Origin of the sequence: Kitasatospora sp. NBC_00240 (assembly GCF_026342405.1) — a bacterium.
GTDB lineage: Bacteria > Actinomycetota > Actinomycetes > Streptomycetales > Streptomycetaceae > Kitasatospora.
This window is the reverse complement of record NZ_JAPEMU010000001.1, coordinates 7,167,802-7,224,283: the sequence shown is the minus strand read 5'-3', so window position 1 is coordinate 7,224,283 and position 56,482 is coordinate 7,167,802. Positions and strand designations below refer to the sequence as shown.

48 protein-coding genes, 1 tRNA gene and 1 pseudogene (2 of these 50 running past the window's edge) are annotated in these 56,482 nt (G+C 73.7%); 28 read left to right on the top strand and 22 right to left on the bottom strand.

What is annotated here, in order from left to right; translation table 11 throughout:
• Together OG689_RS30915 and OG689_RS30910 are read left to right on the top strand one after the other, a co-directional pair.
• On the top strand, positions 1-443 hold the 3' portion of the coding sequence (locus OG689_RS30915; RefSeq protein ID WP_266324139.1) for a carbohydrate ABC transporter permease. It extends 433 nt beyond the left edge of the window; only the last 443 of its 876 coding nucleotides appear in the window; its start codon lies off the left edge, out of view; its stop codon occupies positions 441-443.
• Positions 444-620: 177 nt separating this feature from the next.
• A complete protein-coding gene (locus tag OG689_RS30910; protein WP_266324138.1) occupies positions 621-2,084 on the top strand; it encodes a GH1 family beta-glucosidase in 1,464 nt (487 codons plus the stop codon).
• A gap of 112 nt (positions 2,085-2,196) precedes the next feature.
• Here the strand turns inward: OG689_RS30910 and rsgA are convergent, their stop codons facing one another.
• Both rsgA and OG689_RS30900 read right to left on the bottom strand, forming a co-directional pair.
• Positions 2,197-3,339, bottom strand: a complete 1,143-nt coding sequence (gene rsgA, locus OG689_RS30905; RefSeq protein WP_266324137.1) for a ribosome small subunit-dependent GTPase A — start codon at positions 3,337-3,339, stop codon at positions 2,197-2,199.
• Between the two features lie 422 nt (positions 3,340-3,761).
• Positions 3,762-5,198, bottom strand: a complete 1,437-nt coding sequence (locus OG689_RS30900; protein ID WP_266324136.1) for an MFS transporter — start codon at positions 5,196-5,198, stop codon at positions 3,762-3,764.
• 103 nt (positions 5,199-5,301) lie between these two features.
• Between OG689_RS30900 and OG689_RS30895 the strand changes: the two genes are divergently transcribed.
• On the top strand, positions 5,302-5,898 hold the full coding sequence (locus OG689_RS30895; protein ID WP_266324135.1) for a TetR/AcrR family transcriptional regulator: 597 nt from the start codon (positions 5,302-5,304) through the stop codon (positions 5,896-5,898).
• Positions 5,899-6,053: 155 nt separating this feature from the next.
• Positions 6,054-6,920 (top strand): AraC family transcriptional regulator, encoded by an 867-nt coding sequence (locus OG689_RS30890; protein ID WP_266324134.1) that lies wholly within the window; start codon positions 6,054-6,056, stop codon positions 6,918-6,920.
• Positions 6,921-6,948: 28 nt separating this feature from the next.
• On the opposite strand, the gene OG689_RS30885 is transcribed toward OG689_RS30890, so the two are convergent.
• On the bottom strand, positions 6,949-8,289 hold the full coding sequence (locus OG689_RS30885) for a YihY/virulence factor BrkB family protein (RefSeq protein ID WP_266324133.1): 1,341 nt from the start codon (positions 8,287-8,289) through the stop codon (positions 6,949-6,951).
• Between the two features lie 308 nt (positions 8,290-8,597).
• Here OG689_RS30885 and OG689_RS44890 point away from each other — a divergent pair, with 308 nt between their 5' ends.
• The 11 genes from OG689_RS44890 (at position 8,598) to OG689_RS30835 (ending at position 18,495) form a co-directional block, all read left to right on the top strand.
• Positions 8,598-8,681, top strand: a complete 84-nt coding sequence (locus OG689_RS44890; protein WP_310593185.1) for a putative leader peptide — start codon at positions 8,598-8,600, stop codon at positions 8,679-8,681.
• Positions 8,682-8,887: 206 nt separating this feature from the next.
• Positions 8,888-10,612: a nitrite/sulfite reductase gene (locus tag OG689_RS30880; RefSeq protein ID WP_266324132.1), complete on the top strand. Its 1,725-nt coding sequence runs from the start codon at positions 8,888-8,890 to the stop codon at positions 10,610-10,612.
• Positions 10,609-10,791, top strand: coding sequence for a hypothetical protein (locus OG689_RS30875; RefSeq protein ID WP_266324131.1), 183 nt, complete (start codon positions 10,609-10,611; stop codon positions 10,789-10,791). The genes OG689_RS30880 and OG689_RS30875 overlap by 4 nt, the downstream gene beginning before the upstream one ends.
• Positions 10,772-11,473 carry a phosphoadenylyl-sulfate reductase gene (locus tag OG689_RS30870; RefSeq protein ID WP_266324130.1) on the top strand — a complete coding sequence of 234 codons (702 nt, stop codon included), beginning with the start codon at positions 10,772-10,774 and terminating at the stop codon, positions 11,471-11,473. Before OG689_RS30875 ends, OG689_RS30870 begins: the two co-directional genes overlap by 20 nt.
• A gap of 38 nt (positions 11,474-11,511) precedes the next feature.
• A complete protein-coding gene (gene cysC, locus OG689_RS30865) occupies positions 11,512-12,108 on the top strand; it encodes an adenylyl-sulfate kinase (RefSeq protein WP_073922046.1) in 597 nt (198 codons plus the stop codon).
• Positions 12,105-13,043, top strand: a complete 939-nt coding sequence (gene cysD / locus OG689_RS30860; protein WP_266324129.1) for a sulfate adenylyltransferase subunit CysD — start codon at positions 12,105-12,107, stop codon at positions 13,041-13,043. The genes cysC and cysD overlap by 4 nt, the downstream gene beginning before the upstream one ends.
• Before the next feature lie 2 nt (positions 13,044-13,045).
• Positions 13,046-14,401, top strand: a complete 1,356-nt coding sequence (locus OG689_RS30855; RefSeq protein ID WP_266324128.1) for a GTP-binding protein — start codon at positions 13,046-13,048, stop codon at positions 14,399-14,401.
• A gap of 268 nt (positions 14,402-14,669) precedes the next feature.
• The gene (locus OG689_RS30850; protein WP_266324127.1) at positions 14,670-15,824 is read left to right on the top strand and encodes an aliphatic sulfonate ABC transporter substrate-binding protein; all 1,155 of its coding nucleotides are present in this window, start codon (positions 14,670-14,672) and stop codon (positions 15,822-15,824) included.
• A 175-nt stretch (positions 15,825-15,999) separates the two neighbouring features.
• The gene (locus OG689_RS30845) at positions 16,000-16,803 is read left to right on the top strand and encodes an ABC transporter ATP-binding protein (RefSeq protein ID WP_266324126.1); all 804 of its coding nucleotides are present in this window, start codon (positions 16,000-16,002) and stop codon (positions 16,801-16,803) included.
• Positions 16,790-17,692 carry an ABC transporter permease gene (locus tag OG689_RS30840; RefSeq protein WP_266324125.1) on the top strand — a complete coding sequence of 301 codons (903 nt, stop codon included), beginning with the start codon at positions 16,790-16,792 and terminating at the stop codon, positions 17,690-17,692. The genes OG689_RS30845 and OG689_RS30840 overlap by 14 nt, the downstream gene beginning before the upstream one ends.
• Positions 17,693-17,703: 11 nt before the next feature.
• Positions 17,704-18,495: a sirohydrochlorin chelatase gene (locus OG689_RS30835; RefSeq protein WP_266324124.1), complete on the top strand. Its 792-nt coding sequence runs from the start codon at positions 17,704-17,706 to the stop codon at positions 18,493-18,495.
• A 67-nt stretch (positions 18,496-18,562) separates the two neighbouring features.
• On the opposite strand, the gene OG689_RS30830 is transcribed toward OG689_RS30835, so the two are convergent.
• Positions 18,563-19,429: a DMT family transporter gene (locus OG689_RS30830; RefSeq protein ID WP_266324123.1), complete on the bottom strand. Its 867-nt coding sequence runs from the start codon at positions 19,427-19,429 to the stop codon at positions 18,563-18,565.
• Positions 19,430-19,582: 153 nt separating this feature from the next.
• Positions 19,583-20,620, bottom strand: coding sequence for a hypothetical protein (locus OG689_RS30825; protein ID WP_266324122.1), 1,038 nt, complete (start codon positions 20,618-20,620; stop codon positions 19,583-19,585).
• A 127-nt stretch (positions 20,621-20,747) separates the two neighbouring features.
• Here OG689_RS30825 and OG689_RS30820 point away from each other — a divergent pair, with 127 nt between their 5' ends.
• The gene (locus OG689_RS30820; protein ID WP_266324121.1) at positions 20,748-21,677 is read left to right on the top strand and encodes a helix-turn-helix transcriptional regulator; all 930 of its coding nucleotides are present in this window, start codon (positions 20,748-20,750) and stop codon (positions 21,675-21,677) included.
• A gap of 103 nt (positions 21,678-21,780) precedes the next feature.
• Here OG689_RS30820 and OG689_RS30815 read toward each other — a convergent pair whose 3' ends face one another.
• The 3 genes from OG689_RS30815 to OG689_RS30805 form a co-directional block, all read right to left on the bottom strand.
• Positions 21,781-23,511 (bottom strand): DEAD/DEAH box helicase, encoded by a 1,731-nt coding sequence (locus tag OG689_RS30815; RefSeq protein WP_266324120.1) that lies wholly within the window; start codon positions 23,509-23,511, stop codon positions 21,781-21,783.
• A 235-nt stretch (positions 23,512-23,746) separates the two neighbouring features.
• On the bottom strand, positions 23,747-23,950 hold the full coding sequence (locus OG689_RS30810) for a cold-shock protein (protein ID WP_073922031.1): 204 nt from the start codon (positions 23,948-23,950) through the stop codon (positions 23,747-23,749).
• Between the two features lie 318 nt (positions 23,951-24,268).
• Entirely contained in the window at positions 24,269-26,443 is a 2,175-nt protein-coding gene (locus OG689_RS30805; RefSeq protein ID WP_266324119.1) for an MMPL family transporter, read from the bottom strand.
• Positions 26,444-27,015: 572 nt separating this feature from the next.
• On the opposite strand from OG689_RS30805, the gene OG689_RS30800 reads away from it, so the two are divergent.
• Complete coding sequence (locus OG689_RS30800) at positions 27,016-29,253, top strand: MMPL family transporter (RefSeq protein ID WP_266324118.1); 2,238 nt, start codon at positions 27,016-27,018, stop codon at positions 29,251-29,253.
• Between the two features lie 74 nt (positions 29,254-29,327).
• Here the strand turns inward: OG689_RS30800 and OG689_RS30795 are convergent, their stop codons facing one another.
• The 6 genes from OG689_RS30795 to OG689_RS30770 form a co-directional block, all read right to left on the bottom strand.
• Complete coding sequence (locus OG689_RS30795) at positions 29,328-30,206, bottom strand: MBL fold metallo-hydrolase (RefSeq protein ID WP_266324117.1); 879 nt, start codon at positions 30,204-30,206, stop codon at positions 29,328-29,330.
• An 84-nt stretch (positions 30,207-30,290) separates the two neighbouring features.
• Positions 30,291-30,767 carry a hypothetical protein gene (locus tag OG689_RS30790; protein WP_266324116.1) on the bottom strand — a complete coding sequence of 159 codons (477 nt, stop codon included), beginning with the start codon at positions 30,765-30,767 and terminating at the stop codon, positions 30,291-30,293.
• A 266-nt stretch (positions 30,768-31,033) separates the two neighbouring features.
• The gene (locus tag OG689_RS30785) at positions 31,034-31,549 is read right to left on the bottom strand and encodes a hypothetical protein (RefSeq protein ID WP_266324115.1); all 516 of its coding nucleotides are present in this window, start codon (positions 31,547-31,549) and stop codon (positions 31,034-31,036) included.
• Positions 31,546-33,144, bottom strand: a complete 1,599-nt coding sequence (locus OG689_RS30780) for an alpha/beta hydrolase (protein ID WP_266324114.1) — start codon at positions 33,142-33,144, stop codon at positions 31,546-31,548. Before OG689_RS30780 ends, OG689_RS30785 begins: the two co-directional genes overlap by 4 nt.
• 2 nt (positions 33,145-33,146) lie before the next feature.
• Complete coding sequence (locus OG689_RS30775; protein ID WP_266324113.1) at positions 33,147-33,590, bottom strand: WXG100 family type VII secretion target; 444 nt, start codon at positions 33,588-33,590, stop codon at positions 33,147-33,149.
• 174 nt (positions 33,591-33,764) lie between these two features.
• Positions 33,765-34,439: a hypothetical protein gene (locus OG689_RS30770; RefSeq protein WP_266324112.1), complete on the bottom strand. Its 675-nt coding sequence runs from the start codon at positions 34,437-34,439 to the stop codon at positions 33,765-33,767.
• 107 nt (positions 34,440-34,546) lie between these two features.
• Here OG689_RS30770 and OG689_RS30765 point away from each other — a divergent pair, with 107 nt between their 5' ends.
• From OG689_RS30765 to OG689_RS30750, 4 genes are all read left to right on the top strand, one after another.
• Positions 34,547-35,440: an aminoglycoside phosphotransferase family protein gene (locus OG689_RS30765; protein ID WP_266324111.1), complete on the top strand. Its 894-nt coding sequence runs from the start codon at positions 34,547-34,549 to the stop codon at positions 35,438-35,440.
• A 119-nt stretch (positions 35,441-35,559) separates the two neighbouring features.
• The gene (locus tag OG689_RS30760) at positions 35,560-36,654 is read left to right on the top strand and encodes a polysaccharide deacetylase family protein (protein WP_266324110.1); all 1,095 of its coding nucleotides are present in this window, start codon (positions 35,560-35,562) and stop codon (positions 36,652-36,654) included.
• 99 nt (positions 36,655-36,753) lie between these two features.
• A tRNA-OTHER gene (locus tag OG689_RS30755) sits at positions 36,754-36,827 on the top strand.
• The gene (locus OG689_RS30750; RefSeq protein WP_266324109.1) at positions 36,827-39,163 is read left to right on the top strand and encodes a hypothetical protein; all 2,337 of its coding nucleotides are present in this window, start codon (positions 36,827-36,829) and stop codon (positions 39,161-39,163) included. Before OG689_RS30755 ends, OG689_RS30750 begins: the two co-directional genes overlap by 1 nt.
• 115 nt (positions 39,164-39,278) lie before the next feature.
• Here OG689_RS30750 and OG689_RS30745 read toward each other — a convergent pair whose 3' ends face one another.
• The 3 genes from OG689_RS30745 to OG689_RS30735 all read right to left on the bottom strand — a co-directional run bounded on the left by OG689_RS30745 (position 39,279) and on the right by OG689_RS30735 (position 43,179).
• Positions 39,279-39,980 (bottom strand): exonuclease domain-containing protein, encoded by a 702-nt coding sequence (locus OG689_RS30745; RefSeq protein ID WP_266324108.1) that lies wholly within the window; start codon positions 39,978-39,980, stop codon positions 39,279-39,281.
• A gap of 192 nt (positions 39,981-40,172) precedes the next feature.
• Complete coding sequence (efeB, locus tag OG689_RS30740; RefSeq protein ID WP_266324107.1) at positions 40,173-41,471, bottom strand: iron uptake transporter deferrochelatase/peroxidase subunit; 1,299 nt, start codon at positions 41,469-41,471, stop codon at positions 40,173-40,175.
• A gap of 529 nt (positions 41,472-42,000) precedes the next feature.
• Complete coding sequence (locus OG689_RS30735; protein ID WP_266327546.1) at positions 42,001-43,179, bottom strand: SAV2148 family HEPN domain-containing protein; 1,179 nt, start codon at positions 43,177-43,179, stop codon at positions 42,001-42,003.
• Positions 43,180-43,742: 563 nt separating this feature from the next.
• Between OG689_RS30735 and glgX the strand changes: the two genes are divergently transcribed.
• The 3 genes from glgX (at position 43,743) to treZ (ending at position 50,321) form a co-directional block, all read left to right on the top strand.
• Complete coding sequence (glgX, locus tag OG689_RS30730; protein ID WP_266324106.1) at positions 43,743-45,929, top strand: glycogen debranching protein GlgX; 2,187 nt, start codon at positions 43,743-43,745, stop codon at positions 45,927-45,929.
• A gap of 136 nt (positions 45,930-46,065) precedes the next feature.
• Positions 46,066-48,591, top strand: a complete 2,526-nt coding sequence (gene treY, locus OG689_RS30725; protein ID WP_266324105.1) for a malto-oligosyltrehalose synthase — start codon at positions 46,066-46,068, stop codon at positions 48,589-48,591.
• Positions 48,588-50,321, top strand: coding sequence for a malto-oligosyltrehalose trehalohydrolase (gene treZ, locus OG689_RS30720; protein ID WP_266324104.1), 1,734 nt, complete (start codon positions 48,588-48,590; stop codon positions 50,319-50,321). Before treY ends, treZ begins: the two co-directional genes overlap by 4 nt.
• Before the next feature lie 52 nt (positions 50,322-50,373).
• Here treZ and OG689_RS30715 read toward each other — a convergent pair whose 3' ends face one another.
• Positions 50,374-51,285, bottom strand: coding sequence for a transketolase C-terminal domain-containing protein (locus OG689_RS30715; protein ID WP_266324103.1), 912 nt, complete (start codon positions 51,283-51,285; stop codon positions 50,374-50,376).
• 60 nt (positions 51,286-51,345) lie between these two features.
• Positions 51,346-51,996, bottom strand: a complete 651-nt coding sequence (locus tag OG689_RS30710; RefSeq protein ID WP_266327544.1) for a transketolase — start codon at positions 51,994-51,996, stop codon at positions 51,346-51,348.
• A 138-nt stretch (positions 51,997-52,134) separates the two neighbouring features.
• On the opposite strand from OG689_RS30710, the gene soxR reads away from it, so the two are divergent.
• From soxR to OG689_RS30695, 3 genes are all read left to right on the top strand, one after another.
• Complete coding sequence (soxR, locus tag OG689_RS30705; RefSeq protein WP_266324102.1) at positions 52,135-52,623, top strand: redox-sensitive transcriptional activator SoxR; 489 nt, start codon at positions 52,135-52,137, stop codon at positions 52,621-52,623.
• A gap of 158 nt (positions 52,624-52,781) precedes the next feature.
• The gene (locus tag OG689_RS30700; protein WP_266324101.1) at positions 52,782-53,633 is read left to right on the top strand and encodes an SAM-dependent methyltransferase; all 852 of its coding nucleotides are present in this window, start codon (positions 52,782-52,784) and stop codon (positions 53,631-53,633) included.
• Between the two features lie 96 nt (positions 53,634-53,729).
• Positions 53,730-54,116: a VOC family protein gene (locus tag OG689_RS30695; RefSeq protein WP_266324100.1), complete on the top strand. Its 387-nt coding sequence runs from the start codon at positions 53,730-53,732 to the stop codon at positions 54,114-54,116.
• Positions 54,117-54,172: 56 nt separating this feature from the next.
• Here OG689_RS30695 and OG689_RS30690 read toward each other — a convergent pair whose 3' ends face one another.
• The gene (locus OG689_RS30690) at positions 54,173-55,063 is read right to left on the bottom strand and encodes a LysR family transcriptional regulator (protein ID WP_266324099.1); all 891 of its coding nucleotides are present in this window, start codon (positions 55,061-55,063) and stop codon (positions 54,173-54,175) included.
• A 154-nt stretch (positions 55,064-55,217) separates the two neighbouring features.
• Here OG689_RS30690 and OG689_RS30685 point away from each other — a divergent pair, with 154 nt between their 5' ends.
• Positions 55,218-55,964 carry a hypothetical protein gene (locus tag OG689_RS30685; protein WP_266327542.1) on the top strand — a complete coding sequence of 249 codons (747 nt, stop codon included), beginning with the start codon at positions 55,218-55,220 and terminating at the stop codon, positions 55,962-55,964.
• Positions 55,965-56,119: 155 nt separating this feature from the next.
• On the opposite strand, the gene OG689_RS30680 is transcribed toward OG689_RS30685, so the two are convergent.
• The gene (locus tag OG689_RS30680; RefSeq protein WP_266324098.1) at positions 56,120-56,362 is read right to left on the bottom strand and encodes a hypothetical protein; all 243 of its coding nucleotides are present in this window, start codon (positions 56,360-56,362) and stop codon (positions 56,120-56,122) included.
• A gap of 100 nt (positions 56,363-56,462) precedes the next feature.
• Positions 56,463-56,482: pseudogene (locus tag OG689_RS30675) on the bottom strand (4-hydroxybenzoate 3-monooxygenase) (its annotated part continues 346 nt past the right edge of the window); the annotation flags it as partial.

Below are 56,482 nucleotides of genomic sequence, written 5' to 3'. Positions count from 1 at the left end.
TGATCGTGAAGATGGACCTGCAGAACAAGCTCCCGTCGGTGATCCTGCCCTCGCTGGTGTCCGCGTTCGGGGTGTTCTTCATGCGGCAGTTCCTGATCCAGGCGCTGCCGGACGAGCTCATCGAGGCCGCCCGGGTGGACGGCGCCTCGTCCCTGCGGATCTTCTGGTCGATCGTGCTGCCGGTGGCCCGTCCGGGTATGGCGGTGCTCGGGATGCTGACCTTCATGGCCACCTGGAACGACTTCTTCTGGCCGATCGTGGCGCTGAGTTCGCAGAACCCGACGGTGCAGGTCGCGCTGCGGTCGCTGGGCCAGGGCTACGTCCAGGACCAGTCGATCGTGATGGCCGGCACCCTGATCGGCACTCTCCCGGTGCTGGTGGTCTTCGCACTGCTCGGCCGCCAGATCGTCGGCGGCATCATGCAGGGCGCCGTCAAGGGCTGAGCGGTCCGGCCGGGTGCCCCGGCTCCGGCCTTCGCGGCCGGGCCGCCCGGCCCCGGTGCCGGGTGTCCACCACCCCGGCAGCCGGCGCCCCCGCAGGCCACGGCCCGGCGGCCGCCGCCCCGAGGCCGAGCGTCCCTGCGCCGACCCCCGTCCCAACTCTCATCTCTGGAAGGCGACATGTCCGTCGAAGCCCTGCCCACACCCGCCCTGGCCCGGCCCGCGACCGGCGCAGCGCAGCCGGCCGGCCCGGCCTTCCCGCCCGGCTTCCTCTGGGGCGCGGCCACCGCCGCCTACCAGATCGAGGGTGCCGCGAGCGAGGGCGGCCGCAGCCCGTCGATCTGGGACACCTTCAGCCGCACACCCGGCAAGGTCCGCAACGGGGACACCGGGGACATCGCGGCGGACCACTACCACCGCTTCCGCGAGGACGTCGCGCTGATGTCCGAACTCGGCCTGGGCGCCTACCGGTTCTCGCTCGCCTGGCCGCGGATCCAGCCGGCCGGCGAAGGCCCGGCGAACGAGGAGGGCCTGGACTTCTACGACCGGCTGGTGGACGAACTGCTCGCCCGCGGCATCACGCCGGTCGCCACGCTCTACCACTGGGACCTCCCGCAGACCCTGGAGGACCGGGGCGGCTGGACCGAGCGCGACACCGCGTACCGCTTCGCCGAGTACGCCGCCCTGGCCGCCCGCCGGCTCGGCGACCGGATCCCCGCCTGGACCACCCTCAACGAGCCCTGGTGCAGCGCCTTCCTCGGCTACGGCGCGGGCATCCACGCCCCCGGCCGGACCGACCCGGCGGCCGCCCTCACGGCCCACCACCACCTGCTGCTGGCCCACGGTCTGGGCACGGCGGCGCTGCGCGCCGAACTGCCCGCCACCGCGCAGGTCTCGCTGACCCTCAACCTGGCGGCCGTGCGCCCGCTCTCGGACGCGCCCGGCGACCTGGACGCGGCCCGCCGGATCGACGGCCTGGCCAACCGGATCTTCCTCGACCCGGTGTTCCACGGCAGTTACCCGGCCGACGTGCTCGCCGACACCGCGGAGGTCACCGACTGGTCCTTCGTCCGGGAGGGCGACCTGGCCGAGATCTCCCGCCCGATCGACTCGCTGGGCATCAACTACTACACGCCGACGGTGGTCGCCGCCGACGACCCGGACGCGCCCGCCCCGCGCCTGGACGGGCACGCCAGCTCGCTCTCGCCGTGGCCCGCCGACCGGGGCGTGCGCTTCCTGCCCGCCGAGGGCAGCCGCACCGCGATGGACTGGCCGGTGGACGCCGACGGCCTGTACGAGCTGCTGACCCGGTTGCGCGACGACCTGCCGGGGGTGCCGCTGCTGGTCACCGAGAACGGCGCGGCGTACGAGGACTACAGCGATCCGTCCGGCGCGGTCCACGACCCCGAGCGGGTCGCCTACCTGCACGGCCACCTGGACGCGGTGCGGCGCGCGGTGGCCGACGGCGCCGAGGTGCGCGGCTACTTCCTCTGGTCGCTGCTGGACAACTTCGAGTGGGCCTACGGCTACAGCAAGCGGTTCGGCATCGTGCACGTGGACTTCGCCAGCCAGCGCCGGACCCCGAAGGACAGCGCCCGCTGGTACGCCGAGGTGATCCGCACCGGGCAGTTGCCCGCCCGCTGAGCGGCCACCACCGGCACCGCCCGCAGCGGCGCGCCGAAGACCTGCGGCCGCCCCGGGGAGCTGACACCCCGGGGCGGCCGTACGGTTCACCGGCTCGGCGGCCGGACGCGGGTCAGCGCTTCATCGGCAGGCCCGAGTTCCGGTACGACAAGGTGATCGACTTCCACTTCTTCAGGCGCTCGGCGGCGAGCCGGGCGTCCGTCCGGGAGGCGATCCACGCGTTCTCGCGCTGCAGCTTGAGATAGCTCTCCCAGCGGCGCTGCGAGAGGGTGCCGTCCGCCAGTGCCGCCTGGACGGCGCAGCCGGGCTCGGTGTGGTGGCCGCAGTCCTGGAACCGGCACTCCTCGGCGAGCTCCCCGACCTCGGAGAAGGCCTGGGCGAGGCCCTCGCCGCCGAAGAGGCCGACCTCGCGCAGGCCGGGCGTGTCGATCAGGACGCCGCCGTGCGCCATCGGCACCAGCTCGCGCGCGGTGGTGGTGTGCCGGCCCTTCTCGTCGACCGAGCGGGTCTGCTGGACCGTCATCACCTCCGCCTCCGCCAGCATGTTGGTGAGGGTGGACTTGCCGGCGCCGGACTGCCCGATCAGCGCGGTGCTGCCGGGGGTGCAGGCGCGCAGCACGTCCATCCCCTCGCCGGTCTCGGCGCTGACCACCAGCACCGTGACGCCGGGGGCGATCCCCTCGACGTCGGCGCGGATGTGCTCGGCGTCGGAGACCAGGTCGGCCTTGGTGAGGACGACCAGCGGCTCGGCGGCGGCCCCGGGGGCGCCGCCCAGCAGGGCCTCCCCCGCCCCGCTGGAGGCGGCCAGGGCGAGGAAGCGCTCGATCCGGCCGAGGTCGACCTCGGAGGCGAGCGAGACGCAGATCGCGATCTGGTCGACGTTGGTCGCCAGGACCTGCGCCTCGGAGCGCTTGGAGTTGGTGGAGCGGACCAGAGCGGTGCGGCGGGGCATCAGGGCCCGCACCGCCGGGCGTCCGCCGGGGATCTCGTCGACGGCGACCCAGTCGCCCGTGCAGACGTAGCGCATCGGGTCCGGGGTGGAGACGTCGGCCATCTCGGCCCGCAGGACCCGCACCGCGTCACCGTCGGCGACGACGACGCTGCACAGACCCCGGTCGACCCGCACGACCCGGCCCGCGAGCAGGCCGACGCCGGTGTACAGGGAGAAGGCCTCGGCCCATGCGTCGTCCCAGCCGTAGCCGGACAGCGGGTGGGCGGCGGAGGTGGAGAAGGTGGGAAAGGTGGAGAAGGACAAGACGGGGTGACCCTTCAAGGGGTGGCCCCGGCTGCGCGCGATCGGCGCGACAGGAAGGTACGGACGTCCCGCAGGGGTGACGTCGGGTCAGCCGGAGACCAGGGGGGTGTGAGTGATGACCTTCTGGACGCGGACGGCGCCCACAGCGGCGACAGTCGTCACGATCCTCACCTCCCGGTAAAAAACACGGCTTCCACGGCTACGACCCACGACGGGCCGTTCCGGACGAGTCCCACGGTAGCCAAGGGCGTCAGGCGGTGCCAGTCATTTTTCGCTGGCCGTCCGGACCACCCGGCCCCGCCGGCCGCAGCCCTCCGGGCCGACCGCGGCGGGTACCGGGCGGGGGTGCCGGGCGGAGGGTGCCCGCCCGGCCCCTCCCGGCCCCTCCCGGCCCGGGCGGGCCACCCCGCCCGGGCCGGCGGTCAGACCTGCGCCGCCTGCTCCGGCAGGGCGGGCTTCCCGGAGCCGGGCCCGTACCAGAACAGCACGGCCGCCAGGATCGCCAGGACGGTGGCTCCGGCGGCCCAGACGAACACCGTCGAGATGGTGTCGGCGATCTCGCCGTTCCCGCCGGTGAACGGGATCAGCAGGACGGCCAGGCCGAGCGAGCCGCCGACGGTCAGCGCGGTCTGCAGCACCCCGGCGGTCACACCGGCGTACTCGGGCGGGGCCGTGCTGAGGATGATCATGTTGAACGGGATGATCGCCACCCCGACGCCGAGGCCGATGAGCACGATCTGCGGGAGCACCCCGGTGGCGTACGAGCTGTGCGCGTCGAGCAGGGTCAGCCAGGCCACCCCGATCAGGACCACACCCAGGCCGAGGAGGGCGCGGGTCTTCAGGCCGATGCCGGAGACGTACTTGGTGAGCACCTGGGTGGAGACCAGCAGGGCCAGGCCGAACGGCAGGACGGCCAGACCGCTCTGCAGGGCGTTGAAGTGCAGGACGCCCTGCAGGTACTGGACCAGGTAGATCAGGAAGCTGGTGAGCACGGCGGCCAGCAGGAGCAGGTTCACGAAGGCGCCGGCACGCTCGCGGCTGGCGAAGATGGCGGCCGGCAGCAGGGGCTCCGAGGTGCGCGGGTCGACGACCGCGAGCAGCACCCATAGCACCACCGAGGCGGCCAGCGGGACCAGCGTGCCGGCGTCCCCCCAGCCCTTCTCGGCGGCGTGCACGAGCCCGTAGACGGCGGTGGTGACGGCCGCGGTGACCAGGGCCGCGCTGGGCAGGCCGAGCGCGCGCGAGCGGGCGCCGGTGCCGGCGAGGCCGAGCGTCTTCAGGGACACGACGATGATCAGCAGGCCCACCGGGACGTTCACCAGCAGGCTCCAGCGCCAGTCCCCGGCCCAGGTGAGCACGCCGCCCAGCACCATGCCGGCCGAGGCGCCGAGGCCGGTCACCGTCGAGTAGAGGCCGAAGGCGCGCTGCCGGCGCTCACCCTCGAAGACCACCGCGAGCAGGGCCAGGCCGTTGGGTCCGGCGAGGGCGGCGCCGGCGCCCTGGAGCAGCCGGCCGACCAGCAGCACCTCGATGTTCGGGGCCAGGCCCGCCACCAGGGAGGCCAGCACGACCAGGCCGAGGCCGCCGACGAAGACCCGGCGGTGACCGAGGACGTCGCCGAGCCGGCCGGCGAGCAGGAGCAGTCCGCCGAAGGCAAGCAGGAAGGCGTTCGGGACCCACGACCCGGAGGCCACCGAGAGGCCCAGGTCCGACTGCAGGGTGGGCAGGGCGACGTTCACGACGGTGCCGTCCAGCTGGAGCATGAACTCCGCGCCGACGATCGCCACGAGCAACAGGCCCCAGGCTTGTGACCGGGTGTCCCGGGTCGGGACTTCGCCGGCAACAGCGTCAACGCTCATGAATCCTCCACGACAGCAGCCCGAGTATTATGGTGAGACAGCCTCAGGTTAGGTACGGGAGAGTTAACCTGAGGGCGCCTCAGGTAGTCAAGCAGGAGGATCAGTGTCGGAGACCAGGCCCTACATCGCGCAGCGCCCCAAGCGGGCCGACGGGCAGCGCAACTACGACGCGATACTGGCCGCCGCCCGCCGGGCCTTCGAGGCCGACGGCTCCGACGCCTCCCTGGAGGACATCGCCGGCCAGGCCGGCGTCGCCATCGGGACCCTCTACCGCCACTTCCCCACCCGGGCCGCCCTCGTCGAGGCCGCCACCAGGGACGGGCTGGCCGAACTGGTCGCCCGGGCGGAGCGGCCGGCCGCCGCCGAGGACGCCCTGGAGACACTCACCGACTGGATGGGGCAGGCCGTCCGGCACTTCAGCACCTTCCGCGGCCTGGTCGGCATCCTGACCAGGAGCATGTACGACGAGGGGACGCCCTCGCACGCCATGTGCACCGCCATGCACCGCAGCGGCGCAGCCCTGCTCGACGCGGCCCAGCGCGCCGGACGGGTCCGCGCCGACCTCACCCCGGACGAGTTGTTCGACCTGCTCAGCGGCGCCGCCTGGGTGCGCGAGAACGCCGTGCCCGGCCACGACGGGAGCCCGCGGTTCCTCGCGCTGGTGCTGGAGGGCCTGCTGCTGCCCGACGGGGCGCGCTGACCGGCGCGCGCGTCACCGGTGCTCCCCGGCGGCCGGGCCCGGGCCGGACGGCCGCACGGCACCGCCCCCGGCACCCGACCGGAACGGGCACAGGATGTCGGGTGCGGCAGAGTGACCCTTTCCTACGGTGAAGGCAAGGAAAGGAAGGACACCGGGTGCTGGAGCGACTGAATCAGGCCATGGAGCACATCGAGTCCCGGCTGGACGGGCAGATCGACGCGGCCGAGCTGGCCCGGATCGCGATGACCTCGGAGTACCACCTCCGGCGGATGTTCTCGGCACTGGCGGGGATGCCGCTCTCGGAGTACGTCCGGCGCCGGCGGCTGACCGTCGCGGGCGCCGAGGTGCTCGCCGGGTCGGACACGCTGCTGGAGATCGCGGTGCGCTACGGCTACGCCTCGGGCGAGGCGTTCGCCCGGGCCTTCCGCGCGATGCACCGCGTCGGGCCCGGCGAGGCCAGGCGGACCGGCGCGGCGCTGCAGTCCCAGCCCCGGATGTCCTTCCGGCTCGTCGTCGAAGGGAGCAGCAGTATGAGGTACCGGATCGTGGAGCGGGAGGAGTTCCGGGTGGTGGGGCGCAGGGCCCGGGTCCCGCTCGTCCATGAAGGGGCCAATCCGGCCATCGCGGAGTTCATCAGGTCCGTCGGGCCGGAGACGTCCCGGCGGATCGCGCAGCTGTCCGACCAGGAGCCGGCCGGCATCGTCTCGGTGACCGACAACCTCGACGAGAGCCGGGCGGAAGGGACCGAGCTCGACTACTACCACGCGGCGCTGACCCGGGCGGAGCCGCCGGAGGACCTGGACACCCTGCTCGTCCCGGCCGGGACGTGGGCGGTCTTCGAGAACACCGGCCCGTTCCCGCAGGCCCTGCAGTACCTGTGGCGGGACGTCTACACCCAGTGGTTCCCGTCCAACCCGTACCGCAGCCGGCCGGGGCCGGAGATCCTCGGCGTCCGGCCGTCGCCGGACGGTGCGCAGGCCGACGCGCAGCTCTGGATCCCGGTGGAGCGCGGCGCGGCCTGACCCGGGCGGGCGCCCGGGGCCCGTCCGGTCAGCCCTGCTCCCAGGGCGGGCGGGGCGGGCGCCCGGGCAGCTGCGCCCCGGGGAAGCGGTGGTCGCCGAAGTCCGGCCCGAAGTCGGGGCCGCCCTCCTGGCCCGGCTCGGAGCCGGGCGGCGGGTCGGCGGGCCGGTCGCTGTCCGGCGGGGGCGGGACGGGCCGGTGGTGGGGGCCGCGGGCGGCCAGCCGGCCCTTGACGTTCTCCGGGGGCAGGAAGTCGGCCCAGCGCTCGGGGTACTCGGACGGGACGTCCCCGTCGTCGCCCTCCTCGCCCTCGTACTCCTCCTCGACGCCACCTTCGGCCAGGCCCAGCTCGCGGGCCCGCCGGGCGCGCTCGACGGCCCGCCGGGCGGCGACCTCGCGGACGACGGCGGCGGCCGCCTCCTCACTGGCGCGCTCGTTCTCGGCGCGGGCGTCCGCCGTCTCCAGGGTCGGCCAGCGCCGGTCTATGGCGGCGTTCATCGCGGCGCCGATCAGCACCGCGAGCGCCACCACGCCGATCCAGAGCAGGACGGCCACCGGCGCCGCCAGCGACCCGTACACCGAGGGGCCCTCGACGGAGCTGACCAGGTAGACCCGGAGCAGCACGCTGCAGACCACCAGGACGACCAGCGCGACCAGCGCGCCGGGGATGTCCTCACGCCAGGGTGTGGAGACGGGCACGGCCAGGTGGTAGAGGGTGGTGAGGAAGACCACCAGCAGCAGGATCGCCACCGGCCAGTAGAGCGCGCTGACCAGCCCGGCGGCGTTCGGCAGCGCGGCCACCACCAGCCCGGGGCCGGCCACCAGCAGCGGCAGCACCAGGGAGCCGATCACCAGGGCGCCGAGATAGAGGCCGAGCGACATCAGGCGGGTCTTGACGATGCCGCGCTTGCCGTCGAGGCCGTACATCACGGTGATGGTGTCGATGAAGATGTAGAGCGCCCGGGAGCCGGACCACAGGGACAGCAGGAAGCCGATCGAGATCAGGTCGGGGCGTTTGTCGTCGAAGACGCCGTGCAGCAGGGGTTCGACGATCTGGTGGACGGACGACTGCGAGAGCACCGTCCCAGCGGCTGAGACGATGTCCTGCTTCAGCTTGTCGATGGTGCCGGCGCCGAGGAACTCGTCGAGGTAGCCGAGCGTGCCGGCCAGGCAGAGCAGCAGCGGCGGGATCGAGAGCAGGGTGAAGAAGGCCGCCTCGGCGGCTAGGCCGGTGACCCGGTACTCGACGCAGGTGTTGGTGGTGTCCTTGATCAGCGCCCAGGCCGTACTGCGCCAGGTGGCCCGCTTGACCGCGCGTCGGGAGCCCTTGCCCCGCCGCCGCGAGGGGCGCTCGGGGTTCGGTCTCGTCATCTCGCCTGCTGGTTGCACAGCTCTACGGTATCGGGCCGGACGCCCGGGGTGGATCTACGGGCCCCCGGCCGTCGGCGGCGGCCGGGGCGCGGGCCGTCCGGGAGCGGCGCGGGTGTCCGCGCGGGGCCGTCCGGGTGGGCTCCGGGAGGCGCTCCGGCAGTGCGCAGTGCGGGTCCGGTCGCGGCGGTGCGCACGGCGGTAACCTTCCGAGCGTGGGAAAGTCGCCAGCGTCTCACATCGCGAAACCATTACGTCCATTATTCGGACGTTAGTGGACCGAGAACCGCCGGGCGTGCGAATCTCTTGCCATGCCTAGCGCCGGAACCACCCTGGTTGGTCGACTCCACGTCGATCTCCTTCGCGTGTCCAGCGCCATCTGTCCGGTGACCTGAGCCCACCCCGCCGCCACCACCGCACCCGGCGCCAATCCTCGTCATCCTCGCTGAAGCGGATGCGCGGGCGCCCACCCGGCCTCGGTCACTGTTCCTGATCCGGCACGTCACCACGTGCCGGACCGCAGGTCACAGCAGCGCCGCACCGGAGCAACGCCCAGCGCCTCCCCCCAGCGTCAGAGCCACCTGCCCGTAAGGACTTCACCATGGCCACCACTCCCGACCCGGTCGAGCCCCAGGAAGCGAGCGCCCCCGCGCGCCGTCCCGCCGCCGCCCGCAAGGTGACCCGCCACCGCGGTGAGGGTCAGTGGGCCATGGGGCACTTCACCCCGCTGAACGCCAACGAGCAGTTCAAGAAGGACGACGACGGTCTCAACGTGCGGACACGCATTGAGACGATCTACGCCAAGCGGGGCTTCGACTCGATCGACCCGGCCGACCTGCGGGGCCGGATGCGCTGGTGGGGTCTGTACACCCAGCGCAAGGAGGGCATCGACGGCGGCAAGACCGCGATCCTCGACCCGAACGAGCTGGACGCCGAGTACTTCATGCTCCGGGTCCGCATCGACGGCGGCCGCCTCACGGTGGCCCAGCTGAAGGCGATCGCCGAGGTCTCCGAGCTGTACGGCCGTAACACCGCCGACCTGACCGACCGGCAGAACGTCCAGTACCACTGGATCCGGATCGAGGACATGCCGGCGATCTGGCAGAAGCTGGAGGCCGTCGGCCTCTCCACCACCGAGGCCTGCGGCGACACCCCGCGTGTCATCCTCGGCTCCCCGGTGGCCGGCATCGCCGAGGACGAGATCATCGACGGCACCTCCGCCATCGACGAGATCCAGCGCCGCTTCATCGGCAACCCGGAGTTCTCCAACCTGCCGCGCAAGTTCAAGTCGGCGATCTCCGGCTCGCCGCTGCTCGACGTGGCGCACGAGATCAACGACATCGCCTTCGTCGGCGTCGTCCACCCCGAGCACGGCCCCGGCTTCGACCTCTGGGTCGGCGGCGGCCTCTCCACCAACCCCAAGCTCGGCGTGCGCCTCGGCGCCTGGGTCCCGCTGGAGGAGGTCGCGGACGTCTACGGCGGCGTCATCAGCATCTTCCGCGACTACGGCTACCGGCGCCTGCGCAACCGCGCCCGGTTGAAGTTCCTGGTCGCCGACTGGGGCAAGGACAAGTTCCGCCAGGTGCTGGAGGACGAGTACCTCAAGTACAAGCTGGTCGACGGCCCCGCGCCGAAGGAGCCCAGCGGCACCTGGCGCGACCACGTCGGCGTGCACCGCCAGCAGGACGGCCGCTTCTACGTCGGCTTCGCGCCGCGGGTCGGCCGCGTCGACGGCAAGCTGCTCGGGCAGATCGCCGACCTGGCCGCCGCCCACGGCTCGGACCGCCTGCGGACCACCGCCGAGCAGAAGATGATCGTCCTCGACATCGCCGAGGACCAGGTCGAGTCGCTGGTCGCCGGTCTGGAGGCGCTGGACCTGCGGGTCACCCCCTCGCCGTTCCGTCGCGGCACGATGGCCTGCACCGGCATCGAGTACTGCAAGCTCGCCATCGTCGAGACCAAGGAGCGCGGCCGCACGCTCATCGACGAGCTGGAGAAGCGCCTGCCGGAGTTCGCCGAGCCGCTGACCATCAACATCAACGGCTGCCCGAACGCCTGCGCCCGCATCCAGGTCGCCGACATCGGCCTCAAGGGCCAGCTCGTCACCGACGAGAACGGCGAGCAGGTCGAGGGCTACCAGGTGCACCTGGGCGGCGCACTGGGCCTGGAGGCCGGCTTCGGCCGTAAGGTCCGCGGCCTGAAGGTCACCAAGGACGGCCTGCCGGACTACGTGGAGCGGGTCCTGACGCGCTTCCAGACCGAGCGCGCCGAGGGCGAGCGGTTCGCCCAGTGGACCGCCCGGGCCGACGAGGAGGCCCTGTCGTGAGCGAGCGCGCGGCGCCCTTCCACTGCCCGTACTGCGGCGACGAGGACCTGCGGCCCTCCGCCGAGGCCGGCCACGGCGCCTGGGAGTGCCACAGCTGCCGCCGGGCCTTCCAGCTGAAGTTCCTCGGCCTGTTGTCACCCGCGAACGGAGGTGGACGAGATGACCAGCAGCACCACTGACTACGAGGCGATAGCCACCGCCGCGGGGCGCGACCTGGAGGAGGCCTCCGCGCAGGAGGTCCTGCGCTGGGCCGCCGACACCTTCGGCAGCCGGTTCTGCGTCACCTCCTCGATGGAGGACGCGGTCGTCGCCCACCTCGCCTCCTCGGTCTTCCCCGGCGTGGACGTGGTCTTCCTCGACACCGGCTACCACTTCGCCGAGACCATCGGCACCCGGGACGCGGTGGCGGCGGTGATGCCGGTCAACGTCATCACCCTCAAGCCGCTGCAGACCGTGGCCGAGCAGGACGCCCGGTACGGGCCGAACCTGCACGACCGCGACCCGGACCTCTGCTGCTCGCTGCGCAAGGTCGAACCGCTGAACCGCGGCCTCGGCGGGTACGACGCCTGGGCCACCGGACTGCGCCGCGACGAGTCGCCGACCCGTGCCGACACCCCGGTGGTGGCCTGGGACCCCAAGCGCCGCAAGGTCAAGATCGCCCCGATCGCGCGCTGGACGCAGGAGGACGTGGACGCCTACGTCGCCGCCAACGGCGTCCTGCTCAACCCGCTGCTGTGGGAGGGCTACACCTCGGTCGGCTGCTCGCCGCTGTCGTGCACCCGCAAGCCCGTCGAGGGCGAGGAGGCCCGCGCCGGCCGCTGGGCCGGCTCGGGCAAGACCGAGTGCGGCATCCACCTCTGACCCTGCCCCACCAACCCGTACCACCAGGAGACTTCACCGTGACCACAGACACACCGGCAGTCGACGGAGCCGCAGAGGCGGCCCGAACGGCCGCCCCCTGCGAGCGCGGCGCCACGGTGTGGCTGACCGGGCTGCCCAGCGCGGGCAAGACCACCCTCGCCTTCGCCCTCGCCGAGCGCCTGCGCGCCGAGGGCCACAAGGTGGAGGTCCTGGACGGTGACGAGATCCGCGAATTCCTCTCCAAGGGCCTGGGGTTCAGCCAGGAGGACCGGCACACCAACGTGACCCGGATCGGCTTCGTCGCCGAGAAGCTCGCCGCGAACGGCGTCAAGGTGCTGGCCCCGGTCATCGCCCCGTACGCCGCCTCGCGCGCCGCCGTCCGCGAGCGGCACGGCGAGCACGGCACCGAGTTCCTGGAGATCCACGTCGCCACCCCGGTCGAGGTCTGCTCGGAGCGCGACGTCAAGGGCCTGTACGCCAAGCAGGCGGCCGGCGAGATCTCCGGCCTGACCGGCGTGGACGACCCGTACGAGGCCCCGGAGAGCCCGGAGCTGCGACTGCAGACGCACGGCCGCGCCGTCGCCGAGTCCGCGGCCGAACTGCACACCTTCCTGACCACGAGGGGACTGGCATGACGACCGCGACCCACACCTTGCTGGATACCGCCGAGAACCCCTACGCGCTGTCGCACCTGGACGCGCTGGAGGCGGAGTCGGTGCACATCTTCCGCGAGGTGGCCGGCGAGTTCGAGCGCCCGGTGATCCTCTTCTCCGGCGGCAAGGACTCCATCGTCATGCTGCACCTGGCGCTGAAGGCCTTCTGGCCCGCGCCGGTGCCCTTCGCCCTGCTGCACGTCGACACGGGCCACAACTTCCCCGAGGTGCTGGACTACCGCGACCGCGCGGTGGCCCGGCACAACCTGCGGCTGCACGTCGCGCACGTGCAGGACTTCATCGACGACGGCCGGCTGCGCGAGCGCCCGGACGGCCTGCGCAACCCGCTGCAGACCGTCCCGCTGCTGGACGGCATCGAGCAGGGCAAGTTCGACGCCGTCTTCGGCGGCGGCCGCCGCGACGAGGAGAAGGCCCGCGCCAAGGAGCGCGTCTTCTCCCTGCGCGACGAGTTCGGCGCCTGGGACCCGCGCCGCCAGCGCCCCGAGCTGTGGAGCCTCTACAACGGCAAGCACGCGGTCGGCGAGCACGTGCGCGTCTTCCCGCTCTCCAACTGGACCGAGCTGGACGTCTGGCAGTACATCGAGCGGGAGAGGATCGAACTCCCCGAGATCTACTACGCCCACGAGCGCGAGGTCTTCGCTCGCAACGGCATGTGGCTCACCGCCGGCGAGTGGGGCGGCCCCAAGGAGACCGAGACCGTGGAGCGGCGCCTGGTGCGCTACCGCACCGTCGGTGACATGTCCTGCACCGGCGCGGTCGACTCGGACGCGGCCACCATCGGCGACGTGATCGCCGAGATCGCGGCCAGCCGGCTGACCGAGCGAGGAGCGACCCGGGCGGACGACAAGGTGTCCGAGGCCGCCATGGAAGACCGTAAGCGCGAGGGGTACTTCTAACCATGCCGACCGATCTGCACAACAACCAGGCCCCCTCCGAGAACCCGTTCGGCGAGGAGGCCACGGCCACCGCGCTGCTGCGCTTCGCCACCGCGGGCTCCGTCGACGACGGCAAGTCCACCCTGGTGGGCCGGCTGCTGCACGACTCCAAGTCCGTGCTGGCCGACCAGCTGGAGGCCGTCGAGCGGGTCTCGCTCAGCCGCGGCCAGGAGGCTCCGGACCTGGCGCTGCTCACCGACGGCCTGCGCGCCGAGCGCGAGCAGGGCATCACCATCGACGTCGCGTACCGCTACTTCGCCACCCCGCGCCGGCGGTTCATCCTCGCCGACACCCCGGGCCACGTGCAGTACACCCGCAACATGGTGACCGGCGCCTCCACCGCGGAGCTCGCCGTCGTGCTGGTCGACGCCCGCAACGGCGTGGTCGAGCAGACCCGCCGGCACGCCGCCGTGGCCGCGCTGCTGCGGGTGCCGCACGTGGTGCTGGCCGTCAACAAGATGGACCTGGTCGAGTACGCGGAGCCGGTGTTCGCGGCCATCGCGAAGGAGTTCACCGCGTACGCCGCCTCGCTGGGCGTCGAGGACGTGGTGGCGGTGCCGATCTCGGCCCTGGCCGGCGACAACGTGGTCGAGCCGTCCGCGCACATGGACTGGTACGGCGGCCCGACGCTGCTGGAGCACCTGGAGACCGTGCCGGTCGGCAGCGACCCGAGCGAGGAGCCGGCCCGGTTCCCCGTCCAGTACGTGATCCGCCCGCAGAGCGCCGACTTCCCCGACTACCGCGGCTACGCCGGCCAGCTCGCCTCCGGCGTGCTGCGCACCGGCGACACCGTCACCGTCCTGCCGTCGGGCCACGTCACCACGGTGGCCGGCATCGACGCGCTGGGCAAGGAGACGGACATCGCCTGGGCCCCCCAGTCGGTCACCGTCCGCCTCGCCGAGGACATCGACGTCTCACGCGGCGACCTGATCGCGGCCGGCAGCGTCCCGACGCCCACCAAGGACGTCGCGGCGACCGTCTGCCACCTGCACGAGCGCCCGCTGCGGGCCGGGGACAAGGTGCTGCTCAAGCACACCACCCGGACGGTGCGCGCGCTGGTCAAGGAGATCAGCTACCGGATCGACATCGACAGCCTCGAACAGCGCTCCGGCGCCGAGGGCCTGTCGGTCAACGACATCGGCCACGTGGTGCTGCGCACCGCCGAGCCGCTGTCGCTCGACGACTACACCGACAACCGCCGGACCGGGTCCTTCCTGCTGATCGACCCGGCCGACGGCACCACCCTCACCGCCGGCATGGCGGGCGAGGCCTTCGACACGGTCGCACTGGAAGCGGCGGACGAGGAGGACTGGGTCTGATGCCCCACGAGGCGTTCTCGGGCATGGACAAGGAAGGCGGCCGCATCGGCAGCGGCGTCCTCGGCAGCGGCCAGGGCGGACTGACGCGATGTGTGGGCGGACAGGGGCTCTGATCCCCTGTCACCGGGCCGCTGCCCCTGTGCCGTCCCACAGTTGGCACAGCAGGCGCCGCCCGGCTTGCCCGGCATCACGATGCCGCGAGCGACACCCCAGCTTCCGTACCAGGGACGTCAGTTGACGGCCCGTCCATGAACAGGACCGACTTCGCATGGCTTCGAACCAGTTCCCCCATAATGCTGCCCGCACCCCCGCCGGCCGGATCAGACGGTCCGCCGTGGCGGTCGTCGCCGGCCTCACCGCCGTCACCCTGCTGACCGCTTGCGGCTACGGCTCGAAGAGCACCGACAACAAGGCGGCCGGCTCGCCGGCGGCGGCCTCCCCCTCGGGTGACGTCAAGCTGTCCGCCGACACGGTCAAGATCGGCTACTTCGCGAACCTGACCCACGGCACCCCGCTGGTCGGCCTGAAGGAAGGCATCTTCCAGAAGGAGCTGGGCAGCACCCAGGTCAAGCCGCAGATCTTCAACGCCGGCCCGGCGGAGATCGAGGCGCTGAACGCCGGCTCGATCGACATCGGCTGGATCGGCCCCTCCCCCGCGATCAACGGCTTCACCAAGTCGGACGGCAAGTCGCTGAAGATCATCAGCGGTTCGGCCTCCGGCGGCGTCAAGCTGGTCGTCAACCCGGACAAGGTCACCTCGCTGGACGACCTCAAGGGCAAGAAGATCGCCACCCCGCAGCTGGGCAACACCCAGGACGTGGCGCTCCTCAACTACCTGTCCACCAAGGGCTTCAAGGTCGACGCCAACACCGGCGCCGGCGACGTGTCGGTCGTCCGCACCGACAACAAGGTCACCCCGGACGCCTACAAGTCCGGTGCGATCGACGGTGCCTGGGTGCCCGAGCCGACCGCCTCCAAGCTGGTCACCCTCGGCGCGAAGGTCCTGCTGAACGAGAAGTCGATCTGGCCGGACAACAAGTTCGTGATCACCAACATCATCGTGTCCCAGAAGTTCCTCAAGGAGCACCCGGACGTGGTGGAGGCCGTACTGCGCGGCTCGGTGAACACCAACGCCTTCATCAAGGCCAACCCGGAGAAGGCCAAGGCCTCCGCCAACGCGGCCATCAAGGAGGCCGCGGGCAACGCGCTGGAGCCCGCCGTCCTCGACCCGGCCTGGCAGGACATCGACTTCCTGGACGACCCGCTGGCCGGCACCCTGCAGTCGGAGGCCGACCACGCGGTGACCGCGGGCCTGCTCAAGAAGCCCGACCTGAACGGGATCTACGACCTGACCCTGCTCAACAAGGTGCTCAAGGCCGCCGGTCAGAGCGCCGTGGCGGACGCCGGGCTCGGCACCAAGTAGCCGGTACGCCGCGGCCGGCCCACCGCCGGCCGCGGCACCCCGCAGCGCTACCCGCACAAGCTCCGCGGTCCGGAACCCCGCCCACCCGGTCGATGCCCAGTCACAGGGCCGGGCGGGGCCGGACCCCGGCTCCCACTTCGCCAGTCAGCCAGTCACTCATGCAGGAGGTGCCCGGATGAGCCCGGCACTGACCACCTCGCAAGACGCCCACGGCGCCGCGGTCCTGGACGGCTCCCCCGCCGTCCGGATCTCGCACGTCCACAAGTCCTTCGGCCGCCCCGGCGCCGCGACCCACGTGCTGGACGACATCACCCTCGACGTCGCCCCCGGCGAGTTCGTCACGCTGCTCGGTGCCTCGGGCTGCGGCAAGTCGACCCTGCTCAACCTGGTCGCCGGCCTCGACAAGCCCTCCTCGGGCACCATCGAGGTCCCCGGCGGGCGCCCCTCGCTGATGTTCCAGGAGCATGCGCTCTTCCCGTGGCTCACGGCCGGCAAGAACATCGAACTCGCGCTGCGGCTCAACGGCGTGGCCCGCCCCGAGCGCCGCCCCGAGGCCGAGCGGCTGCTGGAGCTGGTCCGGCTCAAGGGCTCGTACGGCAAGCGCGTGCACGAGCTCTCGGGCGGCATGCGCCAGCGTGTCGCGATGGCCCGCGCGCTCGCCCAGGGCAGCTCGGTGCTGCTGATGGATGAGCCGTTCGCGGCCCTGGACGCGATCACCCGCGACGTCCTGCACGACGAGATCACCCGGATCTGGGCCGAGCAGAAGCTCACCGTCCTGTTCGTCACCCACAACGTGCGCGAGGCCGTCCGGCTGGCCCAGCGCGTGGTGCTGCTCTCCTCCCGCCCCGGCCGGGTCGCCCGTGAGTGGCGGATCGACCTGCCGCAGCCGCGCCGCATCGAGTCCGCGGGCGTCGCGGACCTGTCCATCGAGATCACCGAAGAACTGCGTGGGGAGATCCGCCGCCATGGCCAGCACTGACACCGCCCCCGCCGTCGTCAAGGACCAGGTGCCGGACTCCGCCAGCGTCGAGGCCGGCCTGGACGCCCTGGAGACGGTCGCCGCCCCCGGCCAGTCCCTCGCCCAGACCCTGCGGCAGAAGGCCCTCCCGCCGCTGCTCGGCGTGCTCCTGGTGCTCGCCCTCTGGCAGGGCGCGTACAGCCTGGAGCTGACCAGCTCCTACAAGCTGCCCAGCCCGCTGGACGTCTGGCACGCCGCCGAGGACCTCTGGACCGCCGGCACCCTGTTCGACATCATCTGGACCAGCGTCTGGCGCGGCCTGTCCGGCTTCGTGATCGCCGTCGTCATCGGCACCCCGATCGGCCTGCTGGTCGCCCAGGTCAAGCCGGTCCGGGCGGCCGTCGGCCCGATCCTCTCCGGCCTGCAGTCGCTGCCGTCCGTCGCCTGGGTGCCCGCCGCGGTCATCTGGCTCGGCATCAACAACCAGATGATGTACGCCGTCATCCTGCTCGGCGCCGTCCCGTCCATCGCCAACGGCCTGGTGGCCGGCATCGACCAGGTGCCGCCGCTGTTCCTGCGCGCCGGCCGCACCCTCGGCGCCAGCGGCCTCAGCAACGCCCGGCACGTGCTGCTCCCCGGCGCGCTCCCCGGCTACCTGGCCGGCCTCAAGCAGGGCTGGGCCTTCTCCTGGCGCTCGCTGATGGCCGCCGAGCTGGTCGCCAGCTCGCCCGACCTCGGCCAGGGCCTCGGCCGCTACCTGGAGAACCAGCGCGAGTTCTCCGAGATGGCCGGCGTGCTGCTCGGCATCATCCTCATCCTGTTCGTCGGCATCGCGATCGAGCTGCTCGTGTTCGCCCCGATCGAGCGCCGGGTGCTGCGCAACCGCGGCCTGCTCGCCGCCGCCCGGTAAGGTCGGATCCCATGTTCTCCGGCCGGCTGCCCGCTGCTCCGCCAGCGGGCAGCCCTGCCCTCCTGCTGATCGCCCACGGCAGCCGGGACCCCCGGCACGCCGCCGCCGTGGAGGCCCTGGTCCGGCGGATCCGCGCGCTGCGCCCCGCCCTGGACGTGGCCACCGCGTACCTGGAGTTCTGCGCGCCGCGCATCCCGCAGGTCACCGGCCGGCTGGCCGGGGCGCCCGCGGTGGCCGTGCCGCTACTGCTCAACCGGGCCTTCCACGCCAAGAGCGACATCCCCGCCGCGCTGCGCGAGGCCGGTTCGGACCTGCCGCTGGCCGACGTCCTCGGCCCGTCCCCGCTGCTGCTCGCCGCCCTGGAGCGCCGGCTGGCCGAGGCCGGGCTCGACGTGGACTGCGACACCGTCCGGGCCCGCACCGGCATCGTGCTGGCCGCGGCCGGCTCCTCCGACCCGGCCGCCGGCCGGGTCACCCGGGCCCTGGCCGCCGAATGGCGGCGCACCCGCGGCTGGGCCGGTGTCGAGGTCGCGTACGCGGCCACGGCCGCCACCGGCCACCGGGTGCCCGAGGCCGTCACCGCGCTGCGCGGGGCCGGCGCCGACCGGGTCGCGGTCGCCCCGTACCTGCTCGCTCCCGGACTGCTTCCCGACCGCATCACGGCTGCCGCCGGCGACGCGGATCTGGTCGCCGGGGTGCTCGGCGACGCGCCGGAGGTCGCCCGGCTGCTGCTGCACCGGTACGACGAGGCGCGGCTCGGCGCCTCGGGAGCCGTCGGGCAGGACCTCCGCCGGGGAGCCTGAGCGCCGACCCCGGACAGGCCCGGGCCGGCCCGCCACCAGGTCACGGTGACCGAGCGGACCGGCCCCGTCACCCCTCGGCCAGCAGTCGGGCCAGCGGCGTCCGCGCCAGCACCACGGCGCCCGCCAGGATCGCCAGCACACCCGCGATCTCCGGCAGCAGCCACCACCCGGTCCGCAGCGTCTCCTCGAACACGGTGACCCCGAGCGCCAGGCTCACCAGCGCGTCCGTGAGCGTCAGCGCCGGCTGCGAGGCCACCAGCGGGCCGGACTGCATGGCGTTCTCCAGCAGGAACACCGCCCCGACGCCCGCCAGCGCGAAACCGTAGGTCTGCCAGGCCTCGAAGAACCCGACGATCCCCCCGCGCTGCCAGGCGTACGTGGCGGCCTTCAGCAGCGCCGCCGTCAGCGCGTACCCGATCGCCGCGCCCGCCGCCAGCGAGGCCGCCCGCAGCCGGCCCGGCGGGTGCCGCCGCGCGACGACCACCAGCAAGGCCACCGCCCCGACGCAGCAGCCGGTGGCGACCGCCCAGCGACCACCCGGCGGATCGGTGATGCCGCCCTGCGGGTCGGCGGCGGCCAGCGCCACCCCGAGGCCGCCCACCACGGACAGCACCGCCAGCCAGCTGCCGCGGGTCAGCCGCCGCCCGAGCACGAAGCCGGCGATCAGCATCGCCATCGGCAGCTCCAGCACGAACAGCGGCTGCACCAGAGCCAGCGCGCCCTCGGACAGCGCCAGCGCCTGGAAGACCGCAGCCAGCACGATCGCCCCGAACCCGGCCAGCCACACCGGCCGGTGCAGCAGCTCGACGATCAGCCGCAGCCGGAACCCGGCGGAGATCGGTACCGTGCCGGCCGCCTTGCGCTGCAGCACGGTGGCCGTCGCGTTGGCGGCCGCCGCGAGCAGGGCGAACACCACGGCCCACACGCTCTGCACAGCCCGCTCCGCTCCGCCGACCTCCCGGGTACCCCGTCAGCCTGCCATCCGGGCCGGCCGGCGGGCCGCCGTACGGGCCGGTGCCCCCGCCGGTCACCCGGGCGGGGGTACCGGGCGCGGTACGGGGCGGCCGGCCGGGCCCGGGCGGCGGGCTCAGATCCGCCGCAGCACGAAGCTGTCGCTCAGGGTGCCCGCGAAGAGCAGGTCCATCCGGCCGGAGAGCTGGTAGAAGCCGCCGCCCGGGCCCGCCGTGACGGCGGTCGGCGCCGGGTCCGCGGAGGCGTGGACGGCGACCGTCCGGGCGGTGCGCCAGCCGTCCGCCGACCGCAGCTCCACCTGGGCGTCCCGGCCCGGCGCGCCCAGGCCGTTGGTGACGCCCAGCACGGCGCCGTCCCGGCCGGCCAGCAGGCCGTCGAGCCCGGCCAGCGCCCCGGGCACCCCGGCCGACCCGGTCAGCCGGACCTGCCGGAGCTCCGCCGGACGGCGCACCGGGACCCGCCACAGGGTGCCGTCGTCGTACTTGCCCAGCAGCAGCGCGCCGTCCTGGTAGACGATGCCGTTCAGCCCGTACCCGTCGGGCGCCGCCTTGAGCCGGTCGTCCCGCAGCAGGACCGAGGCCCGGCCGTCCACGCCGACCCGGTACACGATCGGCGCGCGGGAGTCGGTGACGTAAGCGGTGCCGTCCGGACCGAAGGCGATGTCGTTGGCGAAGTGCGGACCGCCGTCGCCGGCCACCGCGGCGAGGTCGACGTAGAAGATCCGGCGGCCGGTCTCCAGGTCGTACGCGCCGATCCCGGACAGCCGGCCGGTGGTCGCGGCTGAGCTGCGCAGGCCCACCCCGTTGTCACCGTTGGCCAGCAGGACCCGGCCCCGGGCGGCGTCCGCGTGCAGGCCGATCACCGAGACGATCGTGCCCGGATCGTCGACCAGCGTCCGGACGCTGCCGTCCGGCCGGACGGCGGAGACAGTACCGTGGCGCAGGGAGCCGACCAGGAACCGGCGGTGCGCCGGGTCCCAGGTCGCGCCCTCGGGGTGCAGGGACGGCGCGTGGCCGTCGACGACGGCCGGGTAGCGGCTCGCGCCGTGCTGGACGCCGGCCGCCTGCGCGGCGGTCGCGGCCGGTGTCGCGGCGGTGGTGAGCAGGGCGGTGGTCGCGGCGGCCACCAGGACGCGGCGGAACTGACGCCTCATCGGGAACTCCCTCTGGTACGGGTCATCAACGTGCTGACGTGGCAAGCCTCGCGGCAGCCGCGGCGGCCCGGCAGTGCGTGGCGATACTGGTAGTACGGCTACCAGGGACGGGAAGACGGGGCGGACCATGAAGACGGCCGGAACAGCTCGGCGGACGGCACTGTCGAACTTCCTGCGCAGCCGGCGGGCCCGGCTGACCCCCGAGGACGTGGGGATGGCGCCGGGTCTGCGCCGCCGCACCCCCGGCCTGCGGCGGGAGGAGCTGGCGGTGCTCGCCGGCGTCGGGGTGACCTGGTACACCTGGCTGGAGCAGGGGCGCGCGATCAACCCCTCCCCCGAGGTGCTGGCGAGCCTGGCCCGCACCCTGCGCCTGGACCAGGCCGAGACCGAGTACCTGTTCCGGCTGGCGGGCAGCCATGCGCTGCCGGCCGAGGGCCCGGTGCCCGAGCGGGTGCCCGGCGCCCTGCTGCGCCTGCTGCAGGCGCAGTCGCCGTCGCCCGCCTTCCTGGTCGACTCCGACTGGGACGTCCGGGCCTGGAACCCGCAGGCGGACGCGCTGTTCGAGTTCTCCGGCCGGCCCGCCGGGGAGTGCAACCTCGGCTGGGTGGTGTTCGCCAACCACGCGCACCGGGCGCGGACGGTCGACTGGGAGCGCCATGCCCGGCGGACCCTGGCGCAGCTGCGGGCCGCCTACGGCGAGCGGGGCGGTGACGGCTCGCCGGGGGCGCGGCGGCTGGCGGCCCTGATCGCGCGGCTGCGGGCCGGGTTCCCGGAGGCGGACCGCTGGCTGGACGAGCACCAGGTGCAGGAGCGCTCGGGCACCGAGAAGGACCTGGTGCACGAGGTGCTGGGCCCGCTGCGGATCGATCAGCTGGTGCTGCGGGCGCAGGGGGAGCCGCAGTTGGAGCTGGTGGTGTTCGCGCCGCGGGACGAGGAGACGGCCGAGCGGCTGCGGCGGCTGGTGCCGGACGGGGAGCCGGCGTCGGACGGGGAGCAGGTGGCCGACCGGAAGTCGGGGGCGGTCCGGGAGCCGGTGTACGGGCCCGCCGAGGGCTGACCGTCCCCGCGTCCACCGCCGGAAGGGGGGAACGACGAAGCGGGCACCGCCCGGAGGCGATGCCCGCTTCGAGTGCCCGCCGGCCAGGCCGGCGGACAGCGCGTCAGTTGGCCTGGCGGCGCTGGCGGCCGGTGCCGTAGTTGCCGCCGCTCTTGGAGCCGGAGCCGGGCTTGGAGCCGCTGCTCGCCTTGCCGGAGAAGCCCGCCGCGGTGTGGGTCGCGCCACCGGTGGTGCCCATCCGCTGCTTGGGACGGCGGCGGCGGGCGTTGCCGTTGATGTCCACGTCGGTGGGCAGCGCGGAGCGCGGGCCGGAGGTGCGGCGGCGCGGGGCGCTGGTGGTGCTCGCCGCCGGGGCCTGGCTGATCGGCACGGCCAGGCTGACCGCGACGCCGGAGGGCGTCCGGGCGCCGGTGATCCGGGCCAGCTCGGCGTCGCCGGGGCGGACCTTGGTGGTGGTCGGGCGGATGCCGGCGGTGGTCATCAGCCGGCTGACCTCGCGGCGCTGCTCGGGCAGCACCAGGGTGACGACCGTGCCGGACTCGCCGGCCCGGGCGGTCCGGCCGCCGCGGTGCAGGTAGTCCTTGTGGTCGATCGGCGGGTCCACGTTGACGACCAGGTCGAGGCCGTCGATGTGGATGCCGCGGGCGGCGACGTTGGTGGCGATCAGCGCGGACACGTGGCCCTCGCGGAACTGGTCCAGCGTGCGGTTGCGCTGCGGCTGGGACTTGCCGCCGTGCAGGGCGGCGGCCTTCACGCCGGTGGCCAGCAGCTGCTTGGCGAGGCGGTCGGCGCCGTGCTTGGTGTGCACGAACATGATCACCCGGCCCTCGCGGGAGGCGATGTGCGCGGTGGCCGAGGCCTTGTCCGCGGTGTCGATCTGCAGGACGTGGTGGTCCATGGTGGTCACCGCGCCGGCCGACGGGTCGACGGAGTGCGTCACCGGGTCGGTCAGGAAGCGGCGGACCAGGCGGTCCACGTTGCGGTCGAGGGTGGCGGAGAACAGCATCCGCTGCCCACCCTCGGCGACCTGCTCCAGCAGCTTGGTGACCTGCGGCAGGAAGCCCATGTCGGCCATCTGGTCGGCCTCGTCCAGGACGGTGATGGCGACCTCGTCCAGCCGGACGTCCTGCCGGTTGATCAGGTCGTCGAGCCGGCCGGGGGTGGCGACCAGGACCTCGGCGCCGCGGCGCAGCGCGTTGGCCTGCCGGGTGATCGACATGCCGCCGACCACGGTGGCGATCCGCAGGTTGACCGCGGTCGCGTACGGGGTGAGGGCGTCGGTGACCTGCTGCGCGAGCTCGCGGGTCGGCACCAGCACCAGGGCCAGCGGGCGGCGCGCGTCGGCGCGCTTGCCGGCGGTGCGGGCGAGGATCGAGAGGCCGAAGGCGAGGGTCTTGCCGGAGCCGGTGCGGCCGCGGCCGAGCACGTCGCGGCCGGCGATCGCGTCGGGCAGGGTGGCGGACTGGATCGGGAAGGGCTCGGTGACGCCTTCGCGGGTCAGTGCCGAGAGCAGGCCCTTGGGCATCTCCAGCTCGGCGAAGGTCGCGGCCGGCGGGCGGGCCGGGGTGCCCTCGACGACGGCGAAGTCGGCGGGTGCCTCGACGGCGCGCTCACGGGGGGCGGCGCCTCGGCCGCGGCCCCGGCCGCCGGTGGCACCGGCGCTGCGCAGGCCGCCGCCGCTGGTGCCGCTGCGGCGCTGGGCGTCGCTGAAGCCGCCGCTGCTGCTGGCGTTGCCGCCGGTGCGGGGCCGGCCGCGGCCGGCCTGGCCCGCTGCGGCGCCCTGGGTGCGGCCGCCGGTGCTGCGGTTGCGCTGCGGGCGTGACTGATCGGTCATGTGGTGATTTTCCGTCCTGATACGGCCGACGGCCACGGCTGTGCCGTGGTGGCGGACCTTGGGGGTACCCCCGGCGGTGGCTGGGGGTAGGGCCCCCAGCGGGAAGCTGGGGAAGGTCGGCCGTCAGGAGAGGAATGAACCACTGCCGCCCCGGCCGTTCGGCGGCATGCACGAGGGCCCGCACCGTGCGGTACGGGCCCTCGCTTCGCGTCGTGAGTCAGCTGTGAAGCTGGACTCAGATGACGCGGATGTTCTCGGCCTGCGGGCCCTTCTGGCCCTGGGTGACGTCGAACTCGACCTTCTGGCCCTCGACCAGCTCACGGAAACCGTTCGCCTGGATGTTCGAGTAGTGGGCGAACACGTCAGCGCCGCCACCGTCCTGCTCGATGAAGCCGAAGCCCTTTTCGCTGTTGAACCACTTCACGGTGCCGGTAGCCATAACCGTCTCCTCATACTGGGGCATCAGGACCCACACCTCGTGGGCCCCAAAGTAGCCGCGATCCCCATCCGGAGACTGAAACACCGGACAAAACAAATGCGCCTGTTGGTTGGTACCAGCAGGCGCACACATACGTTCATGGGAACCAAAACTGCAACTGCGTCGACTGTAGCACGGCGAACACCGGAATGATCGAGTGATTTTTTGCCGGACACGTCACGTTTGCGGGCCCCGACAGCAGGGCACGCGACGCCCGCCGAAGCGGTCGCCGCGTGCCCTGTGACCTGGGACGCACCAGGCCGGGAAGATCCTCCCGGCTCAGTGCCGGCCGGCCGGCTCCGGGGAGCCGGCGACCCGGTCGAGCGCGACCGGGGCGTCGTGGCCCGCCACGTCGCCGTGGCCGGGCCACCAGGCCGCCTTACCGAGCAGAGCGGTCAGCGCCGGGGTGAAGAAGAGCGACATCACGAACGCCGCCAGCACGATGCCGAACGCGATCGAGAAGCCCATCTCACTGAAGAGGGTGTTGCCCGCCAGCATCATGGTGGCGAAGGTCGCCGCCAGGATGAAGCCGGCCGCCGCGACGGTCGGACCGCCGTGCCGGATCGCCTCACCGGCCGCCTCGCGCGGGCTGCGGCCCTCGCGGGCCTCCTCCCGCAGGCGGGCGATCATCAGGATGTTGTAGTCGGTGCCGATCGCGACCACGAACAGATAGATGAAGATCGGCAGCATGAACATCAGACCGGGCTCGCCGGCGAAGTTCTGGAACACCAGCTTGGTCGCGCCGAGCGTGGCGCCGAAGCCGAGGCCCACCGAGGCCATCAGGTACCAGGGAGCCACCACACTGCGCAGCAGCAGGCCGAGGATCACCATGATCAGCAGTGCGGCGACCGGGAACACCAGCGAGTAGTCGTGCGCCATCGCGGTGTTGATGTCCTTGTAGACGGACGTGATGCCGCCGACGTACGCCTTGGTGCCGGCCGGCGCCTGCGAGTGCGCGGTGTCCCGCAGGCCCGCGATGGTGCTGATGGCCTTGTTGCTGGCCGGGCTGTCCTTGAGCAGCACGGTGAAGTTGGCCGTGCCGCCGTCCTTGCTGAGACCGTCCTTGGGCAGCGAGGCGGACGCGACGCCGTCCACGCCGCCGAGCTTGGCCGCGTACGCGTCCAGGCCGGCGGGGTCGAGCTTGGCACCGTCCTGGGTGACGGTCAGGTAGACGTGGCTCGGGTCCGCGGCACCGGCCGAGAACGCGTTCATCATCTTGTCCTGGACGACCATCGACTCCTTGCTCTTCGGCATGGAGCTGCCGGCCAGGTCGAAGGTGCCCTTGTAGCCGACCACCGCGAGGGCCAGCGCCAGCATGACCACGCCGGAGCCCAGGGCGGCGAGGCCCGGACGGCGGCTGACGGCCTTGCCGATGGCGGCGAAGCGGGCGCCCTTGGGCTCGCGCTGCCAGGCCTTGGACGGCCAGAACAGCACCTTCTCCGGGATGAGGGAGAGGATCGCGGGCACCAGGGTGACCGAGGCCAGGGCGGTGACGGCGACCGCGATGGCCAGCGAGGGGCCGAGCGCCTTGAACAGGCCGAGGCTGGAGAGCACCAGGACGGCGAAGGCCACCACGACCGCGCCGGCGGCGGAGGCGATCGCCTCGCCGACCCGGCCGACCGCGTTGACCACGGCGGTCTTGCGGTCCTCGCCCGCCCGCAGCCGTTCGCGGTAGCGGAACATCAGGAAGAGGAAGTAGTCGGTGCCGACGCCGAACAGCACCACGATCAGGATCGCGGACATGGAGGCGTCGGACTTGAGTCCGAAGAGCTTGCTCGCGTCCGCGATCAGGCCGTTGGCGACCATCGAGTAGACGAAGATCGACAGGATCGGCAGCAGCGCGATGATCGGGCTGCGGAAGATGATCCCGAGCGTGATCAGGATGATCACCACGGTGCCGCCGCCGATCAGGGCGTTGGCGAGCGCGGAGGAGTCCTTCTGGTCCAGGTTCATCGCGGACTGGCCGCCGACCTGGAACTTCAGCGTGGTGCCGGCGGTCAGTTCGGCGCCGTCGTCACGGAGCGCCTTGGCGGCGTCGCCGTACTCCTCGGTCTGGATCTTCGTCTTGTCGATGGCGACCATCGACAGCGCGTACTTGCCGTCCTTGGACGTCGACTGCTCGCTCACCGGGATGATCTGCTCGACCAGCGCGATGTGCTTGTCGCTCAGCCCCTGGACCACCTTGTTCATGGTGGCCTGGTCGGCCGCGTCCAGCTTGCCGCCGTCGGTGCGCTCGAAGAGCAGCAGCGCACCCGGGGTGAAGCTGGTGGGGAAGGCCCGCTCCTGGAGCGCCGAGGCCTGGATGGACTCGTAGTGCTTCGGCAGGAACGCGGCCTCGTCGGTCTGCGCGGTCAACTTCGGCGCGGTGCCGATGATGGCGATGGCCGCGACCACCCAAGCCGCGATCACCCACCACGCTCGGGTGACCACGAATTGTCCGATTCGGTGGAACATGCTCGTTGTGCCTCCTGGGCATGGTCACCGCAGCCCTGGAGAACGGGACGCCGGGCGACGGCTGAGGACCGGCCGAGGAGCAGGTGTCTGATCCTTAGCCGGTCGGCAGGTAAGTGACGTGAGGCATCATCCTACGAGCACTTGCTTGCCGCCCGGCAAGCAACCCCCCGTCGGTCCGCCCCCTCAGGGACGCCGACTCCGCCGCCCCGGACCATCCTCCCCCGACCCGACCCCCGCTGACCTCGTGCTCCGGATGGAGAGGCCTCCCCCTCAGGGTGGAGTTCGGTGCTGTCCCCAAGGAGGAGATCAGGGACACGGGTAGGGAAAACCCCACCCCACCCCCGAGGCAGACCCCCGGGACGACTCCCCCGTCAGCCGGATACCGGCCGGCCCCCCGGGTTCCTAGATTCGGTGGTGACGCCGGACCGCACCCGGCAACCAGACACCGGCGGCCCGCACCGCCGCAATCCCCGGGGGGATGTACCACCGTGACACCCAGATCAGGACCCGACCGCTCAAGCCCCTCTCGTCCCGCCCGCCCCCGGCCGCCGCGCCAAGGGCTCGCCGCCGCCATGGGCGCCTGGAGCGCCCGGCACCGCAAGAGTGCCGTCTTCGGCTGGCTGCTCTTCGTCGTCCTCGCCGCCTACCTCGGCGGGGTGCACGGCAGCACCCAGGTCACCGAGTCCGAGTCGATGCCCGGCCAGGTCGCCCGCGCCGCGAAGATCCTCGACGAGGCCGGCATCAAGGCGCCGGCCTCCGAGAGTGTGCTCGTCCAGAGCGCGACCCTGACCGCCGACGACGCGGCCTTCCGCACCGTCGTCGACCAGGTCCGGTCCGCCGTCACCGGCACCGGGAAGACCGCCGACCTGCGCTCCCCGTACGACACCCAGGCCTTCTCCGCCGACCGGCACTCCGCGCTGGTCCAGTTCACCGTGACCGGCGACCGCGAGAAGGCCGCCGAGAACATCCCCGCCGTCCTGGACGCCGTCGCGAAGGTGCAGGCGCAGCACCGCGACCTCACCGTCGAGGAGCTCGGCGAGGCCAGCTCCGGCAAGTGGTTCGAGGACCAGTTCGAGGACGACTTCCAGCGCGCCGAATGGACGGCCGTCCCGCTCGCCCTCGGCATCCTGCTGATCGCCTTCGGCGCCCTGGTCGCCGCCGTCCTGCCGGTGGTCCTCGCCCTCACCGCCTTCATCGCGGCCGGCGGCCTGGTCGCCCTGAGCAGCGGCCTCCTGCACACCAGCAACGACGCCAGCTCGGTGATGCTGCTGGTCGGCCTCGCCGTCGGCGTCGACTACTGCCTCTTCTACCTGCGCCGCGAACGCGAGGAGCGGGCCGCCGGGCACGACGCCGAGACCGCCCTGCGGATCGCCGCCGCCACCAGCGGCCGGGCCGTCCTGGTCTCCGGCGTCACCGTGGTCGTCGCGATGGCCGGCATGTTCCTCACCGGCATCGCCGACTTCCAGGCCATGTCGTACGCCACCATCGTCGTGGTGATAACCGCCGTGCTCGGCTCGCTCACCGTCCTGCCCGCCCTGCTCTCCATGCTCGGCGACCGGGTCGACAAGGGCAAGGTCCCGCTGCTGCACCGGCTGCGCCGGCCGGAGACCGCCGCGACCGGCGGCCGGATCTGGAACGCCGTCCTCACCCCGGTGCTGCGCCGCCCGCTGGCCGCCACCGTCCTGGCCGGCGGCCTGCTGCTCGGCATCGCCGCCCCGCTGCTCACCATGCACACCGCCAACCTCACCTTCCAGCAGCAGCTGCCCAAGGGCAACGCCCTGGTCGCCACCTCCGAGCGGATCCAGGCCGCCTTCCCCGGCAGCCCCTCCCCCGCCACCGTGGTGGTCAAGGCCACCGACATCGACTCCGCGGCGATCAGCGCCGCGATCGAGGACCTCAAGTCCAGGGCCCTGGCGAGCAACCGGATGCACGGCCCGGTCGACGTGACCCTGCACGCCGAGCAGAACATCGCCACCATCGACATCCCGCTGATGGGGTCCGGCAACGACAGCGCCAGCACCGAGGCCCTGCGCACCCTGCGCGAGGACATCATCCCGGCCACCCTGCTGAAGGTCCCCGGCACCGAGGCGCCGGTCACCGGCTCCACCGCCGGCTCGCACGACTTCAACGAGCAGATGACCGGCAGCATGGTGCCGGTGTTCGGCTTCGTGGTGGCCTTCGCCTTCCTGCTGATGCTCACCTCGTTCCGCTCGCTGGCCGTCGCCGTCACCGCCGTGGCGCTCAACCTGCTCTCGGTCGGCGCGGCGTACGGGGTGCTGACGCTGGTCTTCCAGCACGGCGTCGGCGCCTCGCTGCTCGGCACGGCCGGGGTCGGCGCGATCGACAGCTGGGTGCCGCTCTTCCTCTTCGTGATCCTCTTCGGACTCTCGATGGACTACCACGTCTTCGTGGTCTCCCGGATCAAGGAGGGCCACGACCGGGGCCTGTCCACCCAGGCCGCCATCGCCCACGGCATCCGCTCCACCGCCGGGGTCGTCACCAGCGCGGCGGTCATCATGGTCGCGGTGTTCGGGGTCTTCGGGACGCTCTCCATGCAGTCCATGAAGCAGATGGGCGTCGGCCTCGCGGTCGCCGTGCTGATCGACGCGACGATCATCCGCGGGGTGCTGCTGCCCGCCGTGATGAGCCTGCTCGGCGAGCGCAACTGGTACCTGCCGCGCTGGCTCGGCTGGCTCCCCGACTTCTCGCACACCGAGCACGCCCCGTCCGCCGCCCCGGCAGCACCCGCGGCCGGCGCCGGGCCGGAGATCGAGAGCGACGGCGCACGCCACCGCCGGGTCGGCGTCTGACCCTCTCCGACCTCTGCGCACTCCACGATGCCGGGCCCGCGACCTGCGGGCCCGGCATCGCCGCGTGGACGCGCTCAGCCGCCGATCAGGACGGTGAAGTCGTCGCTGGGGTGCAAGCCGGGCCGGCCCTCGGCCGCGTCCAGGACAGCACGCAGGGTCCGCAGTTGGCCGACCGTCAGCTGCAAGGGCGGCTCGTCCGGCTGGTACGTCGTCCCGCGCGGGTACTCCTCGCCCGGGGTCGTCGTCATCTCGATGTGGCAACCCAGGATGTGCGTCACCGGGTTGACCTCGCAGAAGGCCAGCAGCCGGTCCACGGTGGCGGAGTACGCCGCCACGTCCTGCACGTAGAGCAGCCCCGGGTAGAACGAGTCACCGGTGAACAGCAGCCCGGTGCTGCGGTCGTGGAAGACCAGCCCGGCCGCCTGGTGGCCCGGCCCCGGGATCAGGTCGAGCACCCGCCCGCCGAGGTCGAGCTCGCCGAGCCCCTCCGGCCAGTCCTTGAGCCCGAAGGCCTCGACGACCTCCGCCGGCTCCCGGCCGACCACCGTCGTCGCGGGCCGCCCCGCGAACTGGCCGTCCCCCGCGACATGGTCACCGTGCCCGTGGGTGTGCGCGACCAGCAGCTCGTACCGGCCGCTCCCGAGCGCCTGCGGGTGGCGCTCCAGCCAGTCCGCCATCAGCCCGTCCACCGTGCTCCGCAGCGGGAACCACCGCTCCTCCTCGGTCGCCCCGGTGTCCAGCAGCAGCGCCCGCTCGGCGCCGAACAGCAGGAACATGAACGGCGCCTCGTAGTGCACCGACTTGTTCTGCCGCAGGATCACCGTGTGGTCGTCGTACCCGTGCACCTGGATCTCCGGCGCCGGGTCGTGCTTGGCCGACGGCCAGCCGGCGTGCCAGCTGACATCGAGGTTCCCCGGCCCGGGCCGCTCACGCGCCTCGTCCTTATTCTTCACACGCGTCACGGTACCGGGCGGTGGCGGGCGGGCGGCCGGAATGCCGATCGAACGGCGGACCGTCCGGGCCGCGTGCCAGGCTCGTCAAGACTTCGGCCCCGGCGTCCCGTCCGGCCACACGCACGGGGCTCGCACCGAAACCTGCATGAGGCCCCCAGGCTCAAGGCCGCCGTAGAGCATCGCCAGAAAGCCGTCGGAGGACCGCTTGGCGGTCAGAACCTTGTCGGCATCCTTGGTGATCTTGAAATCGTGCGCTTCGAAATACGTCCGGGCGGCTGCGTAGACCTCCGCCTGCCGCTCCCCGGGCAACCCGCCGACCGTTGCCAGGCGACCGACCTGTCGCCTCCCGTCGGCAGTCTCACTGTGAGGCCCGTAACAGTCGTTCTCGTTACTCGCCGGCGACTCGTAACGGACCCCCTCCGGCAGGGCCTGTTCGATGTCGACCAGCAAGGTGTCGGCCTGCTGACCCGAGACCTCCAAGGTGACTGTGGGCCTGCGGAGGTCGGTGTCCTCATCGCAGCCGGCCACGAGCAGACCGAAGGCGGCCACAACGACGCCCATCCCCAGGACTGCAGGACGGATGCTTTTCACGACTTCCCCCCGACCGCAACGATGCGTCCGAAAGTGGACCATGCGGGCCCCCTCCTTCCTTGCTCCCGGGCCTTGCTTGAAATGCCCTCCGAGCACCACCTCAAGGCCCGCCGGGGCGGCCGTCCAGACGGCAGCAGATCGCACCGTCAGCGCGGTCGCCGTCACCGCCCGGACCGGCGGTCACGTGCCGTCGTGACTGAACAATCGACTCACCGGGTAACCAGCCGTCAGGCGTCTCAACTCTTCGGAGTCGGCGTCCCGTCCGGCCATACGCACGGTGCGAGGACAGTCAGTCGCAGGTAATCGCCGACGGCGAGGCTGCCATGGAGCACGGCCGTGAATCCGTTGGCGGCCTTGTTGCCGGCCAGATGGCCCTTCACGTCTTCGGAGACCTTGAACCCGCTCGCTTCGAGATGCGTCCGGACAGCCGCGTAGATCTCGTCGGTCCGCTCGGAGGGCAGCCCTTTGAGGATGTCCGTCCGGGTGGGCTGGACCCGTCCGTCGGTTCCGTTGTCATCACCGTGATAGCAGCCGCTCTCGCCCTTCAGGGGCGCCTCGTGTCGGATCCCTTCGGGGAGCACCCGCTCAAGGCCGGCCAGTTCGGCATCAGCCTGCTGCTCGGCCGCTACCCGGGTGATCGTCGGCGTGGTGACATCCACGTCCTGCCCGCAGCCGACCGACAGCGTGGCGACACCGAGAGCCAGCAACGCGGCCTTCAACGGCTCCCACCGCTCCGGGCCGACCCGGGTCACGGCCGACCCCCGACTGCGATCCGGCCGAAACCGTCCCATGACCGCGTTCCTTCGTTCCAGTAGTGGCCGTGATCCGTTCCCGGCGAGGTGGGCACCATCGTGGCACCGAACGCCGGGTCGGCGGGATCCGCGCCGTAGACACCGCCCGAGCCGTTGATCCCCTCCGCCCAGGGAGCGATGCTGTCTTTGTCGCCTCGGGCCACGAAGACCCGGGACGGATCGATCTGCAGTTCCTTGATGTTGTCGACACCCAGTCCGGGGCTGCCCACGAAGACCGCGCTGTCGACGGGGAGGCCCCGGTCCCGCATCGCCATTCCGACCGCGACGCTGCCGTAGCTGTGCCCCATGATCGTGTTGTTCGAGGGCGGACCCTCGTGTGTGGCCCTCAGGCCGGTCTGGAAGTTGTAGAGGTTGTCCCGGGCGTCCAGTGCGGGCTGTCCGAACGCGGCGTTGGGGAGGGTCTGCGGTGCGTCGTAGCCGCTCCACGCGATGGTCGCGGTGGTCTTTCCGGCGTCCTTCCCCGCCAGCCGGGCGGAGTTGGCCATCTCGTAGGCCTTGTCCATGTCGCCGCTGATGTTGCTCAGGTTGGCCGTGGTGCCGGGTACGAAGGTCAGCACGTTGTCCGCCGTGTCGGGGTTGTTCACCGCGACGAGCGCGTGCCCGTTGCCCTTGGTGTCGAAGCCCAGCAGGTAGGTCGGCTGGAAGTTCGGCCGCTTGGACCCGTCCAGCTTGCTCTGGATGTCGTCGATGCCCTTGAGCTGGTCCTGGATCTGCTTGATCCGGGTCGCCTTCGGATCCTCCATCACGGTGTTGCCGGGGCCCGACATGGGCGCCCCGGGCTTGCCGATCCGGTCCAGCTCGCCCTGGAGTTCGGCCCGGCGTTGGCGGAGGATGATCCGGTTGGCCTGGTCGCGGGCCACGCAGGGGACGCCGTCGCGGTTGCCGATCTGGTCCGGGCGGTTGTGGATCAGGTGCTGCTGCTCGGCGGGGGTGAGGCCGTCCCACCAGGCCTTGACCTGGGCGGGGGTGGCCTTGGCGTCGGGCGGGGTCTCCCGGCTGCCGGCGCCCGCCTTGTCGGCCAGGGCCGCCGCACCGTCCAGGCCGGTGCCGGTGGTGGCGTTCTCGGCGAAGTGCCGCAGCCGGCGGGTGATCGCCTCGTCGGCGTGCTGGGCGTCGCGCAGGGCGTCCTGGACGCGGAGGCTGAGTGACTTGGCCTTGACCTCGAAGGCGTCGTCCTTGTTCTCCCAGGACATCGCGCCGTCCGGCTTCACCGTGATGCCGGCGGCCTTGGCGTCGTCGAGTGCCTGGATCAGTTCGGCCTGGACGAGTGCGATCGACTGCTGGGCGTCGGCCAGCACGCCACTGACGAGCTTCAACTCGTCGTCGGCGGCCAGCAGTTTACTGGCGAACAGGTCGAGGTCGGCGAAGGCCCGGGTGGCGGCGCTGCCGGTCCACCCGGAGTTGTGCAGCCGGTCCACGACCGTCCGCTTCCAGGCCTCGACGTGCGCGTTGAACGCCGTCACCAGGGCGTCGTAGCCGGCCCTTGCGGCGGCGAGGCCGGTGAAGTCGGCCTTCAGGACGGTGTCGATCTCCACGGTCAGCTCCTTCCGGGTGCCGCGTACGGACTGTTGACCTTGGTGCCGAACGGGTCCGGTCCGAGGGCGGCCTGCGGCTTGTACGGGCCGGGCACCACGGGTGCGGTCGGGCCGGCACCCGCCGGCCCGAGGATGGCCTCGTTCAGCCGGGCTGCCGTCGCCGCGTCGTTGTTCTCGTAGTTCTGGGCGACCGCGACCAGCTTCGTGCTGTAGGTGTCCATGTCCGTGGACAGCCGGTCCAGCACCGTCTTCCAGGCGTTGGTGCAGTCGTGCAGCGCGCCGGCGGCCGCCCAGCCCGGCAGTTTGCCGGAGGCCTGGTCGCTCGGCCCGGTGATCTTCGACGTCTCGCCCGGAATCTCTCCGGCCACCTGGGCGGCGCTCCCCGCGCAACCGCGCAACTCGGCCGGGTTCACCTTGAACCCCGACCATCCCCCGATGTCCCCCACCGCTGCTCCCCCTCGTCCCTGTTCGAGCACGCGCCGACGGGCGCGCCCACCGGCGTGGCCGGCAGCCCCCCGGCCGCCGAACCGCCCGTCAGACTAGTCACACGCGTGTGCGCAACCGTGCGGTTCTCCCGCCCGCTGCGACGGACGTCACACCGGGGCCCTGCCCCGGCCCCGTCACCCTGCCTGCGGGTAGCCGATCTCGGCGAGATCCTCCGCCAGGTCGTCGGGCTCCAGTTCGTCGTTCAGGGCGGCGACGACCTCGGCGGTGAGCGGGCGCAGCGCGTACACGTGCCGGACGGCCGCGAGGTCCACGGAGACCTCGTAGTAGTCCTCGGCCCATCGCTGGTAGGCCTCGGGCGTGCGGTCGGCCAGCAGCTCGAACAGGCCGTCCGCCCCGTCGGGATCGTCGGAGCCGGCCGGGAACTCGACCGTGCCGTGCCGCCACCGGTCGTCCGTGTTCTCCCGCCAGAGGCAGACGGTGACGGCCGGTATGTCGTCCTCGTCCGAGAAGGCGGGCTCCTCGACCTGGGGGCGGAACGCCGGGGGTACGTCGTCGAGCACGCCGGGCCAGGGAATGCCGTCCCGTTCCGACGGGTACGGGCTCATCGCGGACTCGTGGGCGAAGCCCCGGATGTACGCGCCGGCGGCGGTGAAGACGACGGAGTACTCGTCGCCCTGTCCGTCTCGCATCGAGGCCATCTCCTCCGCCTCGGCCCAGGTGCTGTCGAAGGAGTAGTACCGGCTTTCCCACTCCGGGGACAGGATGGCGTCGAGGGTGGCGAGCGCACGGCAGTGGTCGCGCAGCTCGGGTACGGAGGGCAGCCGGCGGGCCACGTCGTAGGCGGTCATGCGGTCAGTCAAGCGGACGGCACCGACACCCTCGGCAGGGGTATGCGCACGGCCCGGCCCGGCCATGGGGAATGATGATGGACTTCACCGCAGATCGGAGCAGCCCCATGACCCCCTTCGACGAGGGCCGCGCGCGGGCGCTGCTCGCCCTGGCCTGTGCGACGGCCGGCCTGCCGGACCCGGCGGGCGCGCGGCTGCTGGCGCTGAGCGAGAACGCGGTGTTCGATCTCGGCGGGCCGGCGGTGGTGGCCAAGGTGGGGCGCGGGCCCGAGCTTTCGGAGCGGGCGCGGCGGGAGTCCGAGGTGGCGCACTGGCTGGCCGGGCAGGGGATCGCGGTGGTGCGTCCGTACGACGGGGTGGCGCCCGGTCCGCAGCTCGTGGACGGACACCCCGTCACGTTCTGGCACCGCCTGGCGCCCGCCGTCCGCCCGACGCGGCCGGCCGATCTGGCGCCGCTGCTGCGCGCCCTGCACGGGCTGGGGGCGCCGCCGTTCGCGCTGGGGCGGCGGGATCTGCTGGCGCCGGTGGGGCGCTGGCTGGCCTCGGCCGAGGGGTATGTCGATCCGGCGGACGTGGCCTTCCTGCGGGACCGTGAGGCGTCCTTCGCGGCGGCCCTCGCCGGTCTGACGCCGCACCTGGCGCCGGGTGTCGTGCACGGGGACGCGCTGCCGCGCAACGTGCATGTCGGCCCGGACGGTCCGGTGCTGCTGGATCTGGAGACGGTGTCGGCGGATCTGCGCGAACACGACCTGGTGGTGCTGGCGCTCAGCCACGACCGCTACGGGGTGTCCGCCGAGGACTACCTGGCCTTCACCGACGCGTACGGCTGGGACGTCCGGGGCTGGCCGGGCTTCGCGGTGCTGCGCGGGGCCCGGGAGACGGCCAGTGCCTCCTGGGTGGCGCAGCAGGTGCCGGGGAACGCGGCGGCGGCCGCCGAGTTCCGGCGCCGGGTCGACTCGCTGAGGGACGCGGCCACGACGGTTCGTTGGTACGCGTTCTGATGAGCTGACAGGTCCGCCCGGTCCGGGGGCCTCGGCGTGGAACCACGGCAGCCGACCGAACGTCTTGTCGGACAGTCATCCCGGTCGGGGGACCGGTGGGACGTTCAGGAGGCGCTGCCATGTCCTCGCACCACGCCATCACCCGGTCGTACCCGCCCCGGTCGAATCCGACCGGCCCGCAGGGCCCGGCCCCGGCCGGCCGGGGCCGGCGCGGCGCCCTCCGGACGGCCTGCGCCGCCCTGCTCGTCGCGGCCGCGGTCACGGGGTGCGGTACGGCGCAGGGCGCGCTGCAGGCCGGCGCGCCGCCGAGCACGCCCCCGGTCGCACCGGCAAGCCCGGCGACCACCGCCCCGGGGGCGCCCGGCAGCCCCGGCGCCTCGGCACCGCCCTCCGGTCCGGCCGCGCCGAGCCCGCGCCCGCCCACCGGCTCCGGTTCCGGCTCCGGCTCCGGCTCCGGCTCCGCGACCGGCAAGCCCCCGACCGCACCGGCTCCGCCGGCCGCGACCGCCTCCGGCCCGGCCCCCGGCGCTCCCCGGCCCAGCTCGCCGCAGCCCGCGCCGGGCGCCCCCGCGACGAGCACCCCGCCCGCGCCGCCGCCGGCCGCCCCGGGCGTCTCCGCCGCACTGGTCGCCTCCACCGCCCACGGCGGCCGGACCGTCGCCCTCACCTTCGACGACGGCCCCGGCCCCGCCACCGGGCAGGTGCTGGACGTGCTCGCGCAGTACGGTGCCAAGGCGACGTTCTGCCAGATCGGCCCGCAGGCCGCCGCCAACCCGGCCGTGGTGAAGCGCATCCTGGCCGCCGGGCACCGGCTCTGCGACCACAGCGTGCACCACCCGCAGCCGTTCGCCGCGCTCTCCCACGACCGGCAGGTCGAGGAGATCGTGCCCGCCAAGGACATGATCGTCCGAGCCGGCGGGGCGGGCACCGAAGTCCCCTGGTTCCGTGCCCCGGGCGGCGGCTTCACCGCCGCCAACCAGCAGGTCGCGGCGGCCGCCGGGATGCGCCCGCTGACCTGGACGGTGGACACCCGGGACTGGTCGAGGCCCGGGGTCGCGGCGATCGTGGCGAGCGTCCAGCGCGGTCTGCGCCCGGGCGGCGTGGTGCTGATGCACGACGGGGGCGGCGACCGCAGCCAGACCGTCGCGGCGCTGCGGCAACTGCTGCCCTGGCTGGCCGCCCAGGGGTACGGCTTCGACTTCCCCGCCGTCTGAGAACCTCGCGCTGTCGGACGGCCTCCGCGCCGTCCGACAGCCGCCGCGGCCCGAAAATTCCTTGTGAGCGCCCCGGCCCGCCTCGTAGCGTGTCCGCATCGGCGTGTAGCTCAGCAGGAGAGCACCGGGCTTCATCCCGGAGGGCGCGGGGGCAGAACCCGCCACGCCGGCCATGGACACGAACGCTGAGAAGCAGCGCACAGCAGTCGACACCCGGATCCGGCAGGGCTACCCCGCCGCCCGGCTGGCCCGGGCCCTGGCGACCGCGGTGACCCACGAGGACGCCGACACCCGGGCCCGCGCCGAACGCCGGGTCGGCCACTGGCGCGAGGTGCTCGGCGCGATGGCCTCCGGCGCGGTGACGGTCGGCTCCCGTACGCCGGTTGCGGGCCTCCCTGCCTGGGTGACCCCGCAGGTGGTGCACGGCGGGTTCGCCACGGGCGCGGCCTCAGCCGGCGGACCGCTGCTGCCGTACGAGCTGGCGGCGGCCGCGCGGGCCGGTGTCCCGGCCGACCGCCGTGCGCTGTTCGGACACTTCCTGACGGACCAGGGCCTGGCCGAGCTGACCGATCTGCTCGACCGGGGCTGCTACGAGGTGGCCGTCCCGGAGGAGGCGGCACTGCTCACGGTGGCCTGGCTGGTCCGGGCCGGTGACCGGCTCGGGGCGCTGGACCTGCTGGACACCCTGGAGCCCTTCGCGGGGCAGCTGCGCTTCACGCCGCGCCCGGCCGGCGCGCCCGCGGCGGACGCCACGCTGACCCACCGCCGCACCGTGGGCCAGGTCCGTGAGGCGGTCGCCGCGCGACGCCCGCACCCGGCGGTCGAGGCGATGAACGAGGCCCTCGCGGTCTGGAACCCGTTCGCCGACGAGCTGCTGGCGCACTGGCTGGAGACCGCCTCCTCGGGCCGGGTCCTGGCCCGGCTGCCGGACGACGCCTGGCACGGGCGCGGCGCGGCCCTGCTGACGCGCTACCGGGAGCTGGCGGCCGTCCACACCCGGTGCCGGAAGCACCGCAGGCCGAAGGAGAACCAGGCCGTCCTGTGCACCGCGCTGGAGGAGGTGGTGGCCGGCCGCACGCCGGACGCCCGGGCCTTCGGTCTGCTGCAGCACGCCGTCGACTCGATGGTCGCCAAGCGCGGCCTTCCCGGCTCCGCGCCGCACACCGCGCTGCGCGACCGGCAGGCGAGCGTCGCGGCCCGGCCGACCCACCACGCCCTGGCCCAGCTGGTGGCCCGGCGGCTGTCCGAACTGCCGCAGGACACCGGCACGCCCGACATCGACACGCTGAGCGGGCCGGTCACCGAGGAGGAGCAGCGGGCCTGCGGCCTGCCGGCCGGCGCCGCCGTCCCCGAGCCGGTGCGGCGGGTCGTCCTCGGCGCGCTGAGCGCCCCGGTCGGCACGCTGGTGGAGCGCGGGGTGGTGCCCTCCGCCGAGGTACTGGCCGAGCTCGTCCCGCAGCTCGTCTCCGCGACCACCGCGCTGGCCCACCCCGACCAGGCGCTGCGCGCCCTGGCGGCGGCCAACCACCGGGCCTTCCGGAACCGGCGCTCGCTGCTGCTGCTCGACCTTCAGCACCAGGTGCGGGTCGAGGAGCTGCCCTGGGTGCGGGCGGTGGCGGCGTACCGCGATGCCGGCGGGCAGGCCCGGGAGGCGGCCCGCACGACGCTGGTGCAGTTGGGCGAGCTGGCCGTGCAGGGCTTTCCGGCGACGCTGCTGCCGAACCCGCTGGTGCGTGAGCTGTCGGCGCTCGCCGCGAGCGCCGGTGTGGAGGCGCCCTTCGTCGAGGAGCTCGCGATCGACATCTTCATGGGCCGGTTCTCCGCCAAGTTCCTGGACGCGGCGGTGGTGGCGGGCGACCTGCTCGGCGGGACGCTCTACGAGCGGTACTACGGCATCGACTACGCGGCTCTCGCGGCGCTCGGCGCGGCGGGCGGCGTCCCCGCCGGCGGGGGCACGGCCGCCGACCGGGAGCGCGGGCGCGCGGCGAAGGAGTTCGGCAGGCTCTGCCGGGCACGGGCCGGCGACGCCGTGGGCTGGTCGGGCAACGCGATGGTGATCGAGCAGGCCCAGATCCTCACCACGCACAACCTGGCCACCCTGGTCGTCCGGGCCGGTGTCGAGCCCCGGCCCGGCTGGGCGGATCTCGCCCGGCGCTGCTTCACCGCGGTGTGCGCCCTGACGGCCCGGCTGCACCGGGACCCGCAGGGGTGGAACACCGTCAAGGACGCGGCGTACGCCTGGCGGCAGATGCTCTTCCACCTCTCGCTCTGCGGCGCCGAGGAGCGGGCCGAGGTGGTGGCCTGGACCGAGGTGGAGGCCGCCCGGCACCCCGGTCGGGCGGCGGACCGGCTGGCGCCGGCGCTGGCCGGTCTGCGGCTGGTCGCCGCGGGCGGGGAGTTCAGGGCCGACGGTACCGCCGAGGGCGGCCGGGCCCGCCGGCTGCTCGGCCGGAGCGGCACCGGTCACTGGCTGCGGCAGGACCTCCCGGGGGCCGCCCGCCCCGCCTGAGGCCGGCCCACCTGAGGACCGGACCGGCAGCGGCACGGGGCCGCGCCTTCGGGCCGGCGGCCGGGGCTGCCCTCGGGCGGCTCCGGCGTGCGGGCCGCCCGGCCCCCGGCCGGGCTCAGCGCAGCGGCCAGCGCGGGTCGATCACGGCCTGCGGGTCCTTGCCCTTGCGCAGCCAGGCCTGCAGTCCCTCGGCCCACTCCCGGTACCAGCCGACCTGACGGTGGTGCAGCTCGGCCAGCGCGACCTCCCCGGCCTGCGCCGGGTACCGCTCGCCGAGGGCCACCGCGACCAGGACGGCGGCCAGTGCGTCGCTGCCGGCCTCGTGGGCGTCGGTCAGCTCGACCCCGTAGACCTCGCAGACCCGCTGGAGGGTCCGGGAGCCCTTGCGGTACTTGTCGAGGGCCCGGTCGATCACCAGCGCGTCCAGCACCGGTGCGACGGGGCCGCCGAGCCGCTCGGCCAGGCCGGGCAGGGCGTAGCGGCGCAGCTCGGCGTCGAGCAGGGAGAGGTCGAAGGGGGCGTTGAAGGCGACCACCGGGCGGCCGGCCAGGATGCGCTCGCACAGAGCGGCGGCTATCTCCTCGACGCCCTCCTTGGCCGGGCGCCCCTTGCTGCGGGCCAGGTCGTCGCCGATGCCGTGGATGGCCTCGGCCTCCGCGGGGATCGGGACGCCGGGGTCGAGCAGCCAGCCGGTGGCGCTCTCCCGGCGGCTGCCGACCGTGTCCACGAGGGCGGCCGTGACGATCCGGGACTCGGCCGGGTCGGTACCGGTGGTCTCCAGATCGAAGCCGACCAGTGGCTCGTGCCACCAGCTCATAGGGGTGTGTCCTTCCGTCCGGCCGCTCTGACGTCCCCTATCATCGCCCGGACCACCGACAACCCGGCCCGTCGGCCCCTCCCCCGCTGGTCCGGGGCCGGTCCCGGCCGACGGCGCGGGCCTGCGGGAGGTCCCCGCCGGGCCGGGCGCCGGCGCCCCCGCGGCGGGCCGCCGGACCCGGCCCGGGAGCCGTCAGACGGCGGCGAACAGCCCCCGGGCGAGCCAGTCGGCGGCGTCCCGGACACCCGGCAGGACGAAGAAGTAGCCGCCGCCGGTCGGACGCAGGAAGCGGGCCAGCGGCTCGCCCGCCAGCCGGGTCTGGACCGCCTCGAACTGGCGGACCACGTCCTGCTGGTAGCAGCAGAAGGCGAGGCCCAGGTCGAGGTCGCCGGCCGCGTCGATCCCCCGGTCGTAGTTGAAGCCGCGGCGCAGGATCCGGCTGTCGGCCGTGGCCTGCTCCCGGGGGTTGGCCAGCCGGATGTGGGCGTCGAGCGCGATGCCGGCGCCCTGCGGGTCCTTGCCGTAGTCGGGGGCGTCGGTCTCGGCGCCGTACCCGAGCGGGGCGCCGGTGGCTCTGTTCCGGCCGATGATCCGCTCCTGGTCGGCGAGCCGGAGGCCGTCCCAGGCGTCGGCCAGGGTGCGGATCACCCGGATCACCTGGTAGCTGCCGCCGGTGGCCCAGCCGGGTTCGCCGCCGCCGTCGACCACCCAGACCAGCCGGTCCATCAGGCGGGCGGAGGTGGTGTCGGGGTTGACGATGCCGTCCTTGAAGCCGAGCAGGTTGCGCTGGGCGCCGCTGGGCCTGGGCCGGTTCTGGAACCCGTCGACCTGCCAGCGGGCCCGCATCGCGCCCCGGGTGTGCCGGGCCAGGTCGCGCAGGGTGTGCAGGACGGTGTCCCGGCTCTCGGCGCAGACCTGGACCGAGAGGTCCCCGTGCAGTTCGGCGGGCCGCAGGCTGTCGTCGGGGAAGGCCCGCATCGGGGCCAGCCGCAGCGGCTTGGCGGCGCCCAGGCCGAACCGGTCGTCGAAGAGCGAGGCACCGACGCCGACCGTGACGGTCAGGTCGTCGGTCGGCAGGACCGGGCCGAGGATGCCGCTGTCGGACGGCGGGGCGTCCGGGCCCATGTCGGGCGGGGTGCCGCCGGAGGCGAGGAAGCGGATCCGGGTGGTCAGGGTGCGGAACAGGGCCTCCAGCCCGGCCCGGTTGGTGGCGGTGACGTCGAAGGAGACGAAGGAGGCGTAGGCCGGGGCGGGGGTCGTGACACCGGCCTGGTGCACACCGTGGAAGGGCACGAACCCGGCGTCGGACCGCTGCTGCGCCCGGGCCCGGGCGCTGCCGGGCCCGGCCCCGAGCGCGAGCGCGGCGCCCGCCGTGCCGGCCCCGAGGGCGGCCTTGACGAAGCCGCGGCGGGAGGCCCCGCCGACGGCCGGGCAGCCGTCCGGGGCGGGCAGGTCGGGGTGGGAACCGCTGACGGCGTGCTGGCTGGTCATGGTGGCCTTCCGGGTCTGGGGGCGGTTCGGTGCGCGGACGGAGGGCGCGCGGGCGGGACGGCGGCCGGGCCGGCGGGACGGGGCGGGGTGCCTGACCGGCGGACGGCTCCGGCGGGCGGGCGGCGCGTGCCGCGGCCACGGACGGGGACGGGCCGGGGCGGGCGTACGGCCGGGCCGCGGGGCGGGCCGGGAGGTGGACGGCAGGCCGGGGCCGGGACAGGCCGCCGACCTGTTCGATCACGGGATCGACGCTAGCAAGGGGCCGCCCCCGCCGCGCGCCCGCGGAGCGGGACGGCTGACCGCCCATCGGCTGAATACCGGTCAGTTGCCATCCGTCCGGCCTACCGGCGCCACGGCCCGGGATCGGACCCGCGCGGGGGCCGCCGACGGCCGCGCCGTGACGTACCGACGGCGGACGGGGCGGGGCCAGGGACGGGGACGGGCTCACGGCTCCGGCTCCGGCTCCGGCTCCGGCCGGAGTGACCCCGCCAGGGCGCGCCGGTTGGCCCCCCGAGGGACCGGCGGCCCCTCAGGACACCGGCCGGGAGTCCCCCCAGACGCCCTCGAACTCCTCGCGGTAGACCTCCAGCAGCCCCGGCTCGGTGGAGCCGGGCTGCTGGCCCGCCCCGCCGCGCAGTACCAGCGCCGGGGACTCCATGCCGCGCGCCTTGCGCAGGTAGGGCTGGACCACGCCCAGGTCGGTGGACTGCCGCCGCCCGCCGGCCTGGCTGGTCGGGCGCGGGCCCTCGACCAGGTAGGCGGTGAAACGCGGCGTCTCGTCGAAGACCCGGATCTCGAAGCCGCCGGGGTCGCGCAGCCGGGCCCGCACCCGCCGGACGTGCATGATGTTCATCTCGATCGAACGGGCCAGCTCACCGCGCCCGAGCCCCAGCTCGCGCTCGCGCCGCCGGACGGCGCTGCTGGCCGGGTTGAGGAAGAGCAGCCGGACCCGGCAGCCCTCGGTGGCGAGCCGCACCAGCCGCCGGCCGGTGTAGTTCTGGCAGAGCATGCCGAGGCCGATGCCGAGCGCGTCGAGCCGACGGGCCCCGTCGAGCAGGTCCTCCACCGGGAGGTCCCGCTGCAGGCGGACCCGGTCGGCGTGCACCGCGACGACGTCCGCGTACCGGCCGGCCACCAGGGCCTCGACCACGTCGGCGGGCACCCCGCCGCTGCCGCCGTCGAGCAGGGCGAGCAGCCGGGCGGCGGCCCGCTCGGTCTGCGCGAGGACGGTCTGCGAGAGCGTGCGGTTGCGCGAGACGACGTGCCGGGCCACCTCCAGCTCGTCCAGGGCCAGTTCGATCTCGCGGCGGTCGGCGAGGAAGGGCTCGAAGCAGGGCCAGTGCTGGACCATGAGCTCGCGCAGCTGGGGCAGGGTGAGGAAGACCAGCGGGTCGTCGTCGGCGGGGTCGAGCAGGTAGCCCTTGCGGCGGCTGACCTCGCGGACGGCGCCGGCCCGGTGGGCCCATTCCTCGCCGGCCGGTCCGGCGGCGGCGGTCACCCAGTCCTCGCCGTGCGCGGGGGCGTAGACCGGTCGCAGCACCTCGTCCACCAGGGCGCGCAGCCGCTGTTCGACCAGGTTGAGCCAGACGTACGCGCGGCCGGCGAGCCGGACCCGCTGGTAGGCCTCGTCCCATTCGCCGCCGGACCAGGCGAGGGCGGGCACCTCGACCGGGCCGCCCTGGGCGGGAACCGCGGCGCGGGACGCCATCGAGGGGCGCATCACGACCGTCGGCGCCTCGCTGCGCCCGGGGCCGCGGTCGGTGCCGCCGCCCCTGCCGCCGGCGGGGAACACCATGGGCTACCTCACCTCTCGGCCGCCGGGAGTGACGGGTCGTCCACTGACTGCTCGTTCGCCGACCGGTCGTCCACCGGCGGGTCGTCCACCGACGGACCACGGCCGACCGCACCTCGTCCGCGCGGGTGACCGGGCCTGCCCCGTCCGCCGCCGCTGGGCCGCGGATCCCGGGTACTGCCGGACGATCAAGGGTACTGCCCGCCGGACGGCCCGCGCAGCCGGATGGCCGACCGGGAGACGAAACGGACCGGTCGTCCCGCTCGTCCCAGCCACCCCACGGACACCCGTTCGGGCGAACAAGTGGCGAATGGACCATAGGTCGGACGGGGCGTCGGGGAGGATGGCGACTGTGCCGTGCGTCACGGTACGCGACAGCCGCACATGCCCGGCCCCCCGGCCGGGCAGAAGCGGGGAAAAGCTGCACCGAGGCCGGAGAGTTCGTCAGTTTCCGCTATTACCATAGAAGTTGAGGACTTATGCAGGTCTGGCCAGGTCAGCCGTACCCCCTTGGCGCCACCTACGACGGGGCCGGCACCAACTTCGCGGTGTTCTCCGAGAGCGCCGACCGGATCGAGCTCTGCCTGTTCGGGGAGGACGGCTCCGAGACGGCCGTCGAGCTGCGCGAGACGGACGCCTTCGTCCGGCACGCCTACATCCCGGGCGTCCAGCCGGGCCAGCGCTACGGGTTCCGGGTGCACGGCCCCTACAACCCGGGGCTGGGGCAGCGCCACAACAGCGCCAAACTGCTGCTCGACCCGTACGCCAAGGCGATGAGCGGGAACATCGACTGGGACGAGGCGGTCTACGGGTACCACTTCGGCGCCCCCGAACGCCGCAACGACCTGGACTCCGCGCCGCACACCATGCACTCGGTGGTGATCAACCCGTACTTCGACTGGGGCACCGACCGGCCGCCGCGCACCGACTACCACCGCACGGTGCTCTACGAGGCGCACGTGAAGGGGCTGACCCAGCTCCACCCCGGCATCCCGGAGGAGATCAGGGGCACGTACGCGGGCCTGGCCCACCCGGCGGCGATCGAGCACCTGGCGAAGCTCGGGGTGACCGCGATCGAGCTGATGCCGGTGCACCAGTTCGTCCGCGACCACCGGCTGCGCGACCTGGGCCTGGCCAACTACTGGGGCTACAACACCATCGGCTTCTTCGCCCCGCACTCCTCCTACTCCTCCGGCGGGGACCGCGGCCAGCAGGTGCAGGAGTTCAAGTCGATGGTGAAGGCCCTGCACGCGGCCGGCATCGAGGTGATCCTGGACGTCGTCTACAACCACACCGCGGAGGGCAACCACCTCGGCCCCACCCTCTCGCTGCGCGGCCTGGACAACGTCTCGTACTACCGCCTGGCGCAGGACCAGCGCTTCTACGAGGACACCACCGGCACCGGCAACAGCCTGCTGATGCGCAGCCCGCACGTACTGCAGATGATCATGGACTCGCTGCGCTACTGGGTCACCGAGATGCACGTGGACGGGTTCCGCTTCGACCTCGCCGCCACCCTCGCCCGACAGTTCCACGAGGTCGACCGGCTCTCCTCGTTCTTCGACCTGGTCCAGCAGGACCCGGTGGTCTCCCAGGCCAAGCTGATCGCCGAGCCGTGGGACCTGGGCGAGGGCGGCTACCAGGTCGGCAACTTCCCCCCGCTGTGGACGGAGTGGAACGGCATGTACCGCGACACCGTCCGCGACCTGTGGCGCGGCGAGAACGCGACGCTGGCCGAGTTCGGCTCCCGGCTGACCGGCTCCTCCGACCTCTACCAGGACGACGGGCGCCGCCCCATCGCCTCCATCAACTTCGTCACCTGCCACGACGGCTTCACCCTGCGCGACCTGGTCTCCTACAACGAGAAGCGCAACGAGGCGAACGGCGAGGACAACCGGGACGGCGAGTCCTTCAACCGCTCCTGGAACTCCGGCGCCGAGGGCCCGAGCACCGACCCCGCGGTCGAGGAGCTGAGAGCGCGCCAGCAGCGCAACTTCATCGCCACCCTGATGCTCTCCCAGGGCGTCCCGATGCTCTCGCACGGCGACGAGCTGGGCCGCACCCAGCACGGCAACAACAACGCCTACTGCCAGGACAACGAACTCTCCTGGGTGCACTGGCCCACCGACGCGAGACCGGAGACCGGCGGCCCGGACACCGAGCCGGACGCCGAGGCGGCGGCCGGGAAGGGCCCGGGCGCCGGGTCCGACGCCCGGCTGCTGGAGTTCACCCAGGGCATGATCTGGCTCCGCCGCGACCACCCGGTCTTCCGCCGCCGCCGGTTCTTCCACGGCCGCCCGGTCTCCGGCACCCACGACGACCTCACCGACATCGCCTGGTTCACCCCGGCCGGCGAGGAGATGACCAAGCGGGACTGGGGAGCCAGCTACGCCAAGTCGCTCACGGTCTTCCTGAACGGGGACGCGATCTCCGAGCCGGACCGCCGTGGCGGGAAGATCACCGACGACTCCTTCCTGCTGATGTTCAACGCCCACTTCGAGCCGCTGGAGTTCACCGTCCCGGCCGGGCACGGCAAGGAGTGGCACGTGGTGGTCGACACCGCGCAGCCCGTCCTGCCGGCCCCCGGCACCGGTGCCCGGGTGAAGGCCGGCGACGCCCTCTGGCTCACCGACCACTCGCTGATGGTGCTCCAACGGCGCGCCTGAGCCGGCCGGCCGCGACGCCGGGCGGGCCGGCGGCCGCTCCAGCCGCGCGGCCGCCCGGTCGGCGCGATGCGGGCGGTTCACCCGTTCGCCCGACATCGGGCCATAGGCACGGGCCGCGGCGGGTAGGTATGGACTCATGACCTCACCCGCCGAGCCCGCGCAGCCACGCCCGGCCGGTGACGGCCCGGCCGGGGCCGTCCAGCCCCCCACCGCCAGCTACCGGCTCCAGCTGCAGCCCGCCTTCACCCTGCACGACGCCACCGCCGCCGTGCCCTACCTGGCCGCGCTCGGCGTCTCCCACCTGCACCTTTCCCCGCTGCTGGAGGCCACCGCCGGCTCCACCCACGGGTACGACACCGTCGACCACAGCCGGGTCAGCGAACAGCTCGGCGGCGAGCAGGCCCTGCGCGCACTGGCCGCCGAGGCCCGCCGGCACGGCCTGCGGCTGATCGCCGACGTGGTGCCCAACCACATGGCCGTCCCCGTCCCCGAGCAGCTGAACCAGCCGCTCTGGCACGTCCTGCGGGACGGCCCGGACTCCCCCTACGCGCGCTGGTTCGACATCGACTGGGCCGCCCAGCCGGGCCCGGTCGACGCCCCCGAACGCGGCCGGCTGCTGCTCCCGCTGCTCGGCGGCCGGCTCGGCAGCGTGCTCGACGAACTCACCGTCGACGGGGACGTGCTGCGCTACCACGACCACGCCTTCCCGCTGCGGCCCGGCACCGAGCGGCTCGCCCTGCCGGAGCTGCTGGAGCGCCAGTGGTACCGGCTCGCCTGGTGGCGCCTCGCCCGCACCGAACTGAACTACCGCCGGTTCTTCACCGTGAACGACCTGATCGCCGTCCGGGTCGAAGTCCCCGAGGTCTTCGAGGCCACCCACGGCACGCTGCTGCGGCTGCACGCCGAAGGGCTGCTGGACGGGTTCCGGATCGACCACCCGGACGGCCTGGCCGACCCGCGCGGCTACCTGCGGCGGCTGGCCCGGGCCACCGGCGGCGCGTACACCGTGGTCGAGAAGATCCTCACCGGCGAGGAGGAGCTGCCCGCCGACTGGCCGTGCGCCGGCACCACCGGCTACGACGCGCTGCGCCGCATCGACGGCGTGCTGACCGACCACGCGGGGGCGGGCCGGCTGACCACCGCCTACCAGCGCTTCCTGGACGGCTCGGACACCCCGGGTGCGGGCGCCGGGCAACCGTGCGCCGAACCGCACCCGGCCACGGCCGCCGGCCGGCGCGGCCGGGCGCAGCTCACCGCCGAGCGCGGGGAGCTGGCCGCCGAGGTGGACCGGTTGGTCCGCCTCGCCGAGCGGATCTGCGCCGCCGAACCCGAACTCGCCGACCACGCGCCCTGGGAACTGCGCGAGGCGCTGCACCGGATACTGACCGCGTACCCCGTCTACCGCCCGTACGTGCGCCCCGGCGAGCCGGCGCCGGAGGCCGCCGCCGAGCACCTGCGGACGGCGCTGGAGCAGCCGGGCGGGCCGCCCGCCGGCCCGGCCGCCGACACCCTGGAGCTGGTCGGCGCGCTGACCCTGGGCCGGCTGGGCGGCAGCGCGGAGAAGGACGAGTTCTGCGTCCGCTTCGCGCAGACCGCCTCCGCGGTGGCCGCCAAGGGTGTGGAGGACACCGCCTTCTACCGCTTCAACGCGCTCACCGCGCTGAACGAGGTCGGCGGCGAGCCTTCCCGGCCCGGGGTCGCCCCCGCCGACTTCCACGCCTGGTGCGAGTACGTCGAACGGCACTGGCCGCACACCATGACGGCGCTCTCCACCCACGACACCAAGCGCAGCGCCGACGCCCGGGCCCGGCTCGCCGTCCTCGCCGAGCAGCCCCGGCTCTGGGCCGACGAGGCCGCCGCCTGGACGATCGCGGCCGGGCCCTGCCCCGACCGGAACACCGCCTGGCTGCTCTGGCAGACCCTGGTGGCGGCCTGGCCGATCGCCCCGGACCGGCTGGTGGCCGCACTGCTCAAGGCCGCCCGCGAGGCCAAGCTGCAGACCTCCTGGACCGCGCCCGACGCCGACTTCGAGCAGGCCCTCGCGGCCTACGCGCACGCCGTCTACGGCAATCCCGGGCTGCTCCCCCGGATCGAGGGCCTGGTGCGCGCCATCGCCCCGTACGCCCGGGCCAACACCCTCGGCGGGGCGCTGCTGCACCTGACCGTCCCCGGCGTGCCGGACCTCTACCAGGGCAGCGAGGAACCGCTGTACACGCTGGTCGACCCGGACAACCGGGCGCCGGTCGACCTCGGCGCGCTGGCCGTCCGGCTGACCGACTCACCCAGCGGGCGGCTCTCGGAGCCGCCCGGCCCGGCCGGCGACCTCGCCCGGGAGAAGCTGCACCTGACCACCACCGCGCTGCACCTGCGTCGCGAGCGCCCGCTCGGCGCCTACCGGCCGCTGGGTGCGCACGGCCCGGCCGCCGCGCACCTGCTGGCCTTCCGGCGCGGCGCCGAGGTGATCACCGCCGTCACCCGGCTGCCGTACGGGCTGGAGCGGTCCGGCGGCTGGCGCGGCAGCACCCTCGACCTGCCCGCCGGGCCCGGCCCGTGGACGGACCGGCTGACCGGCCGTGCCTTCGAGCCCGGGCCCGTCCCGCTGGCCGAGTTGCTGGAGCACTACCCCACCGCCCTGCTGACCCGCCCCCAGGAGCACGCGTGACCGAGTACGAGGTCTGGGCCCCGCAGGCCGAACGGGTCGACGTGGAGGTGGAGGGCAGCCGGTTCCGGCTCGCCCCGGATCCGGCCCGCGCGGGCTGGTGGCGCGGCCTCGCCCCGGCCGGGGACCACGCGTTCCGGCTGGACGGCGGCCCGGCGCTGCCCGACCCTCGCTCCCGGCGCCAGCCGCACGGCCCCGACGGGCCCAGCCGGAGCGTCGACCACGGCGCCTTCCGCTGGTCCGACACCCCCTGGCACGGCCGCCCGCTGCCGGGCGCGGTGCTGTACGAGCTGCACATCGGCACCTTCACCCCGGCGGGTACCTTCGACGCGGCCGCCGAGCGGCTGGAGCACCTGGTGGAGCTGGGCGTCGACTTCGTCGAGCTGATGCCGGTCTGCCCCTTCCCCGGCCGGTACGGCTGGGGCTACGACGGGGTGTCGCTCTGGGCGGTGCACGAGCCCTACGGCGGCCCGGAGGGGCTGAAGCGCTTTGTCGACACCGCTCACCGCAAGGGCCTGGGCGTGATCCTCGACGTGGTGCACAACCACCTCGGCCCGTCCGGCAACCACCTGCCCGCCTTCGGCCCGTACTTCACCGACCGCCACCACACCCCCTGGGGGTCGGCGGTCAACCTGGACGCCCCCGGCTCCGACGAGGTACGGGACTACCTGATCGGCAGTGCGCTGGCCTGGCTGCGCGACTACCGGATCGACGGGCTGCGGCTCGACGCCGTGCACGCCCTGGTGGACGACCGCGCCCAGCACTTCCTGGAGCAACTCGCCTCCGAGGTCGACCGGTTGGCGGTGACCAGCAACCGCGAGCTGTTCCTGGTCGCCGAGTCCGACCGCAACGACCCGCGCACCACCGACCCGCGCCGGGCCGGCGGCCAGGGGCTGGCCGCGCAGTGGAGCGACGACTTCCACCACGCCCTGCACACCACCCTGACCGGCGAATCCCAGGGCTATTACGCCGACTTCGCCACCGCGCCGCTGGCCGCACTCGCCAAGGTGCTGACCCGGGGCTGGTTCCACGACGGCAGCTGGTCCTCGTTCCGCGGCCGCCGGCACGGCCGGCCCTTCCCGCCGCCGTACGGCCACCGGCTGCTCGGCTACCTGCAGACCCACGACCAGATCGGCAACCGGGCCCTCGGCGACCGGCTCTCCGCCACCCTCACGCCGGGCCAACTCGCCGCCGGCGCGGCCCTGGTACTCACCTCGCCGTTCACCCCGATGCTGTTCATGGGCGAGGAGTGGGGCGCCGGCACCCCCTGGCAGTACTTCACCGACCACACCGACCCGGAGCTGGCCGAGGCCGTCCGCCGCGGCCGGCGCCGGGAGTTCGCCGAGCACGGCTGGCAGGCCGAGGACGTGCCCGACCCGCAGGCCGCGCGGACCGTCCTGGCCTCCACCCTGGACTGGAGCGAACCGGCCCAGCACCCGCACGCCGAACTCCTCGACTGGTACCGGCTGCTGCTGCGCCTGCGGCGCGCCCACCCGGAGCTCTGCGACCCGGACCTGGCCGCGGTACGGGTCGCCTTCGACGAGGAGCTGCGCTGGCTCGTGGTGCACCGCGGGCCGTACCGGATCGCGGTCAACCTCGGCACCGAGGGGCCGCGTTCGGTCCCGCTGGGCGCCCCGTGCGGCGGGACGCTCGCGGTCTTCGGGCGGTGCGAGGCGGACGGGGACTCACTGATCCTGGCGCACAACAGCACGGCGGTGGTGCGGACCGGCTGAAACGGCCGCCGGCGCGACAGGCGCTGCGGGCAGGCCCCTGGGCGGGTAGCCCTCAGCGCAGGAAGAGCGTGATCCGCTCCCGCAGCGAGCGGGCGTCCAGCCCGTAGGCGGCGAGGTGTTCGTCGATCGAGCCGTAATGGCGGTGCTCGGCGCGCGGCACCCCGAGGCCGAGCACCCGGTGCGGCACCGCGTCCAGCGCTTCGTGCGCCTCGCGGTCCGAGGTGCCGGCGAGGTACGGCTCGACGACCACCACGTCGGCCGCGGTGCCCGCGCCGGTGGCGGCCCGCAGGCCGGCCGCGTCGAACGGCCGGACGCTCGCGGCGTACAGCACCGTGACATCCATGCCCTCGGTGGCCTGCAGCACCCCGTCCAGCATCGGTCCGACCGCCAGCACCACTGCGCGCCGGCCCTCGCGAACGGTCTGGAAGCGCCCCGGCACGACCGGCCGGGCGAGCGCGTTGCGGTGCGCCGAGAGCCGGACGTAGACGTTGCGGTCGCCGTCCGCCACGGCGTGCCGCAGCAGCGTCTCGGCCTCGTCCGGATGGCCGGGCACGTGGACCGTCCAGCCCGGCAGGGTGTCCAGCAGGGCGACGTCCCCCGGCGACATGTGGGTGCGCCCGCCGGCCGGCCAGTCGTAGGAGCCGGCCGCACTGACCAGCACCGCGCCGACGTCCTGGTGCACCAGGTCCAACTTCACCTGTTCGAAGGGCCGTTCGATCAGGAAGCTGGCGAAGGTGTGCGCGATCGGACGCATTCCGGTGAGCGCCAGCCCGCCGGCCGCGCCGATCAGCAGCTGCTCCCGGATGCCGACGTTGATCACCCGGTCCGGGTGCCGCTCGGCGGCGGGGGCGAAGCCGGCGGCGCTGATGTCGGCGAGCACCAGGGCCAGCCGTGGGTCCTCGTCGAGCAGGCGGGACGTCACGTCGAGGAAGCGGTCACGCATGGTGTCGGTCGTGCTGGTCATCGGAATTCCCTTACAAGGTGGGGGATCGGGGGCAGGCAGGCCGCACGGGGCCGGACGGGCTCAGGACTCCTTGGGCTCGACCCGGGCGACCACGGCGTGCGGGCGGCCCGGGTGGGCGGCGGTGAAGGCCGCGTGCAGCGCCTCGTGGTCGCGGCCGTCGACGGTGGCCGTGGACCAGCCCTCGGCCGCGAACCGGGCCGCGATGCCGCCCCGCCAGCCGTGCGTGGCGGAGGAGTTGTCGATCACCACCGCGTGCAGCCGGTCCAGCCCGGACGCCCCGGCGAAGGCCACCGCCTCATGGTTGGACCCCTCGTCGAACTCCGCGTCACCGAGCAGCACCCAGACCGCCGGGTCGGTGAGCCCCTGGGCCCGCAGCCCGAGCGCGGTACCGACGGCGAGCGGCAGGCCGTGGCCGAGGGAGCCCGAGCCGATCTCGGCGCCGGGCACCAGCAGCCGGTCCGGGTGGTGGCCGAGCGGCGAGTCGTACCCGCCGAAGCTGGACAGCACCGCCGGGGAGAGGAAGCCCTTGGCGGCCAGCACCGCGTAGTAGGCCATCGGGCCGTGGCCCTTGGAGAGCAGGAAGCGGTCGCGGTCCTGGCGTCCGAAGGTGGCGGGGCGCACGTCCAGCACCCGGTCGTAGAGCACCCACAGGACGTCCAGGGTCGAGGTGGCGGCCGGGCCGTGCTTCTCGGCGCCGGTCATCAGGGCCATCAGGGCAGGCAGGTCCTCGAAGCCGTAGCCCTGGTGCAGGTGCGGCCGGTGCTGCTGCGGAGGAAGGAGCTTCGTCGCGGTCATGAGGAGAGCTTCCAACTTGAAGCCCGCTTCAAGTCAAGCGCTAGAGTTGCCCGCATGGGCCCGAACCGCCACGACCTCCTGACCATCGGCCAGCTCGCCGAACGCAGCGGTCTCGCCACCTCCGCGCTGCGCTACTACGAGAAGCTCGGCCTGATCCACTCCGAGCGCACCGCCGGCGGCCAGCGCCGGTTCCCCCGCTCCACGCTCCGCCGGGTCGCCTTCGTCCGCGCCGCCCAACGCGTCGGCCTCTCCCTCGAGGAGGCCCGCACCGCCCTCGACCGCCTCCCCGAGGACCGCGCGCCCAGCACCGCCGACTGGAGCGGCGTCGCCCGCTCCTGGCAGACCCGGATCGACGAGCAGATCGCCGACCTGGAGCGCCTCAAGGCCAAGCTCACCGGCTGCATCGGCTGCGGCTGCCTCTCCATCTCCCGCTGCGCCCTCTACAACGCCGGCGACCGCGCCGGAGCGGCCGGCCCCGGCGCCCGCTACCTGCTCACCCGCGACCCCCGCACCGGCCCGGAGCCGAGCGCGGCCGACGCCTGACGGGCGCCGCACGCGCCCCCGTACGGGCGGCCCCGGGCGCGGGGGCGTGCGAGGCAGACCGCCGGTTCGCGGCCGGCTCCACGAAATCCCCCGCACCCCGCCCGGACTCCCGCCTATGCTGCCGGGGACAGGGGTGGATCACCGACGGGGGAGGCTTCATGACCGGCCATCAGGACATCGCGGCGCAAGCGGGGACGGACCAGGACGAGGTGCACCGGGTGCCCGCCGACCTGCGCCCGGAGATACCGCACCCGGCCCGGATGTACGACTACTACCTCGGCGGCAAGGACAACTTCCCCGCCGACCGGGAGGCCGCCGAGAAGGTGCTGGCGCTCAGCCCGCTGGTACGGATCAGCGCCCTGGCCAACCGGGCCTTCCTGGGCCGGGCCGTGCGGTACCTCGCCGAGCAGGGCGTCACCGAGTTCCTGGACATCGGCACCGGCATCCCGACCGCCGGCAACACCCACCAGATCGCCCAGCAGGTGAACCCGCACGCCCGGGTCGCGTACCTGGACAACGACCCGATCGTGCTGGTGCACGGCCGGGCCCTGCTCGCCGCCGCCAGCCACGGCAGCGCCACCGTCGTCCAGGCCGACCTGCGCGATCCGGACGCCGTCCTCGCCACCCCCGAGGTGCGCCGGCTGCTCGAACCGGGCCGGCCGGTGGGCCTGCTGCTCTTCGCCGTCCTGCACTTCGTCGACGACAAGGACGACCCGCACGCGATCGTCCGCCGGCTCGTCGACGCCCTGCCGCCCGGCAGCCACCTGGCGCTCTCGCACGCCACCGGGGACTTCACCTCGGCCGCCGCCGCCGCCAAGGGCCCGGCGATCTACCGGGCGGCCAGCGCCCAGCTGACCATGCGCACCCGGCAGGAGGTGCTCGGCTTCTTCGACGGCCTGGAGCTGGTGGAGCCCGGGCTGGTCACCGCCCCGCTGTGGCGGCCCGACCGGGCACCGGAGCCGACCGACGGCCAGGTCGCGATCTGGGCGGGCGTCGGCCGCAAGGCCTGACGGCGGGCCCGGTCGAACGGTCGGCCGCCTGGTCGGGGGCCCGCCGCCCGGCCGCCCCTCGGGGTCCCGCCCCGGCGGCTGTGGCACGATCGGCTGATGGCTCACATCGGACTCACCACCCTCCTCGTCCGCGACTACGACGAGGCGATCGCCTTCTACGTGGACGCCGTCGGATTCGAACTGCGCGAGGACACACCGCGCGGGGACGGCAACCGCTGGGTGGTGGTCGCCCCGCACGGTTCGACGGAGACCGGGCTGCTGCTGGCCCGGCCGGTCAAGCCGGAGCAGCTGGCCCGGATCGGTGACCAGACCGGCGGCCGGGTCGGCCTGTTCCTCAACTCGGACGACTTCGAGGCCGACCACCGCCGGATGACCGCCGCCGGGGTCACCTTCCTGGAGGAGCCCCGGCACGAGGCGTACGGCTCGGTCGCGGTGTTCGAGGACCTCTACGGCAACCGGTGGGACCTCATCCAGCCGCGCTGACCAGCGGCGCCGGCACCCGCCACAGGCCAGGGCCGGTCAGGTCGGCGCCGGTGAGGTCAGCCCCGCTCCGGGTCGAGCAGCCGGGCCAGCAGCGCCGCCGGGCCCGCCGGGAGGCTGCCGCGCACCAGCTCGGTGCGGTGCACCAGCCGCGGCTCCCGGACGGGCACGGCGAGCACTCCCGGCACGCCGGCGAGCACGGCCTTCGGCAGCAGGGCCAGCCCGTGCCCGGCCGCGACCAGGGTGAACAGCCCGCGCAGGTCGGTCCCCAGGTAGCGGGTGGCCGGCCGGAACCCGTCCACGCCGGTCGCGGCGCGCAGCCGTTCGGCCGGTACGGCGGTCCCGGGCGCGTCCAGCCAGCGGGCGTCCGCGAGATCGGCGAGGTCCAGGCCCGACCGCCCCGCCAGCGGGTGGCCGGCGGGCAGGGCGACCGCGATCGGCTGCTCGGCGACGGCGACGCCGGTCAGCGGACCGACGTCGGGCAGATGCAGCGGATCGCTGGGCGCGGCCATGCCGTCCGTCAGCCCGAGGTCCGCCTCGCCGGTGGCGACCGCCGCGGGCAGCTCCTGCCGCCCGAGCACCCGGACGGTGAGCTCCAGCCCGGGGTGGGCCTGCCGGGTGACGGCGAGGGCGGCGGCGAGGCCGGTGGTCACCGCGAGCGGGGTGGTGGCCAGCACCAGGCCGGCGGCGGGTGCGCCGGCCAGTCGGGCGATGTCGGCCCGGGCCGCCGCCGTCCGGAGCAGCAGCGGCCCGGCGTGCTCCAGCAGCCGCGCGCCGGCGGCGGTCGGCCCGACCGGTCGGCGGTGCAGCAGCTCCGCGCCGAGGTCGGCCTCCAGCACGGCGATCTGCTGCGAGACCGCCGACTGGGTGTAGCCGAGTTCACGGGCGGCGGCCGAGAAGGACCCGAGGCGGGCCACGGTGACGAAGGTGCGCAGCAGGTGCGATTCCATGGAGATCAGTATTGCTGATGGATCAGTCAGCAATCATCGTTGGCGCCGATCTCGACCTTCGGGCCACGATGGTCGCATGAGCACTCCCACCACCCCCTCCCCCGGCCCGGCCGTCCTTGCGCCCGAGACTCCGGAAGCGGCGCGCGGCGCCGGCGTGCCGTACACCGCGCGGCTCGCGCTGGTCGGCGACCGCTCCCCCAGCATCCGCTCGCACGCCCGCATCCCGGGCCTGCTCGACGCGCTCGCCCGGCGCGAGCAGCTGGTGCTGGACGCGTACTGGATCTCCACCGAGGACGCCGGGCAGGACGGCGCCCTGGCCGGGTTCGACGCGATCTGGCTGCTGCCCGGCAGCCCGTACCGCAGCGAGGCCGGTGCGCTGGCCGCCGTCCGGACGGCCCGTGAGCGGGGCATCCCGTTCCTCGGCACCTGCGGCGGCTTCCAGCACGCCGTGCTGGAGTACGCGCGGACCGTCTGCGGGCTCGGCCGGGCCGCCCACGCCGAGTCCCCGGAGCGGCCGGGCTTCCCCGAGGAGGACGAACAGCTGCTGGTCGTCCCGCTGACCTGCTCCCTGGTCGGCCACGAGGGCGTCATCGAGATCACCCCGGGCACGCTCGCCGCCCAGGTCCTCGGCACCACCCGCACGCTGGAGCGGTACCACTGCGCGTACGGCCTGAACGCGCGGTACCTGGACGTCCTGCGGGAGCACGGGCTGCGGTTCAGCGGCGCGGACGAGAACGGCGAGGTGCGGATCGCCGAGCTGCCGGGCCACCCGTTCTTCCTGGCCACGCTGTTCCAGCCGGAACTCGCCGGGGACGGCACCCGCCCGCACCCGGCGATCGGCGCGCTGGCCGCTGCCGCCGTGGCGCACAGCGCCCGCACGGCGGCCGGCGGCCGGACCTGACCGCCTGCCCCACCACCTGAAGGAGCACACCGTCATGACCGGCGAGATCGCCCGCGTGGAGACCCCCGACAGCAGGATCGCCGTCGAGGCCACCGAGCTGCCCGGGCCCCGACGGGGCCCGGGCTCGGGCGAGGACCGCAGCGCCTGAGGGCCTTTCAGTTGGTGCCGGCGGTCAGTTCGCTGAACAGCTTGTTCGCCGATTCGGAGGCAAACTGGCGCTGCAGCTCGGCGCGTGCGATCTGCTTCTTGAACTCGCCCTCGTAACCGGCGAATCCGGCGTTGTGCATGGTGTCGGTGGTCCACGTCGCGAATGCCTGGTAGTTCCAGATGTGCGGCAGGCGGGTCTGCGAGTAGCGGTCGAGGAGGCCGGCGTCGTTCTCCTTGACGTGGCGGATCACGGCGCGGGCGAAGACCTCGCTGTCGTGCAGGGCGAGGTGGGCCCTTGGCGCTCATCGGCGGGACGATGCGGGCGGCGTCGCCCAGGAGGTGGAGCCTGCCGTAGCTCATCGGGTCGAAGA

What these genes read in the sequence shown, in the direction of transcription:
- OG689_RS30845 (WP_266324126.1), top strand. Translation starts at nt 16,000, where the DNA reads ATGAGCCCGGCACTGACCACCTCGCAAGACGCCCACGGCGCCGCGGTC.
- OG689_RS30800 (WP_266324118.1), top strand. Translation starts at nt 27,016, where the DNA reads ATGGGCGCCTGGAGCGCCCGGCACCGCAAGAGTGCCGTCTTCGGCTGG.
- OG689_RS30700 (WP_266324101.1), top strand. Translation starts at nt 52,782, where the DNA reads ATGACCGGCCATCAGGACATCGCGGCGCAAGCGGGGACGGACCAGGAC.
- OG689_RS30855 (WP_266324128.1), top strand. Translation starts at nt 13,046, where the DNA reads ATGCCGACCGATCTGCACAACAACCAGGCCCCCTCCGAGAACCCGTTC.
- glgX (WP_266324106.1), top strand. Translation starts at nt 43,743, where the DNA reads ATGCAGGTCTGGCCAGGTCAGCCGTACCCCCTTGGCGCCACCTACGAC.
- OG689_RS30695 (WP_266324100.1), top strand. Translation starts at nt 53,730, where the DNA reads ATGGCTCACATCGGACTCACCACCCTCCTCGTCCGCGACTACGACGAG.
- OG689_RS30835 (WP_266324124.1), top strand. Translation starts at nt 17,704, where the DNA reads ATGTTCTCCGGCCGGCTGCCCGCTGCTCCGCCAGCGGGCAGCCCTGCC.
- OG689_RS44890 (WP_310593185.1), top strand. Translation starts at nt 8,598, where the DNA reads ATGCCTAGCGCCGGAACCACCCTGGTTGGTCGACTCCACGTCGATCTC.
- efeB (WP_266324107.1), bottom strand. Translation starts at nt 41,471, where the DNA reads ATGACCAGCCAGCACGCCGTCAGCGGTTCCCACCCCGACCTGCCCGCC.
- OG689_RS30710 (WP_266327544.1), bottom strand. Translation starts at nt 51,996, where the DNA reads ATGGCCCTGATGACCGGCGCCGAGAAGCACGGCCCGGCCGCCACCTCG.
- OG689_RS30805 (WP_266324119.1), bottom strand. Translation starts at nt 26,443, where the DNA reads ATGTTCCACCGAATCGGACAATTCGTGGTCACCCGAGCGTGGTGGGTG.
- OG689_RS30880 (WP_266324132.1), top strand. Translation starts at nt 8,888, where the DNA reads ATGGCCACCACTCCCGACCCGGTCGAGCCCCAGGAAGCGAGCGCCCCC.
- OG689_RS30815 (WP_266324120.1), bottom strand. Translation starts at nt 23,511, where the DNA reads ATGACCGATCAGTCACGCCCGCAGCGCAACCGCAGCACCGGCGGCCGC.
- OG689_RS30750 (WP_266324109.1), top strand. Translation starts at nt 36,827, where the DNA reads ATGGACACGAACGCTGAGAAGCAGCGCACAGCAGTCGACACCCGGATC.
- OG689_RS30760 (WP_266324110.1), top strand. Translation starts at nt 35,560, where the DNA reads ATGTCCTCGCACCACGCCATCACCCGGTCGTACCCGCCCCGGTCGAAT.
- OG689_RS30910 (WP_266324138.1), top strand. Translation starts at nt 621, where the DNA reads ATGTCCGTCGAAGCCCTGCCCACACCCGCCCTGGCCCGGCCCGCGACC.
- OG689_RS30790 (WP_266324116.1), bottom strand. Translation starts at nt 30,767, where the DNA reads ATGGGCGTCGTTGTGGCCGCCTTCGGTCTGCTCGTGGCCGGCTGCGAT.
- OG689_RS30885 (WP_266324133.1), bottom strand. Translation starts at nt 8,289, where the DNA reads ATGACGAGACCGAACCCCGAGCGCCCCTCGCGGCGGCGGGGCAAGGGC.
- OG689_RS30765 (WP_266324111.1), top strand. Translation starts at nt 34,547, where the DNA reads ATGACCCCCTTCGACGAGGGCCGCGCGCGGGCGCTGCTCGCCCTGGCC.
- OG689_RS30745 (WP_266324108.1), bottom strand. Translation starts at nt 39,980, where the DNA reads ATGAGCTGGTGGCACGAGCCACTGGTCGGCTTCGATCTGGAGACCACC.
- treY (WP_266324105.1), top strand. Translation starts at nt 46,066, where the DNA reads ATGACCTCACCCGCCGAGCCCGCGCAGCCACGCCCGGCCGGTGACGGC.
- OG689_RS30900 (WP_266324136.1), bottom strand. Translation starts at nt 5,198, where the DNA reads ATGAGCGTTGACGCTGTTGCCGGCGAAGTCCCGACCCGGGACACCCGG.
- OG689_RS30770 (WP_266324112.1), bottom strand. Translation starts at nt 34,439, where the DNA reads ATGACCGCCTACGACGTGGCCCGCCGGCTGCCCTCCGTACCCGAGCTG.
- OG689_RS30850 (WP_266324127.1), top strand. Translation starts at nt 14,670, where the DNA reads ATGGCTTCGAACCAGTTCCCCCATAATGCTGCCCGCACCCCCGCCGGC.
- OG689_RS30820 (WP_266324121.1), top strand. Translation starts at nt 20,748, where the DNA reads ATGAAGACGGCCGGAACAGCTCGGCGGACGGCACTGTCGAACTTCCTG.
- OG689_RS30870 (WP_266324130.1), top strand. Translation starts at nt 10,772, where the DNA reads ATGACCAGCAGCACCACTGACTACGAGGCGATAGCCACCGCCGCGGGG.
- OG689_RS30690 (WP_266324099.1), bottom strand. Translation starts at nt 55,063, where the DNA reads ATGGAATCGCACCTGCTGCGCACCTTCGTCACCGTGGCCCGCCTCGGG.
- OG689_RS30810 (WP_073922031.1), bottom strand. Translation starts at nt 23,950, where the DNA reads ATGGCTACCGGCACCGTGAAGTGGTTCAACAGCGAAAAGGGCTTCGGC.
- OG689_RS30825 (WP_266324122.1), bottom strand. Translation starts at nt 20,620, where the DNA reads ATGAGGCGTCAGTTCCGCCGCGTCCTGGTGGCCGCCGCGACCACCGCC.
- OG689_RS30735 (WP_266327546.1), bottom strand. Translation starts at nt 43,179, where the DNA reads ATGGCGTCCCGCGCCGCGGTTCCCGCCCAGGGCGGCCCGGTCGAGGTG.
- OG689_RS30840 (WP_266324125.1), top strand. Translation starts at nt 16,790, where the DNA reads ATGGCCAGCACTGACACCGCCCCCGCCGTCGTCAAGGACCAGGTGCCG.
- cysD (WP_266324129.1), top strand. Translation starts at nt 12,105, where the DNA reads ATGACGACCGCGACCCACACCTTGCTGGATACCGCCGAGAACCCCTAC.
- soxR (WP_266324102.1), top strand. Translation starts at nt 52,135, where the DNA reads ATGGGCCCGAACCGCCACGACCTCCTGACCATCGGCCAGCTCGCCGAA.
- OG689_RS30715 (WP_266324103.1), bottom strand. Translation starts at nt 51,285, where the DNA reads ATGACCAGCACGACCGACACCATGCGTGACCGCTTCCTCGACGTGACG.